Source organism: Massilia sp. 01N410 (assembly GCF_056399665.1).
This window is the reverse complement of the sequence record NZ_JBFTRV010000002.1, coordinates 397,820-455,490: the sequence shown is the minus strand read 5'-3', so window position 1 is coordinate 455,490 and position 57,671 is coordinate 397,820. Positions and strand designations below refer to the sequence as shown.

Annotated in this window: 47 protein-coding genes (2 of these 47 running past the window's edge); 29 read left to right on the top strand and 18 right to left on the bottom strand. The window is 67.2% G+C overall.

The window, feature by feature from the left end:
- From AC1DOP_RS04625 to lpxC, 16 genes are all read left to right on the top strand, one after another.
- Positions 1–202 carry the 3' end of a peptidoglycan D,D-transpeptidase FtsI family protein gene (locus AC1DOP_RS04625; RefSeq protein ID WP_442122210.1) on the top strand. 1,586 nt of this gene lie to the left of the window's left edge, so only the last 202 of its 1,788 coding nucleotides appear in the window; its start codon lies off the left edge, out of view; its stop codon occupies positions 200–202.
- Entirely contained in the window at positions 202–1,746 is a 1,545-nt protein-coding gene (locus AC1DOP_RS04620) for a UDP-N-acetylmuramoyl-L-alanyl-D-glutamate--2,6-diaminopimelate ligase (protein WP_442122211.1), read from the top strand. The genes AC1DOP_RS04625 and AC1DOP_RS04620 overlap by 1 nt, the downstream gene beginning before the upstream one ends.
- On the top strand, positions 1,747–3,231 hold the full coding sequence (locus tag AC1DOP_RS04615; RefSeq protein WP_442122212.1) for a UDP-N-acetylmuramoyl-tripeptide--D-alanyl-D-alanine ligase: 1,485 nt from the start codon (positions 1,747–1,749) through the stop codon (positions 3,229–3,231).
- Positions 3,232–4,401, top strand: coding sequence for a phospho-N-acetylmuramoyl-pentapeptide-transferase (gene mraY / locus AC1DOP_RS04610; RefSeq protein WP_442122213.1), 1,170 nt, complete (start codon positions 3,232–3,234; stop codon positions 4,399–4,401).
- A 22-nt stretch (positions 4,402–4,423) separates the two neighbouring features.
- Entirely contained in the window at positions 4,424–5,920 is a 1,497-nt protein-coding gene (gene murD, locus AC1DOP_RS04605; protein ID WP_477250047.1) for a UDP-N-acetylmuramoyl-L-alanine--D-glutamate ligase, read from the top strand.
- On the top strand, positions 5,920–7,143 hold the full coding sequence (gene ftsW, locus AC1DOP_RS04600) for a putative lipid II flippase FtsW (protein ID WP_442122215.1): 1,224 nt from the start codon (positions 5,920–5,922) through the stop codon (positions 7,141–7,143). The genes murD and ftsW overlap by 1 nt, the downstream gene beginning before the upstream one ends.
- On the top strand, positions 7,140–8,222 hold the full coding sequence (gene murG, locus AC1DOP_RS04595; RefSeq protein ID WP_477250045.1) for an undecaprenyldiphospho-muramoylpentapeptide beta-N-acetylglucosaminyltransferase: 1,083 nt from the start codon (positions 7,140–7,142) through the stop codon (positions 8,220–8,222). Before ftsW ends, murG begins: the two co-directional genes overlap by 4 nt.
- Positions 8,219–9,616 (top strand): UDP-N-acetylmuramate--L-alanine ligase, encoded by a 1,398-nt coding sequence (gene murC / locus AC1DOP_RS04590; RefSeq protein ID WP_477250043.1) that lies wholly within the window; start codon positions 8,219–8,221, stop codon positions 9,614–9,616. The genes murG and murC overlap by 4 nt, the downstream gene beginning before the upstream one ends.
- A gap of 9 nt (positions 9,617–9,625) precedes the next feature.
- Positions 9,626–10,600: a D-alanine--D-alanine ligase gene (locus tag AC1DOP_RS04585; RefSeq protein WP_477250041.1), complete on the top strand. Its 975-nt coding sequence runs from the start codon at positions 9,626–9,628 to the stop codon at positions 10,598–10,600.
- Between the two features lie 4 nt (positions 10,601–10,604).
- Positions 10,605–11,423 (top strand): cell division protein FtsQ/DivIB, encoded by an 819-nt coding sequence (locus AC1DOP_RS04580; protein ID WP_442122219.1) that lies wholly within the window; start codon positions 10,605–10,607, stop codon positions 11,421–11,423.
- A gap of 20 nt (positions 11,424–11,443) precedes the next feature.
- Complete coding sequence (gene ftsA / locus AC1DOP_RS04575; protein WP_052233471.1) at positions 11,444–12,676, top strand: cell division protein FtsA; 1,233 nt, start codon at positions 11,444–11,446, stop codon at positions 12,674–12,676.
- A gap of 149 nt (positions 12,677–12,825) precedes the next feature.
- A complete protein-coding gene (gene ftsZ, locus AC1DOP_RS04570) occupies positions 12,826–14,031 on the top strand; it encodes a cell division protein FtsZ (protein WP_442122220.1) in 1,206 nt (401 codons plus the stop codon).
- Between the two features lie 341 nt (positions 14,032–14,372).
- Positions 14,373–14,879: a peroxiredoxin gene (locus AC1DOP_RS04565; protein ID WP_442122221.1), complete on the top strand. Its 507-nt coding sequence runs from the start codon at positions 14,373–14,375 to the stop codon at positions 14,877–14,879.
- 49 nt (positions 14,880–14,928) lie between these two features.
- Complete coding sequence (locus AC1DOP_RS04560) at positions 14,929–15,396, top strand: GNAT family N-acetyltransferase (RefSeq protein ID WP_442122222.1); 468 nt, start codon at positions 14,929–14,931, stop codon at positions 15,394–15,396.
- A 59-nt stretch (positions 15,397–15,455) separates the two neighbouring features.
- Positions 15,456–16,298, top strand: a complete 843-nt coding sequence (locus AC1DOP_RS04555; RefSeq protein WP_442122329.1) for a DMT family transporter — start codon at positions 15,456–15,458, stop codon at positions 16,296–16,298.
- A gap of 71 nt (positions 16,299–16,369) precedes the next feature.
- A complete protein-coding gene (gene lpxC, locus AC1DOP_RS04550; RefSeq protein WP_442122223.1) occupies positions 16,370–17,305 on the top strand; it encodes a UDP-3-O-acyl-N-acetylglucosamine deacetylase in 936 nt (311 codons plus the stop codon).
- Between the two features lie 129 nt (positions 17,306–17,434).
- On the opposite strand, the gene AC1DOP_RS04545 is transcribed toward lpxC, so the two are convergent.
- Entirely contained in the window at positions 17,435–17,935 is a 501-nt protein-coding gene (locus tag AC1DOP_RS04545) for a DciA family protein (RefSeq protein WP_442122224.1), read from the bottom strand.
- 235 nt (positions 17,936–18,170) lie between these two features.
- Here AC1DOP_RS04545 and secA point away from each other — a divergent pair, with 235 nt between their 5' ends.
- On the top strand, positions 18,171–20,954 hold the full coding sequence (gene secA, locus AC1DOP_RS04540; RefSeq protein WP_442122225.1) for a preprotein translocase subunit SecA: 2,784 nt from the start codon (positions 18,171–18,173) through the stop codon (positions 20,952–20,954).
- A 49-nt stretch (positions 20,955–21,003) separates the two neighbouring features.
- Here the strand turns inward: secA and AC1DOP_RS04535 are convergent, their stop codons facing one another.
- Positions 21,004–22,005 carry a MerR family transcriptional regulator gene (locus tag AC1DOP_RS04535; RefSeq protein ID WP_442122226.1) on the bottom strand — a complete coding sequence of 334 codons (1,002 nt, stop codon included), beginning with the start codon at positions 22,003–22,005 and terminating at the stop codon, positions 21,004–21,006.
- A 181-nt stretch (positions 22,006–22,186) separates the two neighbouring features.
- On the opposite strand from AC1DOP_RS04535, the gene AC1DOP_RS04530 reads away from it, so the two are divergent.
- The gene (locus AC1DOP_RS04530; protein WP_477250035.1) at positions 22,187–23,689 is read left to right on the top strand and encodes an MBL fold metallo-hydrolase; all 1,503 of its coding nucleotides are present in this window, start codon (positions 22,187–22,189) and stop codon (positions 23,687–23,689) included.
- A gap of 18 nt (positions 23,690–23,707) precedes the next feature.
- Here AC1DOP_RS04530 and AC1DOP_RS04525 read toward each other — a convergent pair whose 3' ends face one another.
- Positions 23,708–24,781: an AI-2E family transporter gene (locus AC1DOP_RS04525; RefSeq protein WP_442122228.1), complete on the bottom strand. Its 1,074-nt coding sequence runs from the start codon at positions 24,779–24,781 to the stop codon at positions 23,708–23,710.
- A 31-nt stretch (positions 24,782–24,812) separates the two neighbouring features.
- Positions 24,813–26,438 carry a DUF945 family protein gene (locus tag AC1DOP_RS04520; RefSeq protein WP_477250033.1) on the bottom strand — a complete coding sequence of 542 codons (1,626 nt, stop codon included), beginning with the start codon at positions 26,436–26,438 and terminating at the stop codon, positions 24,813–24,815.
- A gap of 160 nt (positions 26,439–26,598) precedes the next feature.
- Here AC1DOP_RS04520 and argJ point away from each other — a divergent pair, with 160 nt between their 5' ends.
- From argJ to AC1DOP_RS04500, 4 genes are all read left to right on the top strand, one after another.
- On the top strand, positions 26,599–27,837 hold the full coding sequence (gene argJ, locus AC1DOP_RS04515; protein WP_442122230.1) for a bifunctional glutamate N-acetyltransferase/amino-acid acetyltransferase ArgJ: 1,239 nt from the start codon (positions 26,599–26,601) through the stop codon (positions 27,835–27,837).
- A 12-nt stretch (positions 27,838–27,849) separates the two neighbouring features.
- Positions 27,850–28,743: an ATP-binding protein gene (locus AC1DOP_RS04510; protein ID WP_442122231.1), complete on the top strand. Its 894-nt coding sequence runs from the start codon at positions 27,850–27,852 to the stop codon at positions 28,741–28,743.
- On the top strand, positions 28,736–29,146 hold the full coding sequence (locus AC1DOP_RS04505; RefSeq protein ID WP_442122232.1) for an NUDIX domain-containing protein: 411 nt from the start codon (positions 28,736–28,738) through the stop codon (positions 29,144–29,146). The genes AC1DOP_RS04510 and AC1DOP_RS04505 overlap by 8 nt, the downstream gene beginning before the upstream one ends.
- Positions 29,147–29,228: 82 nt before the next feature.
- A complete protein-coding gene (locus AC1DOP_RS04500) occupies positions 29,229–29,648 on the top strand; it encodes a DUF4019 domain-containing protein (protein ID WP_442122233.1) in 420 nt (139 codons plus the stop codon).
- Between the two features lie 282 nt (positions 29,649–29,930).
- Here the strand turns inward: AC1DOP_RS04500 and AC1DOP_RS04495 are convergent, their stop codons facing one another.
- Together AC1DOP_RS04495 and AC1DOP_RS04490 are read right to left on the bottom strand one after the other, a co-directional pair.
- A complete protein-coding gene (locus tag AC1DOP_RS04495; RefSeq protein ID WP_477250029.1) occupies positions 29,931–30,566 on the bottom strand; it encodes a DUF4865 family protein in 636 nt (211 codons plus the stop codon).
- 13 nt (positions 30,567–30,579) lie between these two features.
- Complete coding sequence (locus tag AC1DOP_RS04490; RefSeq protein ID WP_477250027.1) at positions 30,580–30,990, bottom strand: carboxymuconolactone decarboxylase family protein; 411 nt, start codon at positions 30,988–30,990, stop codon at positions 30,580–30,582.
- A gap of 90 nt (positions 30,991–31,080) precedes the next feature.
- On the opposite strand from AC1DOP_RS04490, the gene AC1DOP_RS04485 reads away from it, so the two are divergent.
- Positions 31,081–31,950, top strand: a complete 870-nt coding sequence (locus AC1DOP_RS04485) for a LysR substrate-binding domain-containing protein (protein WP_477250025.1) — start codon at positions 31,081–31,083, stop codon at positions 31,948–31,950.
- 61 nt (positions 31,951–32,011) lie between these two features.
- Positions 32,012–33,004 (top strand): hypothetical protein, encoded by a 993-nt coding sequence (locus AC1DOP_RS04480; RefSeq protein ID WP_477250023.1) that lies wholly within the window; start codon positions 32,012–32,014, stop codon positions 33,002–33,004.
- 17 nt (positions 33,005–33,021) lie between these two features.
- On the opposite strand, the gene AC1DOP_RS04475 is transcribed toward AC1DOP_RS04480, so the two are convergent.
- The 12 genes from AC1DOP_RS04475 to AC1DOP_RS04420 form a co-directional block, all read right to left on the bottom strand.
- Positions 33,022–34,011, bottom strand: coding sequence for an aldo/keto reductase (locus AC1DOP_RS04475; protein ID WP_442122238.1), 990 nt, complete (start codon positions 34,009–34,011; stop codon positions 33,022–33,024).
- 80 nt (positions 34,012–34,091) lie between these two features.
- On the bottom strand, positions 34,092–34,271 hold the full coding sequence (yacG, locus tag AC1DOP_RS04470; RefSeq protein WP_442122239.1) for a DNA gyrase inhibitor YacG: 180 nt from the start codon (positions 34,269–34,271) through the stop codon (positions 34,092–34,094).
- An 8-nt stretch (positions 34,272–34,279) separates the two neighbouring features.
- Positions 34,280–35,035, bottom strand: coding sequence for a cell division protein ZapD (zapD, locus tag AC1DOP_RS04465; protein WP_442122330.1), 756 nt, complete (start codon positions 35,033–35,035; stop codon positions 34,280–34,282).
- 62 nt (positions 35,036–35,097) lie between these two features.
- Positions 35,098–35,757 carry a dephospho-CoA kinase gene (gene coaE, locus AC1DOP_RS04460; RefSeq protein WP_442122240.1) on the bottom strand — a complete coding sequence of 220 codons (660 nt, stop codon included), beginning with the start codon at positions 35,755–35,757 and terminating at the stop codon, positions 35,098–35,100.
- A complete protein-coding gene (locus AC1DOP_RS04455; protein ID WP_442122241.1) occupies positions 35,758–36,630 on the bottom strand; it encodes a prepilin peptidase in 873 nt (290 codons plus the stop codon).
- A 45-nt stretch (positions 36,631–36,675) separates the two neighbouring features.
- The gene (locus AC1DOP_RS04450) at positions 36,676–38,676 is read right to left on the bottom strand and encodes an acyltransferase family protein (RefSeq protein ID WP_477250019.1); all 2,001 of its coding nucleotides are present in this window, start codon (positions 38,674–38,676) and stop codon (positions 36,676–36,678) included.
- Between the two features lie 71 nt (positions 38,677–38,747).
- Complete coding sequence (locus tag AC1DOP_RS04445) at positions 38,748–40,529, bottom strand: MFS transporter (RefSeq protein ID WP_477250017.1); 1,782 nt, start codon at positions 40,527–40,529, stop codon at positions 38,748–38,750.
- Between the two features lie 19 nt (positions 40,530–40,548).
- The gene (locus AC1DOP_RS04440; protein ID WP_442122244.1) at positions 40,549–41,637 is read right to left on the bottom strand and encodes an N-acetylglucosamine-6-phosphate deacetylase; all 1,089 of its coding nucleotides are present in this window, start codon (positions 41,635–41,637) and stop codon (positions 40,549–40,551) included.
- Between the two features lie 3 nt (positions 41,638–41,640).
- Positions 41,641–42,408 (bottom strand): transcriptional repressor AgaR, encoded by a 768-nt coding sequence (agaR, locus tag AC1DOP_RS04435; RefSeq protein ID WP_442122245.1) that lies wholly within the window; start codon positions 42,406–42,408, stop codon positions 41,641–41,643.
- A gap of 41 nt (positions 42,409–42,449) precedes the next feature.
- Positions 42,450–43,769 carry a D-tagatose-bisphosphate aldolase, class II, non-catalytic subunit gene (locus tag AC1DOP_RS04430; RefSeq protein WP_442122246.1) on the bottom strand — a complete coding sequence of 440 codons (1,320 nt, stop codon included), beginning with the start codon at positions 43,767–43,769 and terminating at the stop codon, positions 42,450–42,452.
- Positions 43,766–44,707, bottom strand: a complete 942-nt coding sequence (locus AC1DOP_RS04425) for an ROK family protein (RefSeq protein WP_442122247.1) — start codon at positions 44,705–44,707, stop codon at positions 43,766–43,768. The genes AC1DOP_RS04430 and AC1DOP_RS04425 overlap by 4 nt, the downstream gene beginning before the upstream one ends.
- Positions 44,700–45,851 (bottom strand): SIS domain-containing protein, encoded by a 1,152-nt coding sequence (locus AC1DOP_RS04420; RefSeq protein ID WP_477250014.1) that lies wholly within the window; start codon positions 45,849–45,851, stop codon positions 44,700–44,702. The genes AC1DOP_RS04425 and AC1DOP_RS04420 overlap by 8 nt, the downstream gene beginning before the upstream one ends.
- A gap of 324 nt (positions 45,852–46,175) precedes the next feature.
- Between AC1DOP_RS04420 and AC1DOP_RS04415 the strand changes: the two genes are divergently transcribed.
- The 5 genes from AC1DOP_RS04415 to AC1DOP_RS04395 all read left to right on the top strand — a co-directional run.
- Positions 46,176–49,505 (top strand): TIM-barrel domain-containing protein, encoded by a 3,330-nt coding sequence (locus tag AC1DOP_RS04415; RefSeq protein ID WP_442122249.1) that lies wholly within the window; start codon positions 46,176–46,178, stop codon positions 49,503–49,505.
- Between the two features lie 77 nt (positions 49,506–49,582).
- Positions 49,583–52,621 carry a TonB-dependent receptor gene (locus AC1DOP_RS04410; RefSeq protein WP_442122250.1) on the top strand — a complete coding sequence of 1,013 codons (3,039 nt, stop codon included), beginning with the start codon at positions 49,583–49,585 and terminating at the stop codon, positions 52,619–52,621.
- 17 nt (positions 52,622–52,638) lie between these two features.
- On the top strand, positions 52,639–54,000 hold the full coding sequence (locus AC1DOP_RS04405; protein ID WP_442122251.1) for a Gfo/Idh/MocA family protein: 1,362 nt from the start codon (positions 52,639–52,641) through the stop codon (positions 53,998–54,000).
- A 4-nt stretch (positions 54,001–54,004) separates the two neighbouring features.
- Positions 54,005–55,501: a hypothetical protein gene (locus AC1DOP_RS04400; protein WP_442122252.1), complete on the top strand. Its 1,497-nt coding sequence runs from the start codon at positions 54,005–54,007 to the stop codon at positions 55,499–55,501.
- A gap of 31 nt (positions 55,502–55,532) precedes the next feature.
- On the top strand, positions 55,533–57,671 hold the 5' portion of the coding sequence (locus AC1DOP_RS04395; protein ID WP_477250011.1) for a TonB-dependent receptor plug domain-containing protein. It continues 867 nt past the right edge of the window; only the first 2,139 of its 3,006 coding nucleotides appear in the window; it begins with the start codon at positions 55,533–55,535; its stop codon lies off the right edge, out of view.

Below are 57,671 nucleotides of genomic sequence, written 5' to 3'. Positions count from 1 at the left end.
CATCGTGCCGATGTCGAACCCGCGCTTCGTGATCGCGGTGATGATCGACGACCCGAGCGGGCCTTTCCACACCGGCGGCGCGGTGGCGGCGCCGACCTTCGCGACGCTCGCGGCGAATGCGCTGAGGGCGGCGAACGTGTCGCCCGACTCGACGGTCACGGACATCATCATCCCCGAACATCCACTCGAGGAGAGTAATTGATGGCGAACCTGAACGACATCTGCAGATGGATCCGCGCCGCCGCACCAGGCGGCCGTCTCGTTTCCGACTCCCGCCGCGTGGGCCGCGGCGACGTCTTCTTCGCCTATCCGGGCGAGGGCGCCGCCGACGGCCGCAACTACATCCGCTCGGCGCTCGAGAAGGGCGCGGCCGCGGTGGTTTTTGAAGCGCGCGATTTCGCCTGGACCGAGTCGGACGCCATTCCCCATCTGGCGGTGCCCGGACTGAAGAAGAATGCCGGCGCCATCGCCCATGCTTGCTATGGCCAGCCGGACGCCGGCATGTTCACCGTGGGCGTGACCGGCACCAACGGCAAGACCTCGATCGCACTGTGGACGGCGCAGGCGCTGGCCCGCCTGGGCGGCGTCGACGAAGGCGTGGGCGTGATCGGCACCCTGGGCATCGGCCTGGTGCGCGCACGCTTGGAAGCCGAATTCGACGCCACCGGCTACACTACGCCCGACGCGGTGCTGCTGGCGACCCGCCTGGCCGGCCTGCGCGATGCCGGCGCGCGCGCGCTGGCGATCGAGGTGTCGTCGATCGGCCTGGTCGAGGAACGCACCGCCGGCATGCATTTCGACGTCGCCGTGTTCACCAACCTGACCCGCGACCACCTCGACTATCACGGCGACATGGCCAGCTACGAAGCGGCCAAGCTGAAGCTGTTCGAATGGCCGGGCCTGAAGCACGCCGTGCTGAACCTGGACGACCCGGCGGGCGGCCGCATCGCGGCCCACCTGCGCGCCAACCACCCGCAGGTGGCCGTTACCGGCTACACCGTGCGCGGCGAAGACGAGCAGCCGGCAATCGATGGCGTGAGCATGCTGCGCGCCTCGCAGCTGCGTTCGCGTCCGGCTGGCACCGAGTTCCACGTCGACACGCCGGCGGGCAGCGCCCTGGCCCGCACCCGCCTGGTGGGCCACTTCAACGTCAGCAATGCGCTGGCGGTGCTGGGCGTGCTGCTGGCCAAGGGCGCGCCGCTGCGCGCCGCGCTGGACGTGATCGAAGGCTTGGCCCCGGCCCCGGGCCGCATGCAGCAGATCGGCGGCGCGGATGCACCGCTGGTCGTGATCGACTACGCGCACACTCCGGACGCGCTGGAAAAGGCGCTCGCCGCACTGCGCCAGGTGGCGCATGACCGCGGCGGCCAATTGTGGTGCGTGTTCGGCTGCGGCGGCGACCGCGATCCGGGCAAGCGCCCGCAGATGGGCGCGATCGCCCAGATGGCCGACCACGTGCTGGTGACCAGCGATAACCCGCGCAGCGAAGAGCCGCGCGCGATCATCGAACAGATCGTCGCCGGCATGGACCCGCACCATCCGGGCTCGACCCACCAGGCGATCGAGGATCGCGCCGCCGCCATCCTGTCGGCGGTGAAGCATGCTGGCAAGCCGGACGTGATCCTGCTGGCCGGGAAGGGGCACGAGCCCTACCAGGAAATCAAAGGTCGGAAGATTCCTTTTTCCGATGCCGACCACGCCGCGCTGGCCCTGAGCGCGCGGTTGACGATGATGAGAGTAAGTTAAATGCGCGGCACGCTCGAAGAATTGAAGAAAGCGCTCACCGCCTCGATGGCTGAAGTGCGCATGACGCGCGACGCCGCCTTCGAAGGCGTGTCGACCGACAGCCGCACGGTACAAGCCGGCGCGCTGTTCGTCGCGTTGCGCGGCGAAACCTTCGACGCCCACGACTTCCTCGACCAGGTCGCTGCCAGGAATGTGGCGGCGGTGGTGGTCGAGAAGCTCCCGGAAAACTTCCCGCTGCCGGCCCTGGTGGTGCCGGACACGCTGGCGGCCCTGGGCCGCATCGGCAATGCGTGGCGCAGCCGGTTCGATATCCCGGTCATCGGCGTCACCGGCAGCAACGGCAAGACCACGGTCAAGGAAATGATCGCCTCCATCCTGGCCGCCGCCTTCGGCGAGGAAGCGCGCCTGGCCACCCAGGGCAACCTGAACAACGAGATCGGCGTGCCGCTGACCGTGATGCGCCTGACCGGCGCGCACAAGGCCGCCGTGGTCGAACTGGGCATGAACCACCCGGGCGAAATCGCCCGCCTGGCCGCCATCGCGGCGCCCACCGTCGCCCTGGTCAACAACGCCCAGCGCGAGCACCAGGAATTCATGCACACCGTGGAAGCGGTGGCGCGCGAGAACGGCTCGGTGCTGGCGGCCTTGCCGGACACCGGCGTGGCCGTGTTTCCGGGGGATGATGAGTACACGGGCTTGTGGCGTGGGCTGGCTGGCGATCATGAGGTGCTGACCTTCGGCCTGTCCGAAGGCTGCGACGTTCGCGCCACGTATACGCCGAACAGCTTTGGTGCTGACCTCACAGTTACGTCGTCCCCGCGCAGGCGGGGACCCAAGTTTGGCGCCGCTGACGAGCAAGCAAACCTGGATTCCCGCCTTCGCGGGAATGACGTTCAAGAGCAAGTGGCCGGAAGTGACGCGCAAACGTTCACGATCAAACTCTCCGCCGCCGGCGAACACAACGTCCGCAACGCCCTGGCCGCCTGCGCCTGCGCACTGGCCGCCGGCATTCCGGTCGACGCCATCGTGCGCGGCCTGGAAGCATTCGCGCCCGTCAGCGGCCGCCTGCAGCGCAAGCAGGCCGCGGTCGGCGCCACCGTGATCGACGACACCTATAACGCCAACCCGGATTCGGTGCGCGCCGCCATCGACGTGCTCGCAGGGGCTGCCGCCCCGCGCATCCTGGTGCTGGGCGATATGGGCGAAGTCGGCACGCAGGGACCACAGTTCCATGAAGAAATCGGTGCCTATGCGGCAAGCCGCGGCATCGAGTCCGTCCTCGTCACCGGCGCATTGGCGCGCCACATGACGGGCGCGGGCGCGCAACACTTTGAGCAGTTCGACGATTTATTGGCAGCACTGGACAAGCAACTGGGCAGCAAATCCGACGCAACTGTGTTGGTGAAGGGCTCGCGCTTCATGAAGATGGAACGCGTGGTCCAACATCTCGTTCAATCACAAAACACTGGCAAGGATTCTCACTAAATGCTTCTCTGGCTCGCACAATATTTCCAGGACTATATCGGTCCGATGCGGATTTTTAACTACATCACCTTCCGCGCCGTGTTCGCGACCATCACCGCGATCGCCATCGGCCTGCTGTGCGGCCCGGCGGTGATCCGCAAGCTGACCGCGATGAAGGTCGGCCAGGCGGTGCGTACCTACGGCCCGCAGACCCACCTGGCCAAGCATGGCACCCCGACCATGGGCGGCGTGCTGATCCTGATCGCCATCGGCGTCTCGACCCTGCTGTGGTGCGACCTGTCGAACCGCCTGATCTGGCCGGTGCTGGTGGTTACGCTCGGCTTCGGCGCGATCGGCTGGGTCGACGACTACCGCAAGGTGGTCTACAAGGACCCGGAAGGCATGCGTTCGGGCGAAAAATACTTCTGGATGTCGCTGATCGGCATCACGTCCTCGCTGTACCTGGCATTCTCGGTCTCGGCCGCGACCCCGTGGGAAGTGTGGCAGCTCTTCTTCGCCTGGGTGCAGTCGGGCTTCTCGATGGACCTGCCGCCCAAGGCCGACCTGATCGTCCCCTTCTTCAAGAGCATCAGCTATCCGCTGGGCGTGTGGGGCTTCATCGCGCTGACCTATTGCGTGATCGTGGGCGCCTCGAACGCGGTCAACTTCACCGACGGCCTGGATGGCCTGGCCATCATGCCGACCGTGATGGTGGGCGGCGCCCTGGGCCTGTTCGCCTACCTGACCGGTAACGCCACCTATTCGAAATACCTGTTCATCCCGCACATCCCGGGCGCCGGCGAACTGCTGATCTTCTGCGGCGCGATGGCGGGCGCGGGCCTGGCCTTCCTCTGGTATAACGCGCACCCGGCGCAGATGTTCATGGGCGACGTCGGCGCGCTGGCGCTGGGCGGCGCGCTCGGCACCATCGCCGTCATCGTGCGCCAGGAAATCGTGCTGTTCATCATGGGCGGCGTGTTCGTGGCCGAGACCCTGTCGGTGATCATCCAGGTGAGCTGGTTCAAGTACACCAAGAAGCGTTACGGGGCCGGCCGCCGCGTGTTCCTGATGGCGCCGCTGCACCACCATTTCGAACAGAAGGGCTGGAAGGAAACCAAGGTCGTGGCGCGTTTCTGGATCGTGACCATCATCCTGGTCCTGATCGGCATCTCGACCCTCAAACTGCGTTAAACCGGGAATTGTTGACCGAACGATGAACTACGAAGGCAAAACCGCACTGGTACTCGGACTTGGCGAATCGGGCCTCGCGATGGCGCAATGGCTGGCGCGTTGCGGCGCCCAGGTGCGCGTGGCCGATACGCGTACCGAGCCGCAGCGCCTGGTCGCGCTGCGCCAGGCCGTGCCGACTGCGGACTTCATCGGCGGCGCCTTTAGCGTCGCGCTGCTGGACGGCGTCGACTTCGTCGCCGTCAGCCCGGGCCTGGCGCCGGAACGCGAGCTGGCCGAGATCGCACCGGGCGCGGCCGCCCGCAATATCCCCGTGTGGGGCGAGATCGAGCTGTTCGCCCAGGCGCTGTCCGACCTGAAGACCACCCGCGGCTATGCGCCGAAAGTCATCGCCATCACCGGCACCAACGGCAAGACCACGGTGACGAGCCTGACCGGCCTGCTGTGCCGCCGCGCCGGCTTCACCACCCGCGTGGCCGGCAACATCAGCCCGGCCGCGCTGGACGTGCTGCGCGAAGTCCTCGACAAGGAAGAATTGCCGCAGGCCTGGGTCCTGGAACTGTCCAGCTTCCAGCTGCACACCACCTTCAGCCTGAACCCGGATGCCGCCACCGTCCTGAACCTGACCCAGGACCACCTGGACTGGCACGGCAGCATGACCGCCTACGCCTTCGACAAGGCGCGCATCTTCGGCAAGGACACGGTCCGCGTGCTGAACCGCGACGACGCCACCGTGATGCGCATGACGAATCCGGATGTGCAAGTCACCACCTTCGGCACGGGCGAACCGGACGCGCCGGGCAGCTTTGGCCTGGTGAACGAGCGCGGCGTGCTGTGGCTGGCGAATGCGAATCCGGCCGAGGAGCCGGAGAAGAAGCGCAAGAAAAATGAGCCGGAAGAGCCGCAGGAAGTGGTGATCAACCGCCTGATGCCGGCCGACGCCCTGCGCATCCGCGGCATCCACAACGCCTCCAACGCGCTGGCCGCGCTGGCCCTGTGCCGCGCCTGCGGACTGCCCCTGGCGCCGCTGCTGCACGGCCTGCGCGAATACCAGGGTGAGCCGCACCGCGTCGAACTGGTCGCCAGCATCGACGAGGTCGAGTACTACGACGACAGCAAGGGCACCAATGTCGGCGCCACCGTCGCCGCGCTGGAAGGCCTGGGCCAGACCTTCGGCGAGACCGGCCGCCAGATCCTGCTGATCGCCGGCGGCGACGGCAAGGGCCAGGACTTCGCACCGCTGGCCGGTCCGTGCTCGCGCTACGTGAAGGCAGTGCTGCTGATCGGCCGCGATGGGCCGGCGATCAAGGCCGCCATCGAAGCGAGCGGCGTGCCGTGCTTCAACCTGCCGGGCCTGCCGGAAGCGACCCGCCGCGCCGGCGGCCTGGCCAAGCCGGGTGACGTGGTGCTGCTGTCGCCGGCCTGCGCAAGCCTGGACATGTTCACCAATTACGCGCACCGCGCCCAGGTCTTCGTCGACACCGTGCGCGAGATCGCGCTCGAGAAGGGGCAGGACATCTGATGGCCTTCCAGCTTCCCTTCAAGTTTGGCGGATCCTCGGACGATGCGGCGATCGCCGCGCGTGCGCGGCCGTCGCGCATGATGGAATACGACCAGCCGCTGGTATGGGTCGTGGTCCTCTTGATGCTGTTCGGGATGGTGATGGTGTATTCGGCCTCGATCGCGCTGCCGGATTCGCCCAAGTTCGCCTACCTGGGCGGCAAGAACAACTACTTCCTGCTGCGCCAGGCGATGTTCATCGCGGTCTCGCTGCTGTTCGGCCTGTTCGCCTTCCGCATCCCGGTGGCGGTATGGCAGCGCTTCGCGCCGCTGATGTTCGTCGTCACCCTGATCATGCTGGCCATCGTGCTGGTGCCGGGCGTCGGCGTCTCGGTGAACGGCGCGCGCCGCTGGCTGCCTTTGCGAATCGGCCAGCCGTCCGAGATCATGAAGGTGGTGGCGGTGCTGTACGCCGCCGACTTCACGGTGCGCAAGCAGCAATACATGCACAAGCTGACCAAGGGCTTCATGCCGATGGCCGCCGCGATGGCGCTGGTCGGCGTGCTGCTCCTGCTCGAGCCCGACCTCGGCGCCTTCGGCGTGATCGTCTGCATCTCGATGGGCATCCTGTTCCTGGGCGGCTTCAATATGATCTGGTTCGGCGGCATCGGCGCCGTGCTGGTAATGGTGTTCTCGACCATCATCGCGCTCTCGCCCTTCCGCCGTGCCCGCATGTTCGCCTACATGAATCCGTGGGAAGAGGGCAATGCGCTCGACAAGGCCTACCAGCTGACCCATTCGCTGATCGCCTTCGGCCGCGGCGAGCTGTTCGGCGTCGGCCTGGGCGGCAGCGTCGAGAAGCTGCACTACCTGCCGGAAGCGCATACCGACTTCATCATGGCCGTGATCGGCGAAGAGCTCGGCCTGGCCGGCGTGCTGGTCGTGGTCGGCCTGTTCTACTGGTTAGTGAAACGCGCGTTCGACATCGGCCGCCAGGCGATCGCGCTGGAGCAGCACTTCGCCGGCCTGGCCGCGAAGGGCATCGGCATCTGGCTGGGCGTGCAGGTCTTCATCAATATGGGCGTGAACCTCGGCCTGCTGCCGACCAAGGGCCTGACCCTGCCGCTGATGAGCTACGGCGGTTCCGGCCTGATGTTCAACTGCGTCGGCCTGGCGATCCTGCTGCGCATCGATTACGAAAACCGCGTCCGCATGCGCGGCGGCCGCCAGGGAGCGATCAAATGAGCAAGCGTCTGATGATCATGGCGGCCGGTACCGGCGGCCACATCTTCCCCGGCATCGCGATCGCCCAGTCGATGCGCGAGCGCGGCTGGGAAGTGAGCTGGCTGGGCACCGCCCACGGCATGGAGAAGGACATCGTGCCGAAGCACGGCATCCCGATGGACAGCATCGACTTCGCCGGCCTGCGCGGCAAGGGCCTGGGCCACACCATCGCCGGCGCCTTCAAGATGCTGGGCGCGTTTGCCGCCTGCCGCCGGTTCATTGCCGCCCGCAAGCCGGACGTGGTGCTGGGCATGGGCGGTTACGTGACCGTGCCGGGCGGGATGATGGCGCGTTCGCGCGGCGTGCCGCTGGCGCTGGTGAATGCCGACGCCGCGCTGCTGCTGTCGAACAAGACCCTGACACCGATGGCCCAGCGCGTGCTGTTCGGCTTCCCGGCCGACTTCGGCAAAGCGGCCGGCAAGGCGGTCGTCACCGGCAACCCGGTGCGCAAGGAGATCCTGGAGATGCCGTCGCCGGGCCACCGCTTCGCGAATCGCAGCGGCCCGCTGAACATCCTGGTGGTGGGCGGCAGCCTCGGCGCGAAGGTCCTGAACGACAGCGTGCCGGCGGCCCTGGCCCTGATTCCGGAAGGCCTGCGCCCCGTCGTCACCCACCAGTCGGGCAAGAAGAACATCGACGCCCTGCGCGCGGCCTATGCAAGCGCCGGCGTGCAGGCCAATGTGGTCGACTTCATCGACGACATGGCGGCGGAGTACGCGAATGCCGACCTGGTGATCTGCCGCGCCGGCGCGATCACGGTGTCGGAACTGACCGCCGCCGGCGTCGCCAGCGTGCTGGTGCCTTTCATCGCCAGCACCACCAGCCACCAGCGCGACAACGCGGTCTGGATGGCGGGGCAGAAGGCGGCCATCCATTTGCCGCAGGGCGAGCTGAACCCGCAGCAGCTGGCGAAGCTGCTGCAAACGACCTCCCGCGACGACTGCCTCCGCATGGCGGAAGCGGCGCAGGCAGTCGGCCGGCGCGACGCCAATGCGGCGATCGCGCAGGTGCTGGAAGAACTGAGCAAAGGCAGCAAATGAAACACAAGATCAAACACATTCACTTCGTCGGCATCGGCGGCAGCGGCATGAGCGGCATCGCCGAGGTGCTGCTGAACCTCGGCTACAAGGTGTCCGGTTCGGACCTGGCCTCGAACGCCGCCAGCCAGCGCCTGGCCGAACTTGGCGCGACGGTTCACATCGGCCACGCGGAAGAACACGTGCGCGGCGCCGATGCCGTGGTCACCTCGACCGCCGTCAACGAAGCGAACCCGGAAGTGGTGGCCGCACGCGCCGCCAAGGTCCCGGTGGTGCCGCGCGCCATCATGCTGGGCGAACTGATGCGCCTGAAGCGCGGCATCGCGATCGCCGGCACCCACGGCAAGACCACCACCACCAGCCTGGTGGCTTCGGTGCTGGCCGAAGGCGGCATGGACCCGACTTTCGTGATCGGCGGCCGCCTGAACAGCGCCGGCGCCAACGCCAAGCTGGGCACCGGCGACTACATCGTGGCCGAGGCCGACGAGTCCGACGCCTCCTTCCTGAACCTGTCGCCGATGATCGAGGTGATCACCAACATCGACGCCGACCACATGGACACCTACGAGCACGACTTCGAGAAGCTGAAGGCGGCGTTCGTGAACTTCACCCACCGCCTGCCGTTCTACGGCCGCGCGATGATGTGCATCGACGACGTCAACGTGCGCGCCATCCTGCCGCAGGTGACCAAGCCGGTGACGACCTACGGTTTTTCGGAAGATGCGGAGGTGCGCGCGCTGGACGCCCACGCCGACGGCACCCGCATGCGCTTCACGGTGCGCCAGGAAGGCTATCCCGACACCACCTTCGTGCTGAACCAGCCCGGCATGCACAACGTGCTGAACGCCTGCTCGGCGATCGCGATCGCGCGCGAGATCGGCGTCCCGGACGAAGCCACGGCCAAGGGCCTGGCGGAGTTCCGCGGCGTCGGCCGCCGCTTCACCCGCTACGGCGAGATCCCCCTGGAGTCCGGCGGCAGCTTCACCCTGGTGGACGACTACGGCCATCATCCGGTCGAAGCCCAGGTGACCCTGGCGGCCGCGCGCGCGGCCTATCCGGGCCGCCGCCTGCTGCTGGCCTTCCAGCCGCACCGCTATACCCGCACCCGCGACCTGTTCGAGGACTTCGTCAAGGTGCTGGCGGCGCCGGACGTGCTGCTGCTGGCCGAGGTGTACGCGGCCGGCGAAACCCCGATCGTGGCGGCCGACGGCCGTGCGCTGGCGCGCGCGCTGCGCGCCGGCAGCCAGATCGAACCGATTTTCGTGGAATCGATCGCCGACATGCCGGCGACGATCCTGAAGGTGGCGCGCGACGGCGACGTCGTGCTGACCATGGGCGCCGGCTCGATCGGCGGCGTTCCGCACCAATTAACACTGCTTCAAAAGGTAGCGAATTAAGAGCTGATTATGAGTACGCTTACTCAAACTGAAATCAAGGAACTCGGTAAAGTCGCCGTCCTGTTCGGCGGCCGCTCGGCCGAGCGCGAGATCTCGATCCTGTCCGGCACCGGCGTGCTGCAGGCCCTGCAATCGAAGGGTGTGGACGCCCATGCCTTCGATCCGGCCGAACGCTCGCTGGCCGAACTGGCCGCCGAAAAGTTCGACCGCGTCTTCATCGCGCTGCACGGCCGCTACGGCGAGGACGGCAGCCTGCAGGGCGCCCTCGAGCAGCTCGGCATCCCCTATACCGGCAGCGGCGTGATGGCTTCGAGCGTCGGCATGGACAAGATCACCACCAAGATCGTCTGGCTGGCGAACGGCGTCTCGACGCCGAAGTACGCCGTCATCGACGACGACACCGATCTGGACAAGGTGGTGGCCGACCTCGGCCTGCCGCTGATCGTCAAGGCGCCGCTGGAAGGTTCGAGCATCGGCATCACCAAGGTGACCCGTCGGGAAGAGCTGCAGGCCGCCGTCGAGCTGTCCCGCAAGTACGACACGCGGGTGCTGGCCGAGCAGTTCATCGAAGGCCGCGAATTCTCGGTGCCGCTGCTGGGCAGCGGTCCCGCCGCCCGCGCGTTGCCGATCATCGAGATCGTCGCCCCGGAAGGCAATTACGACTACCAGAACAAGTACTTCACGGACGACACCAGGTACTACTGCCCGGCGCCGCTTGACGCGGACCTGACCGCCGCGATCAAGCGCGAGGTCGAGAAGGCCTACCGCGCCCTCGGCTGCGAAGGCTGGAGCCGCATCGACGTGCTGCTGCGCGAGTCCGACCAGCAGTTCTTCCTGCTGGAAGTGAACACCTCGCCGGGCATGACCTCGCACTCGCTGGTGCCGATGGCGGCGCGCGCGGAGGGCACCAGCTATGAGGACCTGTGCGTCGAGATCCTGCGCTCGGCGTCGTTGAAGATTGGCCAGAAGAAGGAAAAGGCGTAACAAGATGTGGCATGACGCGCGAGCCCTGAACGCAACCTCCGGCGCGATTACCGCGCTGGTGGCGCTCGCCTGTATCGCGTCGGGCGTCTGGTGGCTGTCGCAGCGCCCGATGTTCACCCTGCGTGCGGTGCGTGTCGAAAGCATGTACGGCCTGGACCTGCAGCACGTGAACGAACTCACGGTGCGCAATGGCGTGCTGGGCAAGATCAAGGGGAATTTCTTCACTTCCGACCTGGAACAGGTGCGCGCCACCTTCGAGGCCGTGCCCTGGGTCCGCAAGGCCAGCGTGCGCCGCGAGTGGCCGAACCAGCTGATCGTCCAGGTCGAGGAGCACGAAGCGCTCGGTACCTGGGGCGAGGACGGACGCCTGCTCTCCGTCAAAGGCGACGTCTTCACCGCCAACCTGGCCGAAGCCGACGAGGACCACGAGCTGCCTGCTTTCGATGGTCCTCCCGGCAGCGAGAAGGAAGTGCTGGCCCGATTTGCCGAACTGCGCGGCCTGTTCGCGCCGATCCGCCTGGTGCCGGCTTCGCTCAGCCTGTCGAAGCGCTACGCCTGGACTGTCCGGCTGGACAACGGCATGAGCGTGGAGCTCGGCCGCGAGCTGGGCAAGGATGGCATGAAGGCCCGCGTGCAGCGCCTGGTGAGCATCTACCCGCAGCTCACCGCCCGCCTGCAGGAGGGACGCATCGACACGATCGACATGCGCTATCCGAACGGGCTGGCGCTGTCGTCGGCGGCATTGAGCGTGCCGCTTGATGCCACCAAGCCGGTCAAGGCGGCAAAGAAAAAAGCAAGCAACAAAACAACAAAGCAAACTTAATCAAGCAGGCGACAGCAAACATGACAAAAGACGCAAAGAACCTGATCGTCGGCCTCGACATCGGCACCTCGAAGGTGGTGGCGGTGGTGGCCGAGGTGATGGCCGATGGGCGCCATGAAGTAATTGGACTCGGCCAGCACGAGTCGAAAGGTTTGAAGAAGGGCGTTGTCGTCAACATCGAAGCGACCGTCGAATCGATCCAGCGCGCCCTCGAAGAAGCCGAGCTGATGGCCGACTGCAAGATCCGCAACGTGTATGCGGGCATCGCCGGCAGCCATATCCGTTCGTTCAACTCGAGCGGCATGGTGGCGATCAAGGACAAGGAGGTCACCGCGACCGACGTGGCGCGCGTGATCGAGACGGCGAAGGCGGTCAACATCCCGACCGACCAGCAGTTGCTGCATACGGTGCCGCAGGAATTCATCGTCGACAACCAGGAAGACGTGCGCGAGCCGATCGGCATGAGCGGCATCCGCCTGGAAGTGCGCGTGCACATTGTTACAGGTGCGGTGTCCGCGGTACAGAATATTGTAAAGTGCGTGCGCCGTTGCGGACTCGAGGTCTCCGACCTGATCCTGCAGCCGATGGCGTCCGCCGATTCCGTGCTGACCAACGACGAGAAGGAACTCGGCGTGGTCCTGATCGACATCGGCGGCGGCACCACCGACATCGCCGTCTTCAGCGACGGCGCGATCCGCCACACGGCCGTGATCCCGATCGCCGGCGACCAGATCACCAGCGACATCGCGATGGCCCTGCGTACCCCAACCGGCGAAGCGGAAGAGATCAAGATCCGCTACGGCGTGGCCAAGCAGGTGCTGGCCGATCCGGGCGAGACCCTGGAAGTGCCGGGCCTGGGCGACCGCGGTCCGCGTTCACTGTCGCGCCAGGCGCTGGCCGCCGTGATCGAGCCGCGCGTCGAGGAGCTGTTCGCGATGGTGCACCAGGTGGTGCGCGAGTCCGGCTACGAAGGCGTGCTGTCGTCGGGCATCGTGCTGACCGGCGGCTCCTCGATCATGCCGGGCATGATCGAGATGGCCGAAGACATCTTCCTGAAGCCGGCGCGCCTCGGCACGCCGGAGTATCGCGGCCAGTTGGCCGACGTGGTGCGCAGCCCGCGTTACGCCACGGTCCTCGGTCTTTTGCTGGAGGCGAAGAAGCAGTATCTGCGGGGGCACATCGTCACGCGTCAGGATGGATCGGTGAAAGCGGTATGGCAGCGGATGAAAGAGTGGTTTTTAGGGAACTTCTAAAGGTTTTCGTAACAAGTGGTAACGGTTTTGCTTGGTAACGTTCGTAAATTATTTTTAAAATAGACGCGTGTTTCCAATCTCGAGTTTTGACAGCCTTTCTGTGAGGGTTCGAGCTTGGAAACGGCACTTTGAGAGATTAGGAGTTCATCATGGAGTTTGATATGGTCGATAACGCATCACTGGGCACCGTCATCAAGGTTGTCGGTGTTGGCGGCGCGGGTGGTAATGCGGTGCAGCACATGATCAACAAGGGTGTTTCCGGTGTGGAGTTCATCGCCGCAAACACCGACGCGCAGGCGCTGGCCGCTTCGGGCGCGCACAACATCATCCAGATCGGCGATTCCGGCCTGGGCGCAGGCATGCGTCCGGAAGTCGGCCGCCAGCTGGCCGAGCAGTCGCGCGCGCGCATCGAAGACTCGCTGCGCGGCGCGCACATGGTCTTCATCGCTGCCGGCATGGGCGGCGGCACCGGCACCGGCGCCGCCCCGATCGTGGCTGAGGTGGCCAAGAACCTGGGCGCCCTGACCGTCGCCGTGGTTTCCAAGCCCTTCTCCTACGAAGGCCAGAAGTGCATGGACGTGGCCGAAGCCGGCCTGGAAGAACTGACCAAGCACGTCGACTCGCTGATCGTGATCCTGAACGAGAAGCTGGAAGACATCTACGAAGACGACTGCATGCTGGACTGGATGAAGCATGCCGACGACGTGCTGAACAACGCCGTTGCCGGTATCGCCGAGATCATCAACGTGCCGGGCCACATCAACGTCGACTTCAACGACGTCAAGACCATCATGAGCGAGCAGGGCAAGGCCATGATGGGCACCGCGACCGCATCGGGCGTGGACCGCGCGCGCATCGCCGCCGAACAGGCCGTGGCTTCGCCGCTGCTGGACGGTATCGACCTGTCGGGCGCCAAGGGCGTGCTGGTGAACGTCACCGCGTCGCGCAACCTGAAGGGTAAGGAAATCAAGGAAGTGATGGCCGCGGTGCGCGCCTTCGCCGCTCCGGACGCCGCCATCGCCCAGGGTATCGCCTACGACGACGCGATGGGCGACGAACTGCGCGTGACCGTGGTCGCGACCGGCCTGGGCAAGAACAAGGCCAGCATCTCGCTGGTGCAGCCGCAGCAGGTCCTGCGTACCGGCACCTACGGCGCCCCGGTCATGTCCGGCGCACCGACCATGGCCACTGGCGGCATGGGCATGGGCTCGATCGCCGGCGCCGGCCACATGGAAGGCATGAAGCAGCCTGCCGTGTGGCGCCGCGAACAGGCCTCCGAGCAGGTCCGCGCGATGCAGAACAACGGTGTCGAAACCTACGACATCCCGGCCTTCCTGCGCAAGCAAGCCGACTAAGCAAGCCAAAACTCCATGATGCAAGGGCCAGTACCGACCAAGCGGTACTGGCCTTTTGTTTTGCTCAAAATTCGGGGTCAGAGCACATTTCCCAACAAATTCGGGGTCAGAGCACTTTTATGGGCAATTGCTTTGCCGCGCATAACTTGACCGGTTTCCGATGACCGATCGTTCCGCCGCCAAGCAAAAGCCATCAGGGCGTCCGATAAAAACTGATCTGCGGGACATTGTTCAGAAAAGTGCTCTGACCCCGAAAGGTTGGAATAAAGTGCTCTGACCCCGAATTTCGCCAGATCAGGCATACTTGCGGGTTCTGATAATCACAACATGGAGTACCTGATATGACCATCCAGATCGGCGACCGCCTGCCGGAAGCGACCCTGTCGGAATTCATCGAAACCGAAACCGAAGGCTGCTCCCTCGGCCCGAATACCTTCAACGTCGCGGACCTCGTGAAGGGCAAGACCATCGCCATCTTCGGCCTGCCGGGCGCCTATACCCCGACCTGCTCGGCCCAGCACCTGCCGGGCTACATCCAGCTGGCCGACCAGCTGAAAGCCAAGGGCGTGGACGAGATCTGGTGCGTGTCGGTCAACGACGCCTTCGTGATGGGCGCCTGGGGCCGCGACCAGAAAGCCACCGGCATCGTCCGCATGATGGCCGACGGCAGCGGCACCTTCACCAAGGCGCTGGGCCTGGAGTTCGACCTGAGCGCCAAGGGCCTGGGCGTGCGCAGCCAGCGCTACTCGATGCTGGTCGAGGACGGCGTGGTCAAGCAGCTGAACCTCGAGAACGGCGGCGGCTTCGCAGTCTCGTCGGCCGAGAAGCTGCTGGAACAGATCGGCTAATCATCCCGCTACGCTGACGAACGGCGCTGCGGCGCCGTTTTTTATCACCATGATCATCAATACCGAATCCCCCGACCAGCCGGAAGTGCGCGACATGCTGGCGCGCCTCGACGCCTACTGCGCCTCCCTCTATCCATCCGAGAGCAACCACCTGATGGACATCGCCTCGCTGATGCGCGGCGACGTCCTGTTCCTGGTCGCGCGCGGCGTCGACGGCGCAGCTAGCGGCTGCGCCGCCCTGGTCCGGCGCGATGCCGAGGGCGAAGACGAAGGCTATGGCGAGATCAAGCGCATGTTCGTCGACGAAGCCAGGCGCGGCCTCGGCACCGGCCGCAAGCTGATGGAACACATCGCGATGTTCGCCGCCATGTCCGGCCTGCGCGTGCTGAAGCTGGAGACCGGCATCCACCAGTCAGACGCCATCGCCCTGTACGAACGCTTCGGCTTCGCGCGCTGCGGCCCCTTCGGCGATTATCAGCCCGACCCGCTGTCGGTCTTCATGGAGAAGCACCTGTGAATCCGAGCACCACGGCGCAAGGCAGCAGATTGAGCGGCAACCTGCGCAGCATCCGCGCGATGCTGGCGGCGGTGCTGATGTTCTCGGTCATGGACACGATCATGAAGCTGCTGTCCGCCGAATTCCCGGCGATGCAGGTGGCGTCCCTGCGTTCCCTGTCGTCGCTGCCTTTGGTGTGCGCCTGGGTGGCATGGCGCGGCGGCTTTCGCACGATGCTGCAAGTCCGCTGGCCGCTGCACCTGCTGCGCGCGCTGATCGGCATCTTCATGCTGGCCCTGTTCGCCTATGGGGTGAGGGGACTGTCGCTGGCGGAGGCCTATACGATCTTCTTCATCGGCCCGATCCTGATCACGGCGCTGTCCGTGTTCGTGCTGAAGGAGCGCGTGAACGCTGCGCGCTGGCTGGCGATCGCGGTCGGCATGGCCGGCGTGCTGGTGGTACTGCGGCCCAGCGGCGAGGGCTTCCTCACGCTGGGCGGACTGGCGATCCTGCTGGCGGCCGTGTTCTACGCGGTGTCGGCGGTGACCGGCCGGGTGCTGGCGCGCAGCGACAGCAGCGAGCAGATGGTGTTCTGGCTGATGCTGCTGATGGCCCTCGGCGCCACTGCGCTGGCCGCGCCTTCCTGGACCCCGGTCGAGGTGCGCCACCTGCCGCTGCTGGGCGGCCTGGCGCTCAGCGGTTTCCTGGCCCAGCTGGCGATCACCGAAGCCTTCAGCCATGGCGAAGCCTCGGTGGTCGCGCCCTTCGAGTACACGGCCCTGGCCTGCGGCATCGGGATCGACTGGGTGTTGTGGCAAACCTTGCCCGATCAATACACTCTCATCGGTGCGGCAATCATCATCGGCAGCGGCCTGTACCTGATCCGCCACGAATCCACCCACGCGGAGGGGGAACATCCCTGAAAACGTGGTGTTCCTGCCACCGGCCGAGGGAGGCCAGGGCGAAGAAACAGGGCCTCCTATATAATCGAACGATGCTCAAACAAAGAACAATCAAACAGCTGGTGCGCACGACAGGCGTCGGCCTGCACTCGGGCACCAAGGTCGAGCTGACCCTGCGTCCGGCTGCCGTCGACACCGGCATCGTGTTCCGCCGCGTGGATCTCGACCCCGTGGTCGAGTTTCCGTCGAACGCGGAAATCGTCGGCGACACCCGCATGGCCTCGGTCCTCAGCAAGGACAATGCGCGCGTCTCGACCGTCGAGCACCTGATGTCGGCCTGCGCCGGCCTCGGCATCGACAACCTGTACGTCGACGTCACCGCCGAAGAGATCCCGATCATGGACGGCTCGGCCTCGTCCTTCGTCTTCCTGCTGCAGCAGGCCGGCGTGCAGGAGCAGGCCTCGGCCAAGAAATTCATCCGCGTGCTGGAGCCGGTCGAAGTGCGCCAGGGCAGCGGCAACAACGAGAAGTGGGCCCGCCTCACGCCTTTCGACGGATTCAGGCTCGACTTCTTCATCGAATTCAACCACCCGGCCGTCGACGGCACCATGCAGCGCGCCGAGGTCGATTTCGGCAAGGTCTCCTACGTGCACGACGTGGCGCGCGCCCGCACCTTCGGCTTCATGCAGGACGTCGAAAGCCTGCGCGGCATGGGCCTGGCCCGCGGCGGTTCGCTGGAAAACGCGATCGTGATGGACGAGTACCGGATCCTGAACGCCGACGGCCTGCGCTACGAAGACGAGTTCGTGCGCCACAAGATCCTCGACGCGATCGGCGACCTCTACCTGGTCGGCCACCCGCTGCTGGCCAGCTACGAAGCCCACAAATCCGGCCACGGCCTGAACAACCTGCTGCTGCGCGAACTGCTGGCGCATCCGGAAGCCTACGAGATCGTCACCTTCGACCAGCAGGAGCGGGCGCCGGTGTCGTATGGGGCGCAGATGGAGCGGGAGTGGGCTTTAACCTGAAGCCCTGAACAACGTCGTCCCCGCGCAGGCGGGGACCCAAGTTCGGTGCGTTCCACTACCGTTATAAGCCACCAGTACGCTAGCAAACTCGGATTCCCGCCTCCGCGGGAACGACGGTCTTCGTGACCGCTATTTATTCTTGCGCCTCTCCGCCAGCCGCCTGATCGCCGCAATCAACTGCGCGTTCTGCGGCGATTCCGGCAAAGCATCCCCCAGCTCCTCGAAGGCCTGCACCGCCGTCGGCGGCAGTTCCAGCGAGGACGGCTTCAAACCCTCCGGTTCAGCCGGCAGCGCGCGTCCCACCTGGATCTTGATCCGCACCGAGTCCACCTGCCAGCCCTTCTTCTGCAGTGCCGCCTGCAGCTTGGGCGCCTGCTGCTTGAGCTTGGCGGCCACGGCCGAGGAGGGCACGGCCAGGGTCAGCACGCCATCCTGGATCGCCAGCGCCTCGCAGTTGGCGTACATCGGCGGCAGGATCAGGCGCACCTCTTTTTGCAGGCTGGCCATGCGGGTGGCGGCCGGCAGCAGGGCGGCCATGCGGTCGTTACGGCGCAGGAAGTCGGTCGCCTCGATCGACGTGCGGCGAACCTTGGTGCCGTAGATATGATAGGGAGGCTTGGGTGACTGCATGGGCGGAACATACCACAGCCAGGCCGTGCTCATAAAGAAACGTACGGTAAACGTGCTTTCGAGTGCAATTTGATAACATTCTTTGTCCGCCTGCACTTGTGATGCGCCCGTTCACCCCCAAGTGTGGCCGGATCGCATGATAAAATCGGTGGCTTTTTGCCATAGGCGGTCGTCGGCGGATATTATTTTGATATCATCCATGGCTTTTTCGCGGCGTACTTTTTAAGAACACAGCATGTCATTCCTGACCAAGATTTTCGGCAGCCGTAACCAGCGACTGCTCAAGCAATACCAAAAAACCGTGCGCGACATCAATGCGCTCGAGCCGCAGATGGAAAAGCTGTCGGATGCCGAACTCCAGGCCAAGACCCCCGAATTCAAGGAGCGGATCGCCGGCGGCGCTTCGCTCGACGACATCCTGCCGGAAGCGTTTGCCGTCTGCCGCGAAGCCGCCAAGCGTGTGATGAAGATGCGCCACTTCGACGTGCAGCTGATCGGCGGCATGGTCCTGCACTATGGCAAGATCGCCGAGATGGGCACCGGCGAAGGTAAAACCCTGATGGCAACCCTGCCGGTCTACCTGAATGCGCTGTCCGGCAAGGGCGTGCACGTGGTGACCGTCAACGATTACCTGGCGCAGCGCGACGCCGAGCAGATGGGCCGCCTGTACGGCTGGCTCGGCCTGACCACCGGCATCAACCTGTCGCAGATGGATCACGACAGCAAGCAGAAGGCCTACGGCTCCGACATCACCTACGGCACCAACAACGAATACGGCTTCGACTACCTGCGCGACAACATGGTCTACGATGCGCGCGAACGCGTGCAGCGCGGCCTGAACTTCGCCGTGGTCGACGAGGTGGACTCGATCCTGATCGACGAGGCCCGTACGCCGCTGATCATTTCCGGCCAGGCCGAGAACCACACCGACCTGTACCACAAGATCAATGAAGTCCCGCCGATGCTGACCCTGCAGATCGGCGAAGAGACCCCGGACGGCAAGGGCACGGTCGAAGTCCCGGGCGACTACACCAAGGACGAGAAGGCGCACACCGTGCTGCTGACCGAGGCCGGCCACGAGAAGGCCGAAGCCATCCTGACCAAGATGGGCCTGCTGCCGGAAGGCGCCTCGCTGTACGACGCCGCCAACATTACCCTGATCCACCACCTGTACGCCGCCCTGCGCGCGCACGTCCTGTACCACAAGGACCAGCACTACGTGGTGCAGAACAACGAAGTGGTGATCGTCGACGAATTCACCGGCCGCCTGATGACGGGCCGCCGCTGGTCCGACGGCCTGCACCAGGCCGTCGAAGCCAAGGAAGGCGTGCGCATCCAGAACGAGAACCAGACCCTGGCCTCGATCACCTTCCAGAACTACTTCCGCATGTACACCAAGCTGTCCGGCATGACCGGTACCGCCGACACGGAAGCCTACGAATTCCAGGAAATCTACGGTCTCGAGACCGTGGTGATCCCGCCGAACAAGCCGTCGCAGCGCAAGGACCGCCAGGACCAGGTGTATAAATCGGCCGAGGAAAAGTACAACGCGATGGTGGTCGACATCCGCGACTGCCACGAGCGCGGCCAGCCGGTGCTGGTCGGCACCACCTCGATCGAGAACTCGGAACTGCTGTCCGGGATCCTGACCCAGGCCAAGCTGCCGCACAACGTGCTGAACGCGAAGCAGCACGCCCGCGAAGCGGAAATCATCGCCCAGGCCGGCCGTCCGCAGATGATCACCATCGCCACCAACATGGCGGGCCGCGGTACCGACATCGTCCTCGGCGGTAACGTCGAGAAGCAGATCCAGTTCATCGAGGCCGACGAGTCGCTGTCGCCGGAACAGAAGACCGAACAGTCGCAAAAGATGCGCGATGAATGGCAGTCGCTGCACGACCACGTGGTGGCGCAGGGCGGCCTGCACATCATCGGTACCGAGCGCCACGAATCCCGCCGCGTCGACAACCAGCTGCGCGGCCGTTCGGGCCGCCAGGGCGATCCGGGCTCCTCGCGCTTCTACCTGTCGCTCGACGATCCGCTCCTGCGCATCTTCGCCGGCGACCGCGTGCGCGCGATCATGGACCGCCTCAAGATGCCGGAAGGCGAACCGATCGAGGCCGGCATCGTGACCCGCTCGATCGAGTCGGCCCAGCGCAAGGTCGAGGCCCGCAACTTCGACATCCGCAAGCAGCTGCTCGAGTACGACGACGTCGCCAACGACCAGCGCAAGGTGATCTACACCCAGCGTAACGAACTGCTGGAGTCGGCCGACATGTCGGAACTGATCACCAGCCTGCGCGTGGGCGTGTTCACCGACGTGGTGCGCACCTACGTGCCGGCCGAGTCGGTCGAAGAGCAGTGGGATATCCCGTCGCTGACCCGCGTCCTGAACGACGAGTGGGCGCTGCCGGTGCCGCTGGCGCAGATGCTGGAAGACGAGCCGAACCTGAACGACGACGACATCCTCGAGCGCGTGCTGGCCGCCGCCGACGAATCCTACAATAGCAAGGTCGCGATCGTCGGCAAGGAAGCCTTCGGTGGCTTCGAGCGCAACGTCATGCTGCAGAATATCGACACCCACTGGCGCGAGCACCTGGCGGCGCTGGACCACCTGCGCCAGGGTATCCACCTGCGCGGCTACGCCCAGAAGAACCCGAAGCAGGAATACAAGCGCGAAGCCTTCGAGCTGTTCGGCGCCATGCTGGACCAGATCAAGAACGAAGTGATCCGCACCATCATGACGGTCCGCATCCAGACCCGCGAGGAAGTCGAGGCGGCCGAGGCGGCGATGCAAGCGGCCGCGGCGCACCTGGAGAACGTGAACTACCAGCACGCCGACTTCGACCCGACCGCCGCGCCGGAAGAACTGATGGCGCCGCAGGCGGTCACCGCGGGCACCACCGCGGTGAGCGACGATCCGGCCACCACCTACATGGGCATGAAGGTCGGCCGCAACGATCCTTGCCCTTGCGGCAGCGGCAAGAAGTTCAAGGCTTGCCACGGCAAGCTGGCGTAATCGAAGGATTGCGGAAAAAAGAAAGGCGCCCAGTGGGGCGCCTTTTTTATCATCCAGCCGCCAAGCCCTTCCGCAACCAGATCACCGCCTCGTCACTGATCCCCGACCCCTTGCGCAGCATCGACTCTTCCTCGGTCGCACGGCGGAAACCCGCCACCGCCTCCGGGTCGGTACCGACCATATCGTGGAACAGCGCCATCCACTGGCGCCCCAGCGCCCGGGAAGCCGGCTGCGCGGCATCCGGATCGCGGCGCATCTGTTCGCGCACCTGGCCGATCAGGGGCGCCCATTCGTGGCCGCGGCGGGCCCAGTGGCTGCGCATGCGCGCGATCACGCTTGGCTCCAGGTAGCGCGACCAGATCGCGTATTTCAGCTCGCCGATCACCGCCATCACGTAGCGCATGAGGTGCTCCGGCATGCTGACCGAGCCTTTTTCGCGCTCGGCCATCAGGTTGACGCGCGCCGCCAGTTCGGCGTCGCCGCCGGTGCCGCGCCCGAAGGCGTCCAGCCAGCGCCGCCCGAAGTCCCGGGCGGTGTCGGAATCCGGCGCTACCTGCGTGCGGATCAGCTCCTCCGCTTCTTCGGTCAAGCGCTTGAATTGCGCCTTGATGGCCTCGTCGTGGTACATCGGAAGGCGGGCCAGTTCGTCCTGCGTGAAGTATTTTTCGTACATGCTCATCTGCTCCAGTGAGTCCAGCCAGGTGGACAGGTCCGGCTGGCCGCCGCTTGCGAGTTCGGCGCGCAGGCGCTGCAACTGCTCGCGCATGCGCGCGGCTTCCAGCATCTGCCGGTCGAGCGTGGCCAGCTGGCGGTCGATCACCGCCAGCGGCGATCCCGCCGGACTGTCCAGGTAAAGGCCGATGTCGGCCAGGCTCATGCCGAAGGAACGCAGGGCCTGGATCTGGTGCAGGCGCGCCACGTCGTTGCGGTCGTAGAGCCGGTAGCCGGCATCGGAACGCGCGGAAGGCTGGAGCAGTCCGATGCTGTCGTAATGGTGCAGCGTGCGTACCGTCAGCCTGGCAAGCGCGGCGAGTTCTCCCACTTTCAGCATGCGGACATCTCCTTTCTTCAGCGTGGCGCCATTCTGGAGCCTGACGTGGCGTGAGGGTCAAGCGGTGAATGATACCGCGCCGGAATGCCATAAGAATCAAATACATATGGAAATTTGTTCAGTTGTGGACGGACCGGCGCCGGGTTAAGCTGCACGACATACTGAACAAATCAGGAAGCCCATGAGACACCGCTCCGTCACCGCGCTGGCCGCCGCCTGCGCCATCGCCGCCGCCGTTCCCGCCTTCGCCGCCGATCCGGCCGCCACCGCCATCCTGAAGCAGGCCCTCGCGGCGCAGGGCGGCGAGGCGCTGCTGCGCGGCGTGAAGACAGTCGCCTTCGAATCGGCGGGCTACCGCAACATGCTGGAGCAGTCGGAGCGCCCCGAAGGCCCTTACCTGGTCGAATTCCACGAGCTCTCCGAACTGCACGACCACGCGCGTCAGGCGCTGCGCCGCCAGCTGCAGGTACGCGTGCCGCCAGCCGGCAGCTACACGCAGACGACGCTGGTGGCCAACGGGGTGGCGATGCAGGCCTGGGGCGAGCGCCAGATGCCGGGCGGCAGCCAGGAACCGCAGCTGGCCGCCGAGGCGCTGGCCCTGAGCCCGGAACGGGCACTGCTCACCGCCCTCGATGCGAAGGATTCGCACCGCGAGGCCGACCAGGTCGTGCACGGCGCACCGCACCAGGTCGTGGCCTTCACGCTCGACGGTGCGCCCGCGCGTCTCTATCTCAGCCAGTACACCCACCTGCCGTCGGCGCTCGAATACGCCGGCCCGGCCGCGCGCAGCGGCTACACGGCCTACCTCGGCGACGTGGTGCAGCGCACGAGCTGGGGCTTCTGGCGCCTGGACAAGAGCGGGCTGCGCTACCCGATGCAGTGGGACATCCAGGTCAACGGCATGCCCGACCGCACCCTGATGCTGCGTTCGCTGAAGGTGGACGCGCCCTACGATCCGGCGCTGACGACGGTGCCCGAGGCGGTGGCGGCGCGTTTCGATCCGAAGCAGCCGCCGCGCGACCCGGCCATGACGCCGCTGGGCGCGAAGAAGACCGAGATCGCGCCCGGCGTGCTGCTGATCGAATCGACCTGGAACGTCGCCATCGTCGACCAGGGCGACGGCCTGGTCGTGATCGAGGCGCCGTTCTCGTCCGCCTATTCGTCCAAGGTGCTGGCCGAGGCCGCGGCGCGCTATCCGGGCAAGCCGGTCAAGGCCGTGGTGACGACCTCGGATTCCTGGCCGCACCTGGCCGGCATCCGCGAATATGCCGCGCGCGGCATTCCGGTGTATGCCCTCGACCTGTCCAGCCCCATCGTGAAGCGCACCCTGGAGGCTTCCCATGCCGGCCGTCCGGACGCGCTGCAGCAGGCCCCGCGCAAGGCCGACCTGCGCCTGGTGGCCGGCAGGACGGTGATCGGCTCGGGACCCAACCGCATCGAGCTGTATCCGATCCGCGGCGCCGTCGCCGAGCGCCAGATGATGGCCTGGCTGCCCGGCCACCGCCTGCTGTACGGCAGCGATCCCTTCCAGAAGGACTCGTCCGGTTATAACAGCCCGCAGGCGGTGAGCGAGCTGCTGCAGGCGGCCGCGCGCGAGCGCCTGGACGTGGACCGCTTCTTCATGATGCACATGCCGCCGGCGCCGTTCGGCGAACTGCGCGCGGTGAAGGGCAGCGAGGGCTGAGCGGTCCCGGGATCCCGCCTAGCCGGCCGCATCCCGCGTCCCCGCATGCCGGAAGCGCTTCTCTTCATGCCATAGGGTGACGAACAGGGTCATCACCACCGGGCCGACGAACAGACCGATCAGGCCCAGGGTCTCGACCCCGCCGAGGATGCCCAGCAGGACCGCGAGGAAGGGCAGCTTGGTGGCGTTGCCGATGACGGTCGGGCGCACGAAGTGGTCGGCCACGAACAGCACCACCACGCCAAGGGCGACGATGGCGGCGGCGGCGCTCGCGTTGCCCTGGAAGAGCAGCAGGGCGGCGACGGCGCCGAAGGCCAGCGGCGCGCCGAAGGGGATGATCGCCAGCACGCAGGTGGCGGCCGCCCACAGCACCGCCGACGGCACGCCGGCGAACTGGTAGCCGATGCCCAGCAGGACGCCCTCGGCCAGGCCGACCAGCACCAGGCCGTTGACGGTGGCGCGCACCGCGGTCGGCACCTTCAGCGAATACAGGGCCCAGCGCTGGGCGCCGATCAGGTGGGCGCCGATGGCATGGGTCTGGCTCTGCAGCGCATGGCCGTCCTTGTAGAAGAAGAACAGGCAGAGGAAGGCGAAGGCGACGTCGATCAGGCGGTGCAGGACGCCGCTGCCGACCCGCTTGAGTACTTCGCTGGCCGACTGCATGCGGCCGACCGAGCCGTCCTGCAGCAGGTGCGCCAGGCCGTGCGGCTGGCCCAGGGTGGCCTGCCACCAGTTATAGATGGCGTCGCCGGCCATCGGGATCCGCAGCAGCCATTCGGGCGCCGCCAGGCCGTCGGTATTGGTTTTGGCGACCAGCTGGGCCAGCGCCGGCGCCTGGTGCGCGGCCTGGATCACGCCCAGCGCCAGCGGCGTGATGAAGACCAGCGCGGCGAGCAGCGTGACCAGGGCCGCGGACAGGATCTCGCGATTGCCGGTGAGGCGCAGCGCGCGCCGGTAGAGCGGCCAGGTGGCGATGCACAGGATCGCGGCCCACAGCAGCGGCAGCACGAAGCGCTGGGTCACGAACAGGGCGCACAGGATGATCGCCAGCGAAAAACAGGCGCTCAAGGTGCTGCGTTGGGTTTCGGTCATGGAAGTCTCCGCATGGTGGGAGGGATCTTACTCAAGGCGAGGGAGAAGGGGAGCGCGGTCCGCCAGCGGTGCGCGCCACGTTCCAGTCGATCTGCAGCCCGATCGGCTTGCCGTCCTGCAGGGCAGGGATGTAGCGGCACTGGCCCAGCACCTCGGTCATCGACCGGTCCCAGCCCGGATAGCCGCTGGGCGCCGTCACGCGCACGTTCTCCACCTTGCCCTGTTCGTCGACGCGCCAGGCGAAGCCGGCGCGGATCGGCTTGTCCTGGGCCATCACCTCGTCCGGGAAGTCGGGCAGGGCACAGCTGTCCTCGATGCGGCGCGCCTGAAGCGCGTTCGGCGGCAGGTTCGAGCGTTGCGTCACGACCGGGGCCGTGCCGGCCGGCGTCAGCTTCGGCAGACCGATTTCCTTGCCGTTGGCGGTGAGCTTGCCGTTCCTGACCTCGAGGGTCGAGACCAGCACATCGTTCTCGACGCGCGCAAAACCGCCGCCGACCAGCTTGCCGACGATGACGTCGGTCATGGTCTGGCCGAACTGGGCGGCGTTGGTCCCGTTCGGCGGCGTGCCCTGCTGCGCCGCCTGGCGCGCGGCGACGATGCCGGCGATGTCGCGCACCATCGCGACCGGTACCCGCACCTCGAAGCGCGCCACGATCTTCTTCAGCAGCGTTTTCATGTCCTGCAGGTCGGCCTCGACCGCCCCGAGCAGGCCGACGCGGCCGCGGATGCTGGCCTTGTTGCCGTGGAAGCGCGCGCTGATCTCGTCGATCTCGAGGGCCGAGCCGCGCGCGATGGCGGCCTTGCCGAAGTCGAGGAACAAGGGCTTCATGGCCGCCAGCTGCTGCTCGGGCGTCATCGTCTTCAGCTGTTCGCGGCGGCGCTCGCCGGCCTCCTGCAGCGCCGCCATCGAGGCCCGGTCGATGTTTACGAAGCGCATGTCGAAGCGGATGTCCTCGACCTTTTCGCCGGCGGCGGAGATGGCGCCGATCCGCTGCTGGAACAGCATGTCGATGGACTTCGGATGCTCCACGCTGCGCCAGCCCACGCGCACGTCGTCCATGGTCACGACCGAGGCGCCGGGCTTGGCCACGCCGCGCACGCTGGCGATGCGTACCTGGCCGTTGCCGAACCAGAGCTTGTCGCGGCTGCGGGACTGGTGCCCGGACACGGTGATGCCTTCCGCGCTCAGGCGCAGGTTCGGGTCCTCGGCGGCCAGGGTAGTCCAATGGCCCTTGAAGCCGACGGTCTTGCCGGCCTTGTCCATGTCGAGATCGAGCAGGGCCGCGTCCCAGTCGACGCGCGAATTGTCCTGGCCCGTGTAGTGCAGCGGCTGCAGGGCGAGCCGGTAAGCCAGGCGGCCCGCCCTGGCCTGCTGCCGTTCGACCGTGAAGGGCTGATCGTTGCCGAACACCGTGCGCAGCTTGGCGGCGGTCTCCGGGGTGTAGCGCACGCTCGCGATGCCGTCCAGCTGGGCGGGCAGGGGCAGGCGCGGATCCTGGGCCAGCTGCAGCTCGCCCAGGGCGGACTGCAGGGCGTCCGCGACCGGGCCCGGGGCGGGCCTGGCGGCGGCCTTGGCGACGGTCGGGTGTTCCGCGGCGAGCGCGGGGACGGCCAGCAGCGCTGCCGCCAGCAGGGAGGACGAGAGGACAGTTTTCACGGGAGGGCCGGATCGTTGTTATGTTTCCAATTATTAACGACTCGTCTTAAAAAGTCATTAACCAGGATAGTCATGAAACAAGGCGCGGCGCTGCCCGGCGGCGGCTGGCGGTACAATAACGGATTAGTCAATCTTTCCTTCCTTGAGAGTAGAGAACACCATGGCCGTCAATTCTCCCCTGCCCGTCGCCAGTGAGCTGAAACCCGTGAATGGCATCGACATCGGTTTTGCCGAAGCCGGCATCAAGAAGCCGAACCGCAAGGACGTGCTGCTGATGAAACTCGCCGAAGGCGCCACCGTCTCCGGCGTGTTCACCAAGAACCGCTTCTGCGCCGCCCCGGTCCAGGTGAGCAAGGCCAACCTGGCGGCCGCCGCCGATGGCGGCAAGCCGATCCGCGCGCTGGTGGTCAACACCGGCAACGCCAACGCCGGCACCGGCGAGACCGGCCTGGCTGCTGCCCGCGCCACCTGCGACGAAGTGGCGCGCCTGCTCGGCATCGACGCCCAGCAGGTGCTGCCGTTCTCGACCGGCGTGATCCTGGAACAGCTGCCGGTGCAGAAGATCGTCGCCGCGCTGCCGGCCGCTTGTGCGAACCTGAAGCAGGACAACTGGTTCAACGCGGCCGAAGCCATCATGACCACCGACACCCAGCCGAAGGCGGCCTCGGTCACCACGGCCATCGGCGGCCACACCGTCACGCTCACCGGCATCAGCAAGGGCGCCGGCATGATCAAGCCGAACATGGCGACCATGCTGGGCTATCTTGCCTTCGACGCCAAGGTCGCTCAGCCCGTGCTGGACGAACTGGTGCGCTACGCCGCCGACCGCTCCTTCAACTGCATCACCATCGACGGCGACACCTCGACCAACGACTCCTTCATCCTGATGGCGACGGGTACCGGCTCCCTTCGCATCGATTCGACCGACAGCCCCGACTACATCGCCCTGCGCGACGCGGTCACCGGCATCTCGACCCACCTGGCCCAGCAGATCATCCGCGACGGCGAAGGCGCGACCAAGTTCATGACCATTTCGGTGGAGCAGGGCCGCGACATGGAAGAGTGCCGCAAGATCGCTTATTCCATCGCCCACTCGCCGCTGGTGAAGACCGCCTTCTTCGCCTCGGACCCGAACCTGGGCCGCATCCTGGCCGCGATCGGCTATGCCGGCGTCGACGACCTGGACACCACCAAGCTCGATCTCTACCTGGACGACGTGCTGGTGGCGAAGGCCGGCGGCCGCAACCCGGAGTACAAGGAAGAAGACGGCCAGCGCGTGATGAAGAAGGCCGAGATCCTGGTGCGCGTCGAACTGGGCCGCGGCGATGCGAATGCCACGGTTTGGACCTGCGACCTGTCGCACGACTACGTCTCGATCAACGCCGACTATCGCTCCTGAGTTTCGCTCTTCATGAACCAGCTCGACCAGTTTCTGCATCGCGCCGAGAACCTGCTGGCCAGGTTGGAAGCGATGCTGCCCCCGGCCGTACCGCGCGAGCCGGAGTGGGGGCGCAGCTTCGCCTTCCGCTGGCGCAAGCGGCCCGGCGCCGGCCCCAACGGCCAGAAGTACCTGCAGCCGGTGCTGCACGCGTCGAACATCCGGCTGGACGACCTGCAGCACGTCGGCCGCCAGAAGGAGCAGATCGAACAGAATACCCGCCAGTTCGTCGCGCGGCGCCCGGCCAACAACGTGCTGCTGACCGGCGCACGCGGCACCGGTAAATCGTCGCTGATCAAGGCCTGCCTGAACGGCTTTGCCGGCCAGGGCCTGCGCCTGATCGAAGTCGACAAGACGGACCTGGCCGACCTGCCGGACATCGTCGACCTCGTGGCTGGCCGTCCGGAGCGCTTCGTGATCTTCTGCGACGACCTCAGTTTCGAAGAGGGCGAAGCCGGCTACAAGGCGCTGAAGGTGGCGCTGGACGGCAGCATCACGGCGCAGTCGGACAATGTGCTGATCTACGCGACCTCGAACCGCCGTCACCTGATGCCGGAAAAAATGTCGGACAACACCGGCTACAGCCATGGCGACGACGGCGACCTGCATCCCGGCGAGACGGTCGAGGAAAAGATCTCGCTGTCCGAACGCTTCGGATTGTGGCTGTCCTTCTATCCCTTCAAGCAGGACGACTACCTGGACATCGTCGGCCACTGGCTGCAAAGCTTCGGCTGCACCCCCGGGCAGATCGAGGCCGCACGCGCCGATGCCCTGCGCTGGGCGCTGGGTCGCGGCTCGCGTTCGGGACGGGTGGCCTGGCAGTTCGCCAAGGATTACGCGGGCAAGCTGGGGCAGGCCGATGGCTGAAGCAGGCAAGAAACCGATCGACGTCGCCGTCGGCATCCTGATGCGCGAGAACGGCGACGTGCTGCTCGGCCAGCGTCCGGAAGGCAAGCCCTATGCCGGCTATTGGGAATTCCCGGGCGGGAAAGTCGAGCAGGGCGAGGACATCTTCCACGCCCTGCAGCGAGAATTCGTCGAGGAGCTGGGCGTACACGTCGTCAGCGCCGAACCCTGGTGCTGCGTCGAACACGTCTACGAGCACGCCCACGTGCGCTTGTATTTCTACATCAGCCGCGAGTGGACGGGCGAGCCGCAAAGCCTGGAAGGGCAGGCCTTCGCATGGCAGGGCGGCTACTCCGTCAGTCCGCTGCTGCCGGCCACCATTCCCTTGCTGGAGTGGCTGGACCAGGTACGCTATCCGGCTTGAGCCGGCCTGGCCATTTATTGTCTGGTTGACATCGCAACGCAGGTAGAGCACGCTGTTATCTTCTCGACTATCCGGAGTTGATATGCAACGGCGTACTCTGCTTTTCGTTCTCGCTGCCGCACTGGCAGTTCCCATGGTCCATGCCCAGCAAGCGGACGCCGTGAAAAGCGCGGTCGACGCTGCCGACCGCTGGCTTGCGCTCGCCGATGCGGGCGATGGCGCCGCTACCTGGGACCAGGCCGCGTCGTCGTTCCAGGCCGCGGTCTCCAAACCCGCCTGGTCGGACACCCTCAAGAAGGCAAGGCAGCCGTTCGGCGCGGCCAAGTCGCGCAAGCTTTTGTCATCGGAATTCAAGAACTCGCTGCCGGGTGCGCCGCCCGGCGAGTATGTGCTGATCCAGTACGAGACGCAGTTCGAGCAGCGGCGGAACGCCATCGAGACCGTCGTGCCGATGCGGGAGCGGGATGGAAGCTGGAAGGTTTCCGGTTATTTCGTGAAATAAGAAAAGCATGGCGGTGGGGGCGATAGCGGACGTACGCGGCTATAGTCCAGGCATTATCGCCGCCGACGCATCTTTTTCGGCGTGCTCGCGGAAGGTGTGATTGCTGATCACATAGGCGTGAGGATTGCCTTCAACGAAGCCGCGAACGAAGGGAGCGGCCGACATGCCGCGCGGGACGAAGTGGACGCGTGCCCGCCAGCTCTGCGTCCAGAACGCGCTGTGGTTAAGTAGCAATATCAATTGCGGGAGTGTTTGCGCTCCACGCCTGTCTGCTGCCGGGCATCATCCCGCTGATGGAGCAACTGGATGAGCTGCGCTACCCTTCTCGGGCTGGTTTGGCGCTTCGATGTCGGCGGCCTGGGCGTGCCCTTCCGATACGTGGCCGACCGTGTACACGAGCAGCGACGAATCGGCGCCGGCTGGCGGCTCGCCCTGCCAGAGCCGGAAGCGCACCAGAGTCCAGGTGGCCGGCTCATAGCCGGTCACCGCCGCCAGCGCGCCGCCATCCTCGACGTCGTCGATGGCCAGCCTGGTTTCGCGTTTGCGCAGCGCTTCGAGATCGGTGCCGGGCGGGATCGCCTGCCGCGCGACGGAGGCGAAGCGCGCCTGGGCAAAGCCGGGCCTGAGTTGTGCCTGCCAGACCAGCCAGGTCTCGACCGCCGGCCTGCCGAACGACGCCGACAGGGCGGCGAAGCCGGCCCCGTTCAGGAAGGCGTGCATGCCTTCGACCGTGTTCCAGACATAGAAGGGCGCATAGGCGTTGTCCCGGCCGGCGCCGTCCTTGCGCGCGCTGAGGTAGGCCTTGAACAGCAGCCCCGGAAACCCATCGGTGAAACGGCCCTTGTCCGCGATGCGGCGGTCGATGATGGCCATGTCGTAGTCGGCAGGCAGTGGCAAGCGGTAATGCATTGCGATCATGTTGAAGCTCCAATCAAGGTAGTGGCGACAAGGCCGTTGCCGAACGACCAGTCGGCGGCATCGGCCAGCTTCCTGAGTCAGCCATGGGCGGTAGCGCGTCCAGCAGGCGCGTTGCGGTAGCGGCAGCGGGCCATCCCGCATAGAAAGCCAGGTGGGTGACCACTTCTTCCAGTTCCTGCCGGGTGACGCCATTGCCGAGCGCAGTCTGCAGGTGGAAGGGCAGTTGCTCGTCGCGACACAGCGCGATCAGGCAGGCGACCGTTACCAGGCTGCGGTCGCGTTTTCCCAGCGCAGCGCGTTCCCAGACTTCGCCGAACAGGACACGGTCCGACAGCTCGGCCAGCGCGGGTACGGCACCCAATGCGCTGGCTCCCATTCCTTTCAAAGTCGACGTCATTGCTTTCTCCATGGTTGAGGAGAACATGATATTTTCAGGAGATGGTTTTGAAAATCGAATATATCTGAAGCGATATTTCAATAAATAGGGACGATAATGCGGCGAACGAATTTCGATATGGATGCATTGCGCAGCTTTTGCGAAGGTATCGATCTCGGCAGTTTTTCGCGGGCGGCGGACAAGCTCGGACGCTCGACCTCGGCCATCAGCATGCAGCTGAAGAAGCTGGAAGAGCAGGCGAATGCCGATCTCTTGCGCAGGTCCGGGCGCGGCCTGGTGCTGACCCCGGCGGGTGAAGTGCTGCTGAGTTATGCGCGCCGGATCATCGAGCTCAACGATGAAGCGAGCTCCGCCGTGTCCGGGATGCAGATCCAGGGTGTCGTCAGGCTCGGCCTTCAGGAAGACTTTGGCGAAAGCCTGCTGTCGAATGTCCTCGGCCGTTTCATGCGCAGCCATCCGGACTTGCAGGTCGAGACGCTGATTGCCCGCAACGCCGAACTGATCGCCCGGCTCCAGGCCGGCAAGATCGATCTCGCACTTGCCTGGCATACCGCAAGCCAGTTACCCCAGGTGGAGATACTGGGCGACTATCCGATGCGCTGGATAGGACCCGCCGCACCCGGCCTCGGCGGGGAAGAAGTCCGGCGCGAACCCGTGCGCCTGGCCGTCCTGGATTCCCCCTGCGTGATGCGCAAGGCCGCGATCGACGCGCTCGACCGCGCGGGCATTCCCTGGCGTATCGTGTACACGAGTCCCAGTTTGGCCGGCGTATGGGCGGCGGTCGCCGCCGGGCTTGGCGTTACCGTACGCACCCGCCTCGGATTGCCGCAGGAATTGCGCTTGCTCACCGCCGAAGACGGCGTGCCCGAACTTCCGGATATCCGGTTGGCGCTTCTCATGGGAACCGGAACGCAGACGCCAGGCTGCGAACGGATGGCAGCGTTGATCCGGGAAGCCATCCTGGATCTGTCCCTCTCAGGGAGGTGAATGTTGACTTCTTGAAACATTTTATTTATCTTCCAAGCAATATATTGCTTCGGAGTCAAGCATGAGCCTCCTCGCCACCCTCGGCCTCAAGCCGCGCGCGGTCGTCAACGAATCCCGCGGAAAGCAGCAAGCCCAGCGACTGCTGGCCAGGCTGGAACAGGGCGCCTGGCATGAAGTCGAACAGGCGCTCGCCAAATCCAGCGAGGAGGGCCGCGACCTGCTCGTGCGCGCCATCGCCGAAGAAGAGAACGCGGTGCCGGCGGCATCGCGCTGGGTGCAGGCCCAGCCACGCTGCGCCATGGCCCAGCTGCTGCTTGGCGCCAACCTGGTAGCCGACGCATGGAAGATCCGCGGCAGCGAGTATGCGGAGGACGTCGATGCCGGCGCCTGGGAACCCTTCTTGCGGACCTTGAAGGAAGCCGAGGTGCCGCTGCAGGCCGCGGCCGCGCTCGACGCCAAGCTGGCCGATCCTTTTGCCTGGCTGATCGTGGCCGAAGTGGCCGGCGACGGCGAGGACGAGAAACTGAAAACCCTGTTCCGTGCCGCCATCGCCCGCTCGTCCCTGCACTGGGGCGCGCACTACAGCTATTTCATGGCGACCGCAGAAAAATGGTGCGGCAGCCACAAGGAGATGTTCGACTTCGTGCGCGCGGTCTCCAGGCGCAGTCCGAAGGGCCGGGTGCTGCACTGCCTGGTCGCGGTGGCGTATTGCGAGTATGCGCTGGCGACGGGAGCGAAGGGCCGCGCGACCATCCGCACGCCGCAATGCGCGGTCGAGGTCAAGGCGGCGCTGTACGCCTGGCTGGACGCCGGTCCCGCCACGCTGGAAGAGAAACTGCTGGATCTGGGCGGCGGTGTGGCCGACCTGGCGTTGAACCACTTCGCCGTGGCCTGCTACCTGTGCGGGGCGGTCAGGGAAGCCAGGCTCCTGATGGGCGCCCTGCGCGGCGGGATCCACGTGCTGCCCTGGGCCTGGATCGCCGAGGGCCCACGCGAGCGCAGCGAGCCCGGCTTCGTGCACGACCGCGTCATGCGCGAGCTGGCGCGCGGCTGAACGCAGTTCGGCCCGGCTCAGCCCTTTGCCTGGCGCGCCAGATTCTCCGGATAGCGCGCGCCTTCGATCGGGATGCTGGCGGCCGCCTGCGTGATGCCGGTGAGTTCCTCCGGCGTCAGTTCGAGTGCCATCGCGCCGAGGTTCTCGTCCAGCCGGTGCAGTTTGGTCGTACCCGGAATCGGCACGATCCACGGCTTCTGCGCCAGCAGCCAGGCCAGCGCCACCTGGGCCGGCGTCGCGCCTTTCTGCTGCGCGACCTGGCCCAGCAGCTCGACCAGGGCCTGGTTGGCCTTGCGCGCCTCGGCCGTGAAGCGCGGCAGGCTGTTACGAAAATCGTTGCTGTCGAACCGGGTGGTCTCGTCCATCTTCCCGGTCAGGAAGCCGCGTCCGAGCGGGCTGAAAGGCACGAAGCCGATGCCGAGTTCTTCGAGCAGCGGCAGGATCTCCTGCTCGGGCTCGCGCGTCCACAGCGAGTATTCGCTCTGCAGCGCCGTCACCTTCTGCACCGCATGCGCGCGGCGGATGGTGTCGGGGCCGGCTTCGGACAGGCCGAAGTGCTTCACTTTACCTTCCTTGATCAGCTGGCCGACGGTGCCGGCCACGTCCTCGATCGGCACGTTCGGATCGACGCGGTGCTGGTAGAGCAGGTCGATGGTGTCGGTCTTCAAACGCTTGAGCGAAGCCTCGGTCACTTCCCGGATGTGTTCGGGGCGGCTGTCCAGGCCGGACCAGCGCGTACCGCCGTTCGGATCGGGCGCGAAGCCGAACTTGGTGGCGATGACGACCTGCCCGCGCAGCGGCGCCAGCGCTTCGCCGACCAATTCCTCGTTGTTGAAGGGGCCGTAGACTTCGGCCGTATCGAAAAAGCTGACGCCGCGCTCGACCGCCGTGCGCAGCAGGTCGATCATGGCCTGGCGGTCCGGCGCCTGCCCGTAGGCATGGGTCATGCCCATGCAGCCCAGGCCGAGGGCCGAGACTTCGAGATTTCCCAGTTTACGTTTTTGCATCGGGAGCTCCTGACAAAAAGTGAAGAACGACTATAGCAGCCGATTCACTTTGGCGCCGGGAGCCCGGCTTGCGAGCGGCATTACTCGGCCAGCGGATCGTCCTGGGCATCGCCTGGCGTGGCGCCAGGGATCGTGTACTTTTCCTCGGCCCAGGCGCCGAGGTCGATTTGCTTGCAGCGGTCGGAGCAGAATGGACGGAACTGGTTTTCAGGCTTCCATTCGACCTTCTTGCCGCAGGTTGGACAGGATACGACGGTCATGACAGTTTTCAGAAGTTGCAGAGGGTGAGCTCAAATGGTACATCGTCTTCGAGCGCCTTGGGTTTCAGGTTCTCGCCCTGGCTCGTGAAGCGCACCCACAGCATGTATTTATTGGCCGAGATTTCCGGAATCGCGCCCAGGCTGTCGTCGATCGAGAGGCGCAGCATCTGGTAGACCTTCCCCTGCAGCATCTGCTGGTAGCTGCCGGCCACGGCGATCATCTTGACCGGGCCGCCGGAATCGCGCAGCAGGCGCAGCACCAGGGCCAGGGCGTCGAACAGCGGGGCCTGGGGCGCGAACCAGCCCATGATGTCGGCGTGGCGCTGCGCGGCGGGGCGCTGCTGCCAGGCATAGTAGGAGGGCAGGTCGAATTCGCAGGCGCCGCCCGGCATCACGGTGCGGCCGCGGATGCTCATCAGCCACTCGTTGTCGCGGATGTTCTGGCCGGTCTTGCCCTGGGCGGTGACGAGGGCATTGCTGACCGTGTCCAGCTCGGCCAGCACGGCATCGAGCATCTCGGTGGCGACGGCGGGATTGCTGCGGTAGCTCAGCAGGCTTTGCTTCTGGCGTTCCAGTTCCTGCAGCAGGTCGGACTTGAGGTCGGCGCGCCCGGCCACTTCCAGCATGTCGAAGATCGTCGCGAGAGCGACATGGTGCTGCAGAGGATGTTCCTGGTTCACAAAGAACTTGAACTTCTCGTACAGGTCCTCGAGCCGCAACAACGTGCGAATCCGCTCGTTGAATGGGTATTCGTAGACGATCAAAGTGGCATTCCTCTCGGCGTAGGCTGGCGCGACCACGTGATTCTGAACCATCGTGGGCAAAATTACAAACGCTCGTTCGGTGCGGCCGCCAATCTTGCCGCTTCGTCAAGATAAAAAGCGTGCAGGCGTTCCACCTGGGGCTCCAAGGCGCCGAGGCCGTCGTCGTTGAGGATGATGTCGTCGGCGGCAAGCCGGCGCTGGGCGCGCGTGACCTGGGCCGCCATGATGGCGCGCACCTGGGCTTCCGCCAGGCCGTTACGCGCCATCACGCGCGCCACCTGCACTTCTTCCGGGCAGTCGATGGCCAGGATCCGCGCCACCCGCTCGCGCCAGGTGCCGGATTCGATCAGCAGCGGCACCACGAAGATCACGTAGGGGCCGGTGGCCAGCAGGGCGGCGGCGGCGGTCGCTTCGCGTATCCTCGGGTGCAGGATGGCTTCCAGGCGGGCCCGCGCGCCGGGATCGGAAAACACCAGCGCGCGCATCTTCGCGCGGTCCAGCGCGCCCTCGGGCGTGGCGAACTCCGGGCCGAATTCGGCGACCAGGGCCGGCATGGCCGCGCCGTGCGGGGCGGTGAGGGAATGGGCGATCTGGTCGGTGTCGATGACCGAGGCGCCGCGCGCCGCGAACAGGTCGGCGACCGTGGTCTTGCCGCAGCCGATGCCCCCGGTCAGGCCGACGGCGAATCGCAGGGCGGCTGGCGTGGAATCCTGTTTATCCATTCAAGGCTGCGCCAGCCCCATGGCCAGGCGCGTCAGTTCCGGTCCGTAGAAGAGCGCGATCATACCAGCCCCCGCCAGATAAGGGCCGAACGGGATGTACTCGCCCTTTTTCTTCCGGCCGATCAGGATCATGGTCAGGCCGACGGCGGCGCCGACGAAGGAGGACAGCACGATGATCGTCGGCAGCATCTTCCAGCCGAACCAGGCGCCGAAGCCGGCCAGCAGCTTGAAGTCGCCTTCGCCCATGCCGATATGTCCGCGCACCAGTTCATAGGCGCGCGCCACGGCCCACAGGAAGAGGTAGCCGGCAACGGCGCCGAGCACCGCATCGCGCAGCGGCACGAAGCTGCCGTCCAGGTTGACCAGCAGGCCCAGCCACAGCAGCGGATAGGTGAGGTCGTCCGGCAGTTCCTTGTGGTCGACGTCGATCAGGGTCATCGAGATCAGCAGGTAAGTGAAGACCAATGCCGCCAGGCCCACCCAGCCGCTGCCGAAATGCCAGACCAGCAGCCCGGACAGGATGCCGCTGACCGCCTCGACGACCGGGTAGCGGGCCGAGATCGGCGCCTTGCAATTGCTGCACTTGCCGCGCAGGACGAGCCAGCTGAGGATCGGGATGTTCTCCAGCGCCGTGATCTGGTGGCCGCAATGCGGGCAGGCCGACCTCGGCACCATCAGGTTGTAGCGTTCGGGGAAGGGCAGCGGTTTGCCCTCCTTGTCCGCGATGTAGTTGTCGATCTCGCGCTGGCGCATGATCGGCAGGCGGTGCACGACCACGTTCAGGAAGCTGCCGATCAGCAGGCCGAAGATGGCGGCCGCGATGGCCGGGATCAGGCTGGCGGGCGCGGCGAATAAAAGGGTGTCCGGATGCATGGCTGGGAAGGCAGTAAATAGGTTGATTCCGTGAATCAACCTATTCTATGGGGTTTTGCCGGCTTTGGGCAGCCGAACCTGTTGCTCGGCCCAGCGGGCGAAGTGGCTGCCGACCCACAGGTCGCCCTCGTAGCTGAGGTGGCCGATGTCGCGGTACATCAGGTGGCCGTCGATCATGGCCCTGCACTGGCGTTCGTCGCACAGCGCATCCGAGGCGCGGAACCACTCGACCTGCGGGAACATGCGCGCCGTCTCCTTGCGGATCTGCTCGTGCTGCTCGACCTGGCTGTCCCATTCGCTGCGCGGAATCGCGCACGGCGCGGTGGTGGCCGACGAGGCCACGCCGGCGCGCTTGATGCAGGTACGCGGGTCGAAGGACAGGTCGGGGATGTCCTCGATGACGATCACCCGCTTGCCGGCGGCCAGGAAGCGGCGGTAGGTGTCGCGCGCGGCATCGATCGCCGGCCTGGAGCCGGGAGCGAAGCCGAGCCGCAGGTGGGTCGCGAAGATCACGGTCTTGATCGACGGCGTCTTCAGCGCCAGTTCCAGCATCGGCTGGGTGGCTTTCTGGTACGGGTCGTCGCCGGCCGCCAGGCCCCAGTAGGGGACGCGGGTGCCCATCATCATCAGGTTCTCGCCCTGGCTCTTGTAGTAATTCGTGAGGCCCGCCACCACGTGGTAGGCGTGGCTGTCGCCGAGCAGGGCCACGGTCGGATCGCGGTCCGGCCAGGCCAGCAGGCAGTATTCGTACATGGAGGCGAAACCGTAGCGCTGCTTGCAGGCGGCGGCGTTGGCCTTGTCCTCGACGATGACCAGGGCCTTCTGGTTGGCCAGGTTGTCCTGGATCGGGGCGCGCTGCGGCAAGCCGTCGCGGCTGAACACATAGGCGCCGGCCAGGCCGGTGGCTGCCATCAATGCGCACAGCAGCGCCACCGGCAGGCGCGCCCGGCGGCCCGACAGGCCGCGCAGCGGCCGTTCCAGCAACAGGTAGGACAGCCAGGCCAGGACCAGCGCCGCCAGCAGGGCGACGATGCGGATGCGCGGCGCCGGCAGGTGGCCCTCGACGATCTGGGCGAAGGACAGCAGCGGCCAGTGCCACAGGTAGAAGGGATAGCTGATCAGGCCGATCCAGACGGCGAGCCGGTTGCCCAGCACCACCCGGTTGATCCAGGCGCGCGGACCGGCGGCGATGAGCAGTACTGCCGCCGCCACCGGCACCAGTGCCCGCCAGCCCGGGAAATGTTCCTGCTTGGTGAGCGCCACGCCGAAGGCCAGCAGGGCCAGGCCGAGCAGGGCCATGCCGTTCGTCTTCCCGCCCGTCGTGCCGTCGGCGGTGTTGCGGTGCGCGGCGCAGGCCAGCAGCGCGCCGGCCAGCAGTTCCCAGGCCCGGCTCAGCGGCGAATAGAAGGTGGCGGTGCCATGGTGGGTGACGCCGACCGCGTTCAGCACGAAGGACAGCAGCGCCAGGGCGGCGGTGACGGCCACCAGGTTGGCACGCCCGCGCGAGGCCAGCCGCCAGGTCAGCAACAGCGCGGCCGGCCAGACGATGTAGAACTGCTCCTCGATCCCCAGCGACCACAGGTGCAGCAGGGGCTTGGTGTCGGCGCTGGTGTCGAAGTAGCCGACTTGCGCCCAGTAGAAGAAGTTGGCGGAGAAGCTGGCGCCGCCGCCCACGTGCTTGCCCAGTTGCGCGTACTCGTCGGGGAACAGGGCGTACCAGCCGAAGGCGAGGCAGGCGAACATGACCGCCAGCAGCGAGGGGAAGATCCGCTTGACGCGGCGCGCATAGAAGCCGGCGATGCTGAAGCGGTCCTGCTGCAGTTCGCGCAGCAGGATGCCGGAGATCAGGAAGCCGGAGATGACGAAGAACACGTCGACGCCGATGAAGCCGCCCGGCAGCAAGGTCGGGAAGGCGTGGAACAGGACCACCGACAGCACCGCGACGGCGCGCAGGCCGTCGATGTCGGGCCGGTAGGGAAGGTGGGTGGTGGCGGCAGGCGTGGCGGCCTTCGGCGCCTCGGTGACGCTCGACGGTTCGATGCTCAAGATTCAGGACCCCGGTGATGATGCAATTTTGCAATTTCCTATTGTCATCTACCGGGGCCCGCAGTGCAAGTTCAGCCGGCCTTGGCCCCCGCGAAATGGGCCTCGATCTCTTCCAGGGTCTTGCCGCGCGTCTCGGGCAGGAGGAAGGCGGCGGCCAGGAAATAAACCACCGAGCAGGCCGCGCCGAAGAAGAACACCGCCGAATAGCCGTGGCGGCCGACGATGGGCAGGAACAGGGCCGCGAAGGCGGTCGAGACGAACTGGTTGATCAGCAGGGCGATGCTCATGCCGTTCGAGCGGATCCGGGTCGGCATCAGTTCCGACAGCGCCAGCCACACGCACACGCCGGGGCCGACCGCGAAGCTGGCGACGAACACGGCGATCGCCAGCGCCACCTGCCAGCCGCGTTCCGGCGGCGGCAGGGCGCCCAGGCGCGCGCTTTCGATCGTCAGCGGCGCGGCGGCCGCCGCGGCCGGATCGGGGAAGGGGTTCAGGTGGAGGCGACGGAAGGCCTTGCCCAGCACGCTGTCCGGCTGCACCGCATCGGCGCGGCGCGCCTGCAGCAGCGGCAGGGCGGGATCGTCGCTGCGCAAGGTCTGCACATTGGTGAAGGGGCCGTAGGCATAGGCGACCGTGAGCACCTGCGGCCCGGCGCCGGCGCCGGCAGCGGCGCCGAGGCGCTGCAGGGTGGGCGCATCCATGCGCAGCGCCAGGCTGTCGTTTTCGATCATGGCCGCTACCGCCGTGCTTACGTCGCGCTGCTGCGCCTCGGTATCGTGGAACAGCAGGCCGGCCGCCAGCGAGGCGATCACGATGCCGGCGCTGCCCAGCATCAGCAGCGACTTCCTGCCGAGGCGGTCGACCAGGAACACGGCCAGCATCGTCATCAGGGCGTTGATCACCTTGAGCATGACGTCGGCGGCGTTCGCGGTGGCGCCCGGCAGGCCGGCGCGGCCGAGGATGTTGACCACATAGGCCAGCACCGAGTTGATGCCGGTGGCCTGGGTGCAGGCCAGGATCAGGCAGGCCAGCAGGAAGGGGAAGACGTAGCGGCGCGACAGCAGCGGATCGGCGGCGTTGCGGGCGGCCGGAATGCGCCGCATCTCGGCCAGTTCGAATTCGGCCTCGGCCGGCGTGCGGGTGCGCAGCAGGGCCGCGCGGGCTTCGCGGTCGCGGCCGCGGCGCGCCAGCCAGCGCGGCGATTCGGCCAGCAGCAGGCAGCCGCCAGTGAAGACGAGGCCGGGCGCCAGGCACATCCAGAAGATGGCGCGCCAGGCGTGGTCCTTGGCCGCCAATACGGCCGCCGCGCGCAGCTGCTCGGGCAGGGCCGCCGCGGCCTGCGAGGCGGTCTCCACGCTGCGCGCCTGCACCAGCCCGATCACGGCGGCGGCCACCAGGCCCACCGTCAGCAGCAGCTGGAACAGGGCGGCGCCGCGTCCGCGCTGGCGCGCGTGCAGGCATTCGGCCAGGTAGAGCGGCACGATCACGCCGATCAGGCCGCCGCTCACGCCTTGCAGCAGGCGGCCCAGCAGCAGCGGCACGTAGCCGTCCGCCAGCGCGATCACGGGGATGCTGATGACGAACAGGAAGCCGGACAGCGCCATCGCCGCGCGCCGTCCGATCAGGTCGGCGAGAAAGCCGGCGAACAGCGAGGACAGCACGGAGCCGAGCAGCACCGCGGCCACGATGAAGCTCAGTTCCTGGGCGCCGAGCTTCCAGGTCAGCGAGGCGGTCGATTCCAGGTAGGGCAGGGCGCCGGCGATGATGCCGACGTCGATCCCGTACAGCAGGCCGCCCATGCCGGCGATGCACAGGAGGTAGGCGGTGGAGCGGGCGGGGGAGGCGGAAAGCATGGCGGACATCATGGCTCCGTTAAGAAAGATCGATGGCTTCGCCTTCGACGAAGACGGCCATCGGCTGCAGGTCGGCGTCGAGGACGACGATGTCGGCCCAGGCGCCGGGCACCAGGCGGCCGCGTTCGGATTCGCCCAGGTAGTCGGCCGGGAAGCGCGACAGGCGGTTGCTGGCGTCGTGCATCGTCAAGCCGATATCGACGAAATTGCGCAGGGCCTGGTCCATGGTCAGGGCGCTGCCGGCCAGCGAGCCGCTGCCGAGCCGCACGCAGCCCTGGCACTTGAACACGCGCTGGCTGCCGAGCGCATACTCGCCGTCCGGCATGCCGGTGGCGGAGGTGGCGTCGGTCACGCCGTACAGGCGCGGGATCGCGCGCAGCGCCGCGCGCAGGGCGCCGGGGCCGACGTGCTGCAGGTCGGGGATGACTTCCGCGTACTCGGCATGGGCGAGGGCGGCGCCCACCATGCCCGGCTCGCGGTGGTGCAGGGCGCTCATGCCGTTGAACAGGTGGGTGAAGCCGGCGGCGCCGGCCTGCAGGGCGGCCAGGCCGTCCTCGTAGCTGCCGGCGCTGTGGCCGAGCTGGACCCGGATGCCCATCGCCGCCAGCTGCGGGATCAGTGCCAGGTGGCCGTCGATTTCGGGCGCCAGGGTCAGCACGCGGATCGGTGCGATCGCGTGCAGCGCGCGCACCAGGTCCAGGCTGGCGGTCATGACGTCGGGCGGCTGGGCGCCCAGGCGGGCCGGGTTGATGAAGGGACCTTCCAGGTGCACGCCCAGCATGCGCGCGGTGCCGGCCGGACGTTCGCCGATCGGGCCGGCCAGGCCGCTCAGGGCCTTGCGGATCGCGGCTTCGCGCGCCGTCATGGTGGTGCCGAGCAGGGAGGTGGTGCCGTGGCGCGCATGGTGGCGCGCCACCGTGGCGCCGGCGTCGCCGCCCTGCATGATGTCGACGCCGCCGGCGCCGTGAACGTGCAGGTCGATGAAGCCGGGCAGGATCCACGGTCCGCCGGCGGCGGCCGAATCCTCGCTGATGCTGTCGATACGTTGACCGAATCGGATACTGCCTGCGATCCAGCCGTCGGGGGTGAGGATTCTGCCGTCGAGCACTCTCTATTCCGCGATATGTAATTCGATGCCCAGCTTGAGCAGCCCTTCGCGGTACTCGGGGCTGATGCCGGCATCGGTGATGATGGTATGGATCCGGTCCAGCTGCGCGATGCGGTGCAGGCTGACCCGGCCGAACTTGGAACTGTCGGTCAGGACGATGATGCGTTTGGCGCGCTCGACCATCATGCGGTTCAGGCTCGCCTCGGCCTCATGATGGGTGGTGACGCCGAACTGCAGGTCGAGGCCGTCCACGCCCAGGAACAGCTTGTCGAAGTTGTAGACCTGCAGGCAGGCCTCGGCCTGGCTGCCCTGGAAGGACAGCGACTGCTTGCGCAGCAGGCCGCCGGTCAGGATCAGGTCGATGCCGGGCGCGTCGGCCAGCTCCCAGGCGATGTTCAGGCCGTTCGTCGCGACCGTGACGCCGCTGGCGTCGAGCAGGTTGCGCGCCAAAAAGATGGTGGTGGAACCGGAGTCGATCACGATGTTGTCGCCGGCCTCCACCAGCGAGGCCGCGAAGGCGCCGATGCGCTCCTTCTGCTCGTGGTACAGGGCGTCCTTCTGGCGCATGGTCTGCTCCGGCGGCGGCACCCGCGTCAGTACCGCGCCGCCGTGGCTGCGCGTGACCAGGCCCTGGCTGCCCAGGGCGGACAGGTCGTGGCGGATGGTCACGGCCGAGACCCCGAGCTGCTCCACCAGTTCGGTCACCTGGACCGAGCCCTGGCGGGAGAGCATTTGCAGGATCGTTTCGCGGCGCTGGCTGGTATTTCGCATGGTGTCGGTCTCGGCTCGTCGGCGTTGGAAAAATGCCGAGCTTAACAGATAGCGACGGGCTTGCCGACTGCCGCCATGTTGCGGCTGCAGGCACGCGCATACTGGGCCAGCACGAGGCCGATCCGGTGCTCCACCAGCGCCAGTGGATCGGTGGACAGGCGGTCCTGCAGCACCTCAAGGTACTGGTCCGGCAGGTACTGGCTGAGCAGGGGCAGCGGAATCGCGCGCCGGCGCAGGTTGGCGAACAGGCGCTCGACGGCGGCGGCGACCGGCGGCTCGCCCCAGTAGTAGCGGCAGCGGTCGCTGAGCGCATAGCGGCGCAGCAGGCGCTGTTCCTCGCTGCTGCCGTGATAGTGCTTGCGCCAGTGGGCGGGCTTGGCCAGCATGACTTCGTCCAGCACCTGCATCAGGCGCGAACTTTCGGCGGCCGGCACCAGTTCGTCCTCGATGCTGCACAGGGCCAGCAGGCCTTCGCGCATGGCGAAGGTGGCGGCCGGGCCGACCTTCAGGATCGCGAAGTGGTCGCGCACCATCTGGTGCAGCGCGATCTCGTGCTGGTAGTCGGTCGAGTGGGCTTCGAACACCAGGCCGGGCTGGTCGGCGATGAAGCTTGACAGCGCCGCCGCCGGTGCCGGCGTGTAATGCTGCACCTGGCTGTGGTCGAAGTCGACGCCCGGCTGCACCACCATCGCGATCACGCGGCGCCAGGCGCCGTGCAGGCCGGCGTGGAGGAAGGCGTGGCAATGCACGGACAGGGTGCGGCGCGCGGCCTCGGGGGTGGTCGGGGCGCCGGCGTCGACCAGGCTGGCCTCGCCGCCGGGGATCGGTACTTCGGTGCCGATCACGTACACCGGCGGCGGATGGCCGGCGGCCGCCGCGGCGGCATCGGCGATGCGGGCCAGGCGCGCCGAGCGCTCCGCCACGATCTCGTCGGGCAGGCGTTCGGGATCGTCGGCGCAGCGCATGCTGCAGTCGAGGTGGATCTTGTGGAAGCCGGCGGCGGCGTAGTCGGCCACCAGGGTCTCGGCATGCGCCATCGCGGTGGCGGCATCCAGTTCCTGCCAGGCGTTCGGGCCGAGGTGATCGCCGCCCAGCACCAGCCGCTCGGCCGGGAAGCCGCGCTCGCGCGCCAGCGCCAGCACGTGCTCGCGGAACATCGCCGGCGTCATGCCGGTGTAGCCGCCGAACTGGTCGACCTGGTTCGAGGTCGCTTCGACCAGCAGCGGGGTGTCGTAGTCGGCGGCCACGCGCATGGCGGCGCCCAGCACCGTCGGGTGGCTGCAGCAGACGCTGTACAGGCCGACGGCGTCGCCGCGCCGGTGCGCCTTGACAATGTCCTGGACGGGGGAGGTCTGGTTCATGGTGTCGCGAAGTCCTTCAATTGTTGACGGATCAGGAGCGCGGCGCCGCGCACGCCGCCGGCGTCGCCGAAGCGCGGCGGCAGGACCGGCGGCGGGTGGGCGCCGGCGAACAGGTGGCGGCGCAGCGCTTCCGGCAGGTCGCGGTAGAGGTGCGGCAGGTTCGACAGGCCGCCGCCCAGCACGATCGCATGCGGGTCGAGGCCAAGCACGACGCAGGCCAGGCCGTGGGCCAGCAGGTCGAGGTGGACCTCGAGCGTGCGCCGGGCGATCTCGTCGCCGGCATTGGCGCGCGCGGCGATGGCGAGGGGCTCGGCGCCGTCGCCGCCCAGGTGGCGGTGCAGGCCTTGCATGCCGGGGCCGGACACATAGCGTTCCAGGCAGGCGGTGCGGCCGCAGGGGCAGGGGATGAGGTCGAGGCCGTAGCGCGCGGCCAGGGTGGCCGGCAGCGGCCAGTGGCCCCATTCGCCGGCGATGCCGTTGCGGCCGCGCAGCAAGCTCCCGCCCACGCAATAGCCGGCGCCGGCGCCGGTGCCGAGGATGACGCCGAACATGCTCGGCAGGCCGTCGGCGGCGCCGCCGTCGGCTTCGGACAGGGCGAAGCACTGGCAGTCGTTGCCGGTGACGACGGGCCGCGCCAGCGCGTCCTGCAGCATCGCCCGCACTTCGCGGCCGTTCAGGGCCGGCACGTTGGAGCTGAGCTGGCGGCCGCTGATGCCGTCGGTGACGCCGGGCAGGCCGATGCCGACCGGCGCCTCGGCGCCCAGCGCCGCATCGGCGCGCCGCACCAGGGCGCACACGGCCTCGGTAAAGGCGGTGATGTCTTCGCCCGGGGTGGCGATGCGCTCGCGGTGCACTTCGCGCAGGCCGGCGTCGTAGCTCGCCAGCTCGATCTTGGTGCCGCCGATGTCGATGCCGTGGAAGCCAGCGGGATCAGTCATGCTCGTTTTCCTGCGCATGTGCATAGATGGTGACGCCCTGGACGACGCGGTTGACGGTGCCGCTGGCGAAAGGATTGTCGGGGCGCAGGCCGAGGGCGGCCGACTGGTGCAGGGCATACTGCTGCGCCATCAGCAGCCACAGCGGGGCCAGCCAGGCGTCGGTCCAGTCGGGCGCATCGGCGCCGAAATCGCCGCCCACGCCCACCGTCAGCACCCGGGCCGCCACGCCGTCGCGGCGCAGTTCGTCCAGCAGGTCGGTTTCGTAGCGGCGCGCCAGCGGCTTGCCGCTATAGAACAGCACCACCAGCGAGGCCGCGTTCAGCGCCGACTTCGGGCCGTGGCGGAAGCCCAGCGGGGTATCGGCCATGCCCAGCACGCGGCCGCCGGTCAGCTCCAGCAGCTTGAGGGCGGCTTCGCGCGCCAGCGCTTCCAGCGGGCCGCTGCCGAGGTAGGCCACGCGCTCGACCGGATGCGCGGCCAGCGCGGCGGCGGCCGGCGCCCAGTGCGCCAGCGCGCGTTCCGCCGCATCCGCCAGCCGTTCGGGACGTGCCGCGCAATCGGCATCGCCGCTCAGCACGCACAGCGCCGCCAGCAGCATGGAGGTGAAGCTGCTGGTCATCGCGAAGCCGCGGTCGCAGCTGGCGGCCGGCATCAGCAGCACGCAGGCGGCGGCGTCGTTGGCGCCGCGCACCGCCAGCGCGCCGGATGGGTTGCAGGTGATATGCAGGAAGCGGGCATCGGCCACGGTGGCGCGCACCAGCTCGACCGCGGCCAGGCTTTCCGGACTGTCGCCGCTGCGGGCGAAGGACACCAGCAGGGTCGGGGCGCCTGGGTCGAGGTAGAGCTCCGGATGGGTGAGCAGGCTGGTGGTGGCGATCGCGCGCACCTGGGCGGCGCAGCGCGCATTCAACTCGTCGGCGACGATCTGGCCCGCATAGGCCGAGCTGCCGGCCCCGGTCAGGATGACGCGCTGGCGCGGATCGTCCAGGCGCTGACCGAGGAAGGCGGCGACGCGATCCTGGTGGGCGCGCAGGCTGGCCGACAGGGCGCGCCAGACCGCCGGCTGCTGGGCGATTTCTTCGGCAGTATATAAGCCGCCGATGTCCTGCCAGGTGGTCGCGTCGCGTTCGAGAAGAGTGGTCATTGGATATTTGCGAAAGTATTCGGTGGAAAAATCATAAATAGTTATTTTCGAAAAGTCAAACACGAAAGATATTTCGAAAGATATTTAAGGCTTTAGCTTCGGTATCGGCACAGATAGTCGCAATGCAGCCACAATCGGAAGCGAATGATGTGGCAAATTACCAACTAAACGAAACAAAAATTACGAAATTTTGGCGAAACGAAAGGTTTGAGCGCCATTTTCATGCAGTTTTGCCGCGTTTTTCCGTGTTTTTCGCGGTTTTTGTTGACCTTGTTTATTTTTGTTTCTACATTATGCGAAACAAAACGTAATTTCGAGACACATATGAACAAGACCCCCTTCCGTTTTCGTTTCCTCGCCGGCTGCGTCCTCGCCGCCTGCGCCACCCTTGCCATGCCGGCGCAGGCGGCCCCCCTGGGCCAGCTGCGCAGCGTCAAGGCCGGCGCCGACGGCCGCTCCTGGGACCTGCGTACCGATATCGGCGCCCATATACAGGTGAGCCTGGCGCGCGCCGACGTCGTGCGTATCTGGGCGGGGCCGGGCGATGCCCTGGCCGGCCCCGGCGACAAGGCCGCGACGATCGTGGTCGGCACCCCGGCCGCCGAGGTCGCGCACACGGTCGAGGAAACGCCTTCTTCCATGACGATCCGCACCGCCGCGCTGGCGCTGCGCATCGACCGCAAGCCACTGCGCTTCACGCTCTACCGCGCCGGCGAAGAGACGCCGCTGTGGCGCGAGCTGCAGCCGCTGGACATCGGCGCCAAGCAGGCGGTGCAGGTGCTGTCCAGCGACGCCGGCGAACACTTCTTCGGCGGCGGCCAGCAGAACGGACGCTATGAATTCAAGGGCCGCGAACTGGCGGTGTCCTACTCGGGCGGCTGGGAAGAGGGCGACCGCCCGAATCCCGCGCCCTTCCTGCTCAGCTCGAAGGGCTGGGGCATGCTGCGCAATACCTGGAGCGACGGCAGCTACGACCTGCGCAACCCGGAGCAGGCGGTGCTCCAGCACGCCGAGGGCCGCTTCGACGCCTATTACTTCGTCGGCAAGGACCTGCGCGGCGCGCTCGGCCTGTACACGGAATGGACCGGCCGCGCGCGCCTGCTGCCGCGCTGGGCGCTGGAATACGGCGACGCCGACTGCTACAACGACGGCGACAACGTCAAGAAGCCGGGCACGGTGCCGCAGGGCTGGAGCGACGGCCCGACCGGCAAGACCCCGGACGTGATCGGCAGCGTGGCCAAGCGCTACCGCGAGCACGACATGCCGGGCGGCTGGATCCTGCCGAACGACGGCTACGGCTGCGGCTATACCTCGCTGCCCGAGACCGTGCGCGGCCTGGCCGGCTACGGTTTCCGCACCGGCCTGTGGACCGAGAACGGCGTCGACAAGATCGCCTGGGAAGTCGGCCAGGCCGGCACCCGCGTGCAGAAGCTGGACGTGGCCTGGACCGGCAAGGGCTACCAGTTCTCGCTGGACGCCAACAAGGCCGCCTACGACGGCATCATGAACAATTCCGACAGCCGCCCCTTCATCTGGACCGTGATGGGCTGGGCCGGCACCCAGCGCTATGCCGTCGCCTGGACCGGCGACCAGAGCGCGAGCTGGGACTACATCCGCTGGCACGTGCCGACCCTGATCGGCTCCGGCCTGTCCGGCCAGGCCTATGCCAGCGGCGACGTCGACGCGATCTTCGGCGGCAGCCCGGAAACCTATACCCGCGACCTGCAGTGGAAGAGCTTCACGCCGGTGCTGATGGGGATGTCGGGCTGGTCGGCCGCGGAGCGCAAGCATCCATGGTGGTTCGACGAACCCTATCGCGACATCAACCGCCGCTACCTGAAGCTCAAGCTGCGCCTGACTCCTTACATGTACACCCTGGCGCGCGAGGCCGAGGACAGCGGCGCGCCGCTGGTGCGCGGCCTGATGTGGGACTATCCGCAGGACCCGGCCGCCCTGAGCGAACGCTATAAATACCAGTTCCTGCTGGGCCGCGACATGCTGGTGGCGCCGGTCTACCGCAGCCAGGCCGCCAGCGGCGGCTGGCGCAAGGGCATCCACCTGCCGCAGGGCACCTGGTACGACTACTGGGACGGCCGCCAGGCCACCGCCGGCGCCGCCGGGCGCGACCTCGACATGCAGGTTACCCTCGACAAGCTGCCGGTGTTCGTGCGCGCCGGCGCCATCCTGCCGATGTATCCGGAAACGCTGTACGACGGCCAGAAGCCGAAGGACCGCGTCACCTTCGACGTCTACCCGGCGGCCGACGGCGAGTCCGCGTTCGACCTGTACGAGGACGACGGCAATACCCGCCGCTACCGCGACGGCGAATCCAGCCGCCAGCGCATCCGCATGCATGCCAATGGCGCCGACCTGCAGCTCGAAGCCGGCGCGGTCGACGGCAGCTATGCCGGCCAGGAAGCGCGCCGCGGCTACGGCCTGCGGATGCTGGCCGTGCACGCCCCTGCCGCGGTGCTGACGGGCGGCCGCGCGCTGCCGGCCCTGCAGAGCGCCGCTGTGCTGGAGAGCAGCGCCGAAGGCTGGTATTTCGACGCCGCCGACCGGCACGGTACCCTGCACGTGAAAACCGCGGCCCAGGACATCCGCCAGCCGCTGGTGCTGGACGTGCGCGGCGTGCTGGCCGCCCGCACCGACGATGCCTTCCCGGCCGCACCGGACACCGGCCGCGCGATTCCGGCCGATGCGATCACGGTGATCAACCGTCCGGCCGAGGAACCGGGCCAGAACATCGAGCGCGCCTTCGACGGCAAGCCCGATACCTGGTTCCGCACGGTGCGCAGCCAGGCGGTGCGCAGCGGTCCGCACGAATGGGTGCTGGGCTTCAGCGAGCGCCGCCTGATCGACGGCATCGAGCTCGCCCCGCGCAACGACAAGCACTGGAAGAGCGGCCAGGTGCGCGACTACGAGGTCTATGTCGGCGACACCAACGGCGACTGGGGCAGCCCGGTGGCGCGCGGCCGCCTCAAGCTGGCCGAAGGCATGCAGACGATTTCCTTCCCGGCCAGCGCCGGCCGCCTGCTGCGCTTCCGCGTGCTGAGCGTGCAGAACCCGGACGGCGACGGCGCCAGCGCGCTGGATCCGATGGTGACTGCCGCCAGCGGTGCGGCCCCGGCCCGCGCCTACGACGCCGCGCTGCCGGCCGACGTGCCGCCGATCACGCTGTCGGAGTTCCACGTGCTCGAGCACCGCGTGGCCGAGCGTCCGGAAATCCAGCGCTACCTGTCCGAGCTGCCGCTGCCGAAGACAGTGGCGCGCGACCGGCCGGCAAGCAGGGCGCTTGAGATGCGCATGAACGGCCTGCGCTTCCGCAAGGGCCTGGGCGTCGGCCCGAGCAGCCGCATCGACCTCGCCCTGAGCGGCGACTGGAACCTGCTGCGCGCTGACCTCGGCATCGACGACAGCTGCCGCAGCGCCGGCGGGCTGCAGTTCCAGGTCTGGAGCGGCAGCAAGCTGCTCTACGACAGTGGCCTGGTCAAGGCCCCGGGCGTGGTCAAGCCCGAAATCGACATCCGCGGCCTGCGTGAGCTGAGCCTGCGGACCCTCGGCGCGCAGGGCCAGAGTCCGGGCCAGGTGTGCGCCAACTGGGCCAACGCCCAGCTGACGGGCAGCGAAGGCGCCACCGTCACCTCACGCTGATTCACTCCACAACACGAAACGCAGGCCCCTGTCCCGAACAGGGAGGGGAGCCTGCATCCTTCACCAAGGAGATGTGCATGAAAACCACGCGTCTTACCCTGCGCAACGACGCCATCCGGCACGCTGCCGCCATCCTGATCGCGCTCGCCGCCGGCGGCGGCCAGGCCTGGGCCCAGTCGAACGCCACCACCACCATCTTCGGCGAGGTGCGCACGCCCGCCGGCGCCACGGTGGTCATCGAGAACCTCGCCACCGGCGCCCAGCGCAGCCTGACCCCGGACGCGGCGGGCCGCTACGTGGCGACCTCGATGCCGCCGGGCCGCTATGCGGTCAAGGTGCTGCGCGGCGGCGCGGTGGAGGCGACCCGCGAAGTCGAGGCGCTGGTCGGCTCCGGCGTGGAAGCGAGCTTCGGCGCCGGCGGCGGCGGCACCCAGACCGTGGTGGTGAGCGCGGCGCGCCAGGTGATCGACGTCTCGAATACCAATAACGGCGTGGTGTTCACGGCGCGCGAACTGCGCTCGCTGCCGGTGGCGAACGACATTGCCTCGGTGGTGCAGCTGACCCCGGGCGCGAATCGCGGCACCAACAGCCAGTACGGCAACGCGCCCTCGATCTCGGGTTCCGGCCAGTCCGAGAACGCCTTCTACGTCAACGGCTTCCCGGTGACGAACATCCTGACCCAGGTGGGCGCCTCCGAGCTGCCCTTCGGCGCGATCGCCAACATGCAGGTGCTGTCGGGCGGCTACGGCGCCGAGTTCGGGCGTTCGACCGGCGGCGTGATCAACGTGACGACCCGCAGCGGCGGCAACAAGTTCGAGTTCGGCGGCAAGCTGCAATTCCTGCCGGGCCGCCTGCGCGGCGCGCCGGAAAACATCTACTGGCCGAACACCGGGGCCCATCCGGACACCGACGGCAAGCTGCTGTACTGGAACCGCGACAACACGACCAGCAGCCGCGTGGCCGGCCTGTACGGCAGCGGTCCGATCCTGCGCAACAAGCTGTTCGCCTTCGTCGCCCTGGAGCGCACCGTCAGCAACAGCGAGGCGGTGGCCGCCTCCACCGATTCCAGCGCCGCCGCCAAGGCGACCAACGGCTGGAGCAGCGCGCACACCGTCACCGACCGCTACCTGGCCAAGCTGGACTGGAACATCAGCGACGACCACCGCATCGAATTCACCCGCCTGTTCGACCGCACCACCGGCAACAGCCAATACTCCGGCTTCGACTACAACAGCTTCAAGCGCGGCAACACCGTCACCGTGGTCAACCCGGAGACCATCAACTGCTGTGGCGGCGGTTCCGCCCCGGGCGCCGATGCCGCCATCCTCAAGTACACCGGCTACCTGAGCGACAACCTGACCGCGACCGCGCTGTACGGCGACACCCGCTCGATCCACCAGCGGATCCCGGTCGGCTACGATCCGACCCTGGCCCAGACCTCGTCGAGCATCACGACCCAGGTGCCGGGCCTGGTCTACAACAACCCGCAGAAGGTGACCGGCAGCCTGCCCGATCCGGCCTCGGAAGACAGCCAGAAAGGCCTGCGCCTGGACCTCGAGTACAAGCTCGGCGCACACGCGCTGCGCGGCGGTATCGACCGCATCAAGGTCGATTCGCTGGTCGGCACGGTGCTGGCCGGCGGCTACCGCTGGACCTACCGCAAGACCACCAACCCGACCCGCCTGCTGAACGGCGCCTTCCAGACCACCGACCAGGGCGGCGGCTACGGCCCGCAGGGCTATTACGTCAGCAAGGACCTCGACACCAACCTGGCGCGTCCGACCAGCGTGCAATCGGCCCAGTACCTGCAGGACCACTGGCAGGTGACGGAGCGCGTCCTGCTCGACCTCGGCCTGCGCCGCGAGCAGTTCACCAACTACACGACCAGCGGCGAAGCCTTCATCTCCCAGCGCAACATGATCGCGCCGCGCTTCGGCGCCACCTGGGACGTGATGGGCGACAGCTCGCTGCGCGTGTTCGCCAACGCCGGCCGCTACCACCTGCCGGTGCCGTCCAACCTGTCCAGCAACATGGCGGCGCCGCTGCTGCGCACCAGCCAGTACTACACCTATACCGGCGTCGACCCGGTCACCGGCGCGCCGACCGGCCTGCATGCGATCAGCGATCCGTATTCGGCCAACAATGCCTACGGCAAGGGCCGCGATGCGCGCGAGGTGACGGCGATCGGCCTCAAGCCGCTGTCGCAGGACGAGGTCTCGCTGGGCTTCGAGCGCGCCTTCGGCCGCCGCCTGGTGGCCGGCGCCAGCGTCCTGTACCGCCGCCTGAACGACACCAACGACGACACCTGCGACCAGCGTCCGATCGATGCCTGGGCCTCGCGCAACGGTGTCGACACCAGCAACTGGGGCGGCTTCCAGTGCGCGATCATGAATCCGGGCCGCGACAACGACCTGTACATCGACTTCGCCGACGGCAAGGGCCTGCGCCGGGTCGACATCAGCGCGGCGGAGTGGGGCAACCCGCTGCCGAAGCGCACCTACAAGGCGCTGACCATGTTCGTCGAGCACCCGTTCGCCGACGGCTGGTACGGCAAGCTGACCTACACGCTCTCGAGCCTGAAGGGCAATATGGAAGGCCAGACCGACACCATCGGCGGCGGCGACGTGGCCCTGACCGTCAGCGACGACCACAAGGAGCTGATGTACAACGCCTACGGCTACCTGCCGGGCGACCACCGCCACCAGATCAAGGCCTACGGCTTCGTGCAGGCGACCCCGCAGCTGACCCTGGGCGGCAACCTGGCCCTGATCTCGGGCTCGCCGCGCAACTGCATCGGCGAACTGCCGGCCAACCTGCACTTCGACGACGACTACGGCGCCGCCTATTTCTTCTGCGAAGGCAAGCCATCGCCGCGCGGCAGCCGCGGACGCACGCCGTGGCAGATGCAGCTCGACCTGAATGCCGCCTGGAACCCGGTCTTCGCCAGGGGCCTGAGCCTGAAGCTGGACGTGTTCAACGTCCTCAACCGCCAGACCGTCACCCGCTACAACGAGACCCGCGAGGACGGCAGCGGCGACATCTCGCGCAGCTACCTGCAGGTGGCCAGCCGCACCGCGCCGCGCTCGGTCCGCGTGAGTGCCGAATACAACTTTTGAGAATGGAGACAGACAAAATGATGAATCGACGCGATTTCCTGCTGAAGACCGCCCAGGCCGGCGGTGCCGCCCTGGCCGCCGGCCTGGCCGGCCCGGTCTTCGGCGCCACCCGCGAACGCCTGCGCCTCGGCATGATCGGCACCGGCATGCGCGGCCAGGTACTGCTGCGCGAACTGCTGCGCCGCGACGACGTCGAGGTCGCCGCCCTGTGCGACATCGAGCCGGTGATGCTGGGCCAGGCCCTGGCCCAGGTGGAGAAGGCCGGCAAGCCGCGTCCGCGCACCTATGGCGAAGACGGCGACCTGTTCGCCTACCGCCGCCTGCTGGATTCGAAGCAGATCGACGGCGTGATCATCGCCACGCCCTGGGAATGGCATGCGCCGATGGCGATCGACGCCATGCGCGCCAAGGTGCCGGTGGGCTGCGAAGTGGTAGCCGGCGTCACCCTGCGCGACCACTGGGACGTGCTGGACACCCAGCTCAAGACCGGCACCCCCTATATGCTGCTGGAGAACGTGTGCTTCCGGCGCGACGTGATGGCGGTGCTGCAGATGGTGCGCGCCGGCGTGTTCGGCGAGCTCGAACACCTGCAGGGCGGCTACCAGCACGACCTGCGCGCCGTGAAGCTGAACGGCGGCGATGCGGCCCACGTGGTCGGCGGCGGGGTCGAGTTCGGCGACAAGGGCTGGTCCGAGGCGCGCTGGCGCACCCTGCACTCCGTGCGCCGCAACGGCGACCTGTATCCGAGCCACGGGATCGGCCCCTGCGCGATGTACACCAACATCAACCGCGGCAACCGCTTCACCCGCATCAACAGCTTCGCCACCAAGGCGCGCGGCCTGCACGACTACATCGAGCGCCAGTCGCCCGGCCATCCGAACACCAAGCTCAAGTTCAGCCTGGGCGACGTGGTGACCACCACGCTGTCCACCGAGAACGGCGAAACCATCCTGCTGCAGCACGACACCTCGCTGCCGCGCCCGTATTCGCTGGGCTTCCGCGTGCAGGGCAGCAAAGGCCTGTGGATGGACCTGAACCAGGGCGTGCACGTGGAAGGGGTGAGCAAGCCGCACAGCTGGGATGCCTTCCAGGCCTGGCAGGACAAGTACGACCATCCGCTGTGGCGCCGCTATGGCGAACGCGCGGCCGGCGCCGGCCATGGCGGCATGGACTTCTTCGTGATCCACGCCTTCGTCGAAGCGCTGAAGGCGGATGCGCCGATGCCGATCGATATCTACGACGCCGTCACCTGGAGCGCGATCACGCCGCTGTCCGAGCAGTCGGTGGCGCAGGGCTTCCAGACACTGGACTTCCCCGACTTCACGCGCGGCGCCTGGCGCGACCGCAAGCCGATCTTCGCATTCGACGACCGCTACTGATCCCATGCTCGACCGACGCAGCTTCATCCAGGGCATGGCCGCCATGGCGCTGCCGCTGGCTTCCAGCGCCGCTTCTGCCGCCGGCACGGCGGCCGGTGCGCGCATCGCCATCCCGGCGCGCGCCACCGGCAACACGGTTGCGCAGACCATCGTCGGCCTCAGCTACGAGACCGACAACCTGCGCGACCCGCGCTTCTTCGCGGCCGCCAACACCGGTCTGGTCGACGCCTTCCGGCGCCTGAATCCGCACGGCGTGCTGCGCCTGGGCGGGAACACCAGCGACCTGGCGAAACCGGCGGGCTTCGACGGCCCGCTGCCGGTGCTGCACCCGCTGTACCGCGACCGCGAACGGGTGCAGCCCTATTACGACGTGAACCTTGACGCGATCGATGCGCTGGCCGGCTTCCTCGACGCTACCGGCTGGAAAGTCGTGTTCGGCCTGAACATGCGGGCCGGCAGCGTGGACCTGGTCGAGCGCCATGCCCGCATGGTGCGCAGCCGGCTGGGCCCGCGCCTGCTGGCGCTCCAGGTCGGCAACGAGGCGAACAACTACTTCAAGCGCTACGAGGACTACAAGGCGGCCTGGGACCGCCTGTCCGCGCCGCTCGGTAGCAAGGGTATCGCGGGACCGGACAGCGGCGCCAACACCGACTGGGTGCAGCGCTTCGGGAACGATGTGCCGGAGTCCGTACTGCTCAGCCGCCATTACTACCGCGAGGCGGCCGAGCGCGGATCGCTGGCCGACATCCTGCTGCACGACAGCGATGTCGACCGCGAGATCGCCGCGCTGGCCCGGGCGGCGCGCAGCCACCCGCAGGGTTTCTGGCTGACCGAGACCAATTCCTATTACCGCGGCGGGCGCGACGGCGTCAGCAACGCCTTCGCCTCGGCGCTGTGGGGACTGGACTTCACGCTGTCGGCGGCGTTCAACGGCGCCACCGGGATCTGCTTCCAGGGCGGGCCGCGGCGCAGCATCGAGAGCTCGCTGGAAGGCCACGACACCCGCGGCCGCGGGATCGACAAGCGCGGCGAGGACGTCCTGGCGCGCATCGAGGCGGCGGCATCGAACTACTCGCCGATCGGCGGCGACCTCGAGACCGGCTTCGCGCCGCGCCCGCTGTACTACGGCCTGCTTTGTGCCCAGCTGCTGGCCGGCGGCCGCTTCTACGAACTCGAACGCGCCGACCCGCTGCCGGGCCTGCGCGTGTACGCGACCGCGCACGGGGATGGCGTGCGCATCGTCGCCATCAATACGAGTGCCACCGAATCGCGGCTGCTCAGCCTCACGGGATTGCCGAAGGGCGCCCGCGTACGCGCCGCGCCGCTGCGGGCGCCAGGCCTGGAGGCGCGCTACGCGCTGGCCTTCGGCGAAGGCGAGGGCGCCCTGGCGCCGGGCGCCGGCTGGACCCTGCGCTACCGGAACATGCCGCCGGTGGCGCGCGACGGCGGGCTCCAACTCGCGCTGCCGGCCGGATCGGCGCTGCTGCTTCACACAAGCTGACACACAAGATCAACAACACAGGAGGAGAGACATGAAACTGAAGACATTATTGGCCGCCTTGGCGGCCGCTGGACTGGCGTCGAGCGCCGTCGCTGCCGGCCAGGCGGAAGACCAGGCGGTCAAGGCGGACAAGCCGGCGAAGTCCGACGACACGCGCAAGGAAGGGAAGATGGCGCGGGTCGAAGTGACCGGTTCGAGCCTGAAGCGCATCAACGCCGAAACCGCCTCGCCGGTGCAGGTGATCGACGCCAAGGAGATCGAGAACATGGGCGCCCGCACGCTGCTGCAGGTGCTCGACAACCTGCCGGCCGCGCGTCCGGCCCAGCAAGACTTCCGCTCGATGTTCACCGGCTCCGACGGCGGCTCGCAGGCCAACCTGCGCGGCCTCGGCGCCCAGGGCACGCTGGTGCTGCTGAACGGCCGCCGCCTGTCCTTCTACGGTGCGCCGGCCGGCTTCCAGACCATGTTCGTGAACATCGACGCGATTCCCGCCGCGGCGATCGAGCGCATGGAAGTGCTGACCGACGGTGCTTCGGCGGTGTACGGTTCGGATGCGGTGGCCGGCGTGATCAACGTGATCACCAAGAAGAACTACCAGGGCCTCGAAGTCCGCGGCAGCAACGATTCCTCGTCGCGGGTCTCGTCCTATGGCGAGCGCCAGGGCAGCATCCTGTTCGGCAAGGGCGACCTGGGCAACGACGGCTACAACGTCTACGGCTCGCTGAACCTCTACCAGCGCGACCGCATCGCCCTGGCCGACACCTACGACAAGCGCCCCGAGTACTTCTACGTCAACAACCCGAACTTCATCCCGAACTTCCGCATCGGTACCGGCAGCGAGCCGGGCACGATGAACCCCGGTACCTTCTTCGTGTTCGACCCTTTGAAGAACAATGCCCGCACCCAACGCGCGGTGAACGGCTGCCCGTCCTCGATCGTCGAAGCATCGGGCACCCGCTGCATCTGGAACAACCTGCCGTATGCGCTGGACACCGGCCCGTCGTCCAAGCGCGCCACAGGCTACCTGGCCGGCCGCCTGCGCATCAGCGACAGCCTCGAAGGATTCGCCGAAGGCGCCTACACCCATATCCGCATGCGCGGCGAGAACGGCCCGCGCACCTTCAACAGCGGCAGCACCAGCAACTGGTTCGCGCGCAATACCGGCACCACGCTGAACACCTTCGTCAATCCCTACCTGGGACCGAACAACGTCTACCTGAAGGGCAGGCTGGATCCGGACATGGCCGCCAAGATGGGCGGCGCCGCCGGCCTGAACTACATCCTGCAGGATGCGCCCGGCCACTTCGGCCAGACGAATATCGACGACAGCTACCGCGCGCTGGCCGGCCTGCGCGGCACCGTGTTCGGCGACTGGGACTTCGAGACCGCGCTGGCGGTCGCCGGCAGCCACTCGACCCTGTACCAGACCACCAACATCAACACCAAGGGCTTCGAGAAGGCCTTCGGCCCGACCACCATCGATCCGGTCACCAAGCGTCCCTACATCGCCGACAATCCGGCCTACAAGTTCGGCGAGATCAGCGAAGCCAATGCGGCCCTGCTGCGCGAAGCCTTCCCGACCTTCGACATCCAGTCCTGGACCCGTTTGATGACCTGGGACGCCAAGATCGAGGGCACGATCGCGAAGATCGGCGAGCGCGAGGTGCGCGCCGCCGTCGGCACCAGCCTGATGCGCGAGAGCTTCGAGACCCCGGGCAATCCGGATGCCGCCAACGGCCTGATCACCCAGCAGGGCGGTTCCTGGTTCGACGGCAAGCGCACCATCGGCGCCGTGTTCGGCGAAGTAGTGGTGCCGCTGACCGACAAGCTGGAACTGAACGCGGCGGCGCGCCTGGACAAGTACCCGCACTTTGCCGCCAACCTGGCGCCGAAGATCGGCGTGCAGTGGCGCGCCCTTCCCGAGCTGCTGGTGCGCGGCACCTATTCGGAAGGCTTCCGCGCGCCCAACCTGGCGGAATCGGGCGAGGGCGGCGTGTTCGCCCAGGTCGGCGGCATCCGCGACACCGTGCGCTGCGACGAGACCAATGCGATGGCGCGCCTGCTGATGAAATCGGTGACGCCGACCGACGTCGATCTCGGCAAGACCCTGCTGAACTCGAACTGCTCGACCACGGTGGGCGGCCTGACCCCGCCGAACCCGAACCTGCAG

Excerpts from the sequence above, each read along its gene's own strand:
- secA (WP_442122225.1), top strand. The coding sequence starts at position 18,171 with ATGTCATTCCTGACCAAGATTTTCGGCAGCCGTAACCAGCGACTGCTC.
- AC1DOP_RS04430 (WP_442122246.1), bottom strand. The coding sequence starts at position 43,769 with ATGAACCAGACCTCCCCCGTCCAGGACATTGTCAAGGCGCACCGGCGC.
- AC1DOP_RS04455 (WP_442122241.1), bottom strand. The coding sequence starts at position 36,630 with ATGCATCCGGACACCCTTTTATTCGCCGCGCCCGCCAGCCTGATCCCG.
- yacG (WP_442122239.1), bottom strand. The coding sequence starts at position 34,271 with ATGACCGTCGTATCCTGTCCAACCTGCGGCAAGAAGGTCGAATGGAAG.
- AC1DOP_RS04490 (WP_477250027.1), bottom strand. The coding sequence starts at position 30,990 with ATGTTCTCCTCAACCATGGAGAAAGCAATGACGTCGACTTTGAAAGGA.
- AC1DOP_RS04480 (WP_477250023.1), top strand. The coding sequence starts at position 32,012 with ATGAGCCTCCTCGCCACCCTCGGCCTCAAGCCGCGCGCGGTCGTCAAC.
- agaR (WP_442122245.1), bottom strand. The coding sequence starts at position 42,408 with ATGCGAAATACCAGCCAGCGCCGCGAAACGATCCTGCAAATGCTCTCC.
- AC1DOP_RS04405 (WP_442122251.1), top strand. The coding sequence starts at position 52,639 with ATGATGAATCGACGCGATTTCCTGCTGAAGACCGCCCAGGCCGGCGGT.
- AC1DOP_RS04530 (WP_477250035.1), top strand. The coding sequence starts at position 22,187 with ATGAGACACCGCTCCGTCACCGCGCTGGCCGCCGCCTGCGCCATCGCC.
- coaE (WP_442122240.1), bottom strand. The coding sequence starts at position 35,757 with ATGGATAAACAGGATTCCACGCCAGCCGCCCTGCGATTCGCCGTCGGC.
- murG (WP_477250045.1), top strand. The coding sequence starts at position 7,140 with ATGAGCAAGCGTCTGATGATCATGGCGGCCGGTACCGGCGGCCACATC.
- AC1DOP_RS04580 (WP_442122219.1), top strand. The coding sequence starts at position 10,605 with ATGTGGCATGACGCGCGAGCCCTGAACGCAACCTCCGGCGCGATTACC.
- AC1DOP_RS04505 (WP_442122232.1), top strand. The coding sequence starts at position 28,736 with ATGGCTGAAGCAGGCAAGAAACCGATCGACGTCGCCGTCGGCATCCTG.
- murD (WP_477250047.1), top strand. The coding sequence starts at position 4,424 with ATGAACTACGAAGGCAAAACCGCACTGGTACTCGGACTTGGCGAATCG.
- AC1DOP_RS04495 (WP_477250029.1), bottom strand. The coding sequence starts at position 30,566 with ATGATCGCAATGCATTACCGCTTGCCACTGCCTGCCGACTACGACATG.
- murC (WP_477250043.1), top strand. The coding sequence starts at position 8,219 with ATGAAACACAAGATCAAACACATTCACTTCGTCGGCATCGGCGGCAGC.
- AC1DOP_RS04500 (WP_442122233.1), top strand. The coding sequence starts at position 29,229 with ATGCAACGGCGTACTCTGCTTTTCGTTCTCGCTGCCGCACTGGCAGTT.
- AC1DOP_RS04485 (WP_477250025.1), top strand. The coding sequence starts at position 31,081 with ATGGATGCATTGCGCAGCTTTTGCGAAGGTATCGATCTCGGCAGTTTT.
- AC1DOP_RS04400 (WP_442122252.1), top strand. The coding sequence starts at position 54,005 with ATGCTCGACCGACGCAGCTTCATCCAGGGCATGGCCGCCATGGCGCTG.
- AC1DOP_RS04510 (WP_442122231.1), top strand. The coding sequence starts at position 27,850 with ATGAACCAGCTCGACCAGTTTCTGCATCGCGCCGAGAACCTGCTGGCC.
- AC1DOP_RS04425 (WP_442122247.1), bottom strand. The coding sequence starts at position 44,707 with ATGACTGATCCCGCTGGCTTCCACGGCATCGACATCGGCGGCACCAAG.
- AC1DOP_RS04585 (WP_477250041.1), top strand. The coding sequence starts at position 9,626 with ATGAGTACGCTTACTCAAACTGAAATCAAGGAACTCGGTAAAGTCGCC.
- AC1DOP_RS04620 (WP_442122211.1), top strand. The coding sequence starts at position 202 with ATGGCGAACCTGAACGACATCTGCAGATGGATCCGCGCCGCCGCACCA.
- AC1DOP_RS04475 (WP_442122238.1), bottom strand. The coding sequence starts at position 34,011 with ATGCAAAAACGTAAACTGGGAAATCTCGAAGTCTCGGCCCTCGGCCTG.
- AC1DOP_RS04525 (WP_442122228.1), bottom strand. The coding sequence starts at position 24,781 with ATGACCGAAACCCAACGCAGCACCTTGAGCGCCTGTTTTTCGCTGGCG.
- AC1DOP_RS04565 (WP_442122221.1), top strand. The coding sequence starts at position 14,373 with ATGACCATCCAGATCGGCGACCGCCTGCCGGAAGCGACCCTGTCGGAA.
- AC1DOP_RS04555 (WP_442122329.1), top strand. The coding sequence starts at position 15,456 with ATGCTGGCGGCGGTGCTGATGTTCTCGGTCATGGACACGATCATGAAG.
- AC1DOP_RS04420 (WP_477250014.1), bottom strand. The coding sequence starts at position 45,851 with ATGACCACTCTTCTCGAACGCGACGCGACCACCTGGCAGGACATCGGC.
- AC1DOP_RS04615 (WP_442122212.1), top strand. The coding sequence starts at position 1,747 with ATGCGCGGCACGCTCGAAGAATTGAAGAAAGCGCTCACCGCCTCGATG.
- AC1DOP_RS04560 (WP_442122222.1), top strand. The coding sequence starts at position 14,929 with ATGATCATCAATACCGAATCCCCCGACCAGCCGGAAGTGCGCGACATG.
- ftsZ (WP_442122220.1), top strand. The coding sequence starts at position 12,826 with ATGGAGTTTGATATGGTCGATAACGCATCACTGGGCACCGTCATCAAG.
- AC1DOP_RS04545 (WP_442122224.1), bottom strand. The coding sequence starts at position 17,935 with ATGCAGTCACCCAAGCCTCCCTATCATATCTACGGCACCAAGGTTCGC.
- lpxC (WP_442122223.1), top strand. The coding sequence starts at position 16,370 with ATGCTCAAACAAAGAACAATCAAACAGCTGGTGCGCACGACAGGCGTC.
- AC1DOP_RS04535 (WP_442122226.1), bottom strand. The coding sequence starts at position 22,005 with ATGCTGAAAGTGGGAGAACTCGCCGCGCTTGCCAGGCTGACGGTACGC.
- AC1DOP_RS04415 (WP_442122249.1), top strand. The coding sequence starts at position 46,176 with ATGAACAAGACCCCCTTCCGTTTTCGTTTCCTCGCCGGCTGCGTCCTC.
- ftsA (WP_052233471.1), top strand. The coding sequence starts at position 11,444 with ATGACAAAAGACGCAAAGAACCTGATCGTCGGCCTCGACATCGGCACC.
- mraY (WP_442122213.1), top strand. The coding sequence starts at position 3,232 with ATGCTTCTCTGGCTCGCACAATATTTCCAGGACTATATCGGTCCGATG.
- AC1DOP_RS04410 (WP_442122250.1), top strand. The coding sequence starts at position 49,583 with ATGAAAACCACGCGTCTTACCCTGCGCAACGACGCCATCCGGCACGCT.
- ftsW (WP_442122215.1), top strand. The coding sequence starts at position 5,920 with ATGGCCTTCCAGCTTCCCTTCAAGTTTGGCGGATCCTCGGACGATGCG.
- AC1DOP_RS04445 (WP_477250017.1), bottom strand. The coding sequence starts at position 40,529 with ATGCTTTCCGCCTCCCCCGCCCGCTCCACCGCCTACCTCCTGTGCATC.
- argJ (WP_442122230.1), top strand. The coding sequence starts at position 26,599 with ATGGCCGTCAATTCTCCCCTGCCCGTCGCCAGTGAGCTGAAACCCGTG.